Source organism: Streptomyces sp. NPDC001407 (assembly GCF_042895325.1).
GTDB lineage: Bacteria > Actinomycetota > Actinomycetes > Streptomycetales > Streptomycetaceae > Streptomyces.
Map to the genome: position 1 here is coordinate 1 of NZ_JBIAWF010000018.1, position 57,671 is coordinate 57,671.

General features: G+C 73.0%; 45 protein-coding genes (1 of these 45 running past the window's edge). 14 read left to right on the forward strand and 31 right to left on the reverse strand.

The window, feature by feature from the left end; translation table 11 throughout:
• A partial coding sequence (locus ACFY1P_RS23550; protein ID WP_390751780.1) for a type I polyketide synthase occupies positions 1-1,445 on the reverse strand: 1,445 nt, incomplete at its 3' end.
• A 291-nt stretch (positions 1,446-1,736) separates the two neighbouring features.
• On the opposite strand from ACFY1P_RS23550, the gene ACFY1P_RS23555 reads away from it, so the two are divergent.
• A complete protein-coding gene (locus ACFY1P_RS23555; protein WP_361530384.1) occupies positions 1,737-2,990 on the forward strand; it encodes a cytochrome P450 in 1,254 nt (417 codons plus the stop codon).
• A gap of 81 nt (positions 2,991-3,071) precedes the next feature.
• Here ACFY1P_RS23555 and ACFY1P_RS23560 read toward each other — a convergent pair whose 3' ends face one another.
• The 3 genes from ACFY1P_RS23560 to ACFY1P_RS23570 form a co-directional block, all read right to left on the reverse strand.
• Complete coding sequence (locus tag ACFY1P_RS23560; RefSeq protein ID WP_361530381.1) at positions 3,072-3,869, reverse strand: AfsR/SARP family transcriptional regulator; 798 nt, start codon at positions 3,867-3,869, stop codon at positions 3,072-3,074.
• Between the two features lie 1,584 nt (positions 3,870-5,453).
• Positions 5,454-6,701: a hypothetical protein gene (locus ACFY1P_RS23565; protein ID WP_361530378.1), complete on the reverse strand. Its 1,248-nt coding sequence runs from the start codon at positions 6,699-6,701 to the stop codon at positions 5,454-5,456.
• A 103-nt stretch (positions 6,702-6,804) separates the two neighbouring features.
• Complete coding sequence (locus ACFY1P_RS23570) at positions 6,805-7,470, reverse strand: DedA family protein (RefSeq protein ID WP_361530375.1); 666 nt, start codon at positions 7,468-7,470, stop codon at positions 6,805-6,807.
• 461 nt (positions 7,471-7,931) lie between these two features.
• On the opposite strand from ACFY1P_RS23570, the gene ACFY1P_RS23575 reads away from it, so the two are divergent.
• From ACFY1P_RS23575 to ACFY1P_RS23585, 3 genes are all read left to right on the forward strand, one after another.
• Complete coding sequence (locus ACFY1P_RS23575) at positions 7,932-9,257, forward strand: MFS transporter (protein WP_361530372.1); 1,326 nt, start codon at positions 7,932-7,934, stop codon at positions 9,255-9,257.
• Positions 9,258-9,382: 125 nt separating this feature from the next.
• Positions 9,383-10,789 carry an NADP-dependent succinic semialdehyde dehydrogenase gene (locus tag ACFY1P_RS23580; protein WP_390751781.1) on the forward strand — a complete coding sequence of 469 codons (1,407 nt, stop codon included), beginning with the start codon at positions 9,383-9,385 and terminating at the stop codon, positions 10,787-10,789.
• Between the two features lie 320 nt (positions 10,790-11,109).
• The gene (locus tag ACFY1P_RS23585) at positions 11,110-12,222 is read left to right on the forward strand and encodes a Vms1/Ankzf1 family peptidyl-tRNA hydrolase (RefSeq protein WP_390751782.1); all 1,113 of its coding nucleotides are present in this window, start codon (positions 11,110-11,112) and stop codon (positions 12,220-12,222) included.
• 26 nt (positions 12,223-12,248) lie between these two features.
• Here ACFY1P_RS23585 and ACFY1P_RS23590 read toward each other — a convergent pair whose 3' ends face one another.
• Positions 12,249-12,695, reverse strand: a complete 447-nt coding sequence (locus ACFY1P_RS23590; protein ID WP_361530363.1) for a DUF6224 family protein — start codon at positions 12,693-12,695, stop codon at positions 12,249-12,251.
• A gap of 230 nt (positions 12,696-12,925) precedes the next feature.
• Entirely contained in the window at positions 12,926-13,918 is a 993-nt protein-coding gene (gene dhaK / locus ACFY1P_RS23595) for a dihydroxyacetone kinase subunit DhaK (protein ID WP_390751783.1), read from the reverse strand.
• 293 nt (positions 13,919-14,211) lie between these two features.
• Between dhaK and ACFY1P_RS23600 the strand changes: the two genes are divergently transcribed.
• From ACFY1P_RS23600 to ACFY1P_RS23625, 6 genes are all read left to right on the forward strand, one after another.
• Positions 14,212-15,729 carry a peptidoglycan DD-metalloendopeptidase family protein gene (locus tag ACFY1P_RS23600; RefSeq protein WP_390751784.1) on the forward strand — a complete coding sequence of 506 codons (1,518 nt, stop codon included), beginning with the start codon at positions 14,212-14,214 and terminating at the stop codon, positions 15,727-15,729.
• A 131-nt stretch (positions 15,730-15,860) separates the two neighbouring features.
• The gene (locus ACFY1P_RS23605) at positions 15,861-17,246 is read left to right on the forward strand and encodes a transglycosylase SLT domain-containing protein (protein ID WP_361530390.1); all 1,386 of its coding nucleotides are present in this window, start codon (positions 15,861-15,863) and stop codon (positions 17,244-17,246) included.
• A 63-nt stretch (positions 17,247-17,309) separates the two neighbouring features.
• Complete coding sequence (locus tag ACFY1P_RS23610) at positions 17,310-19,310, forward strand: family 43 glycosylhydrolase (protein ID WP_390751785.1); 2,001 nt, start codon at positions 17,310-17,312, stop codon at positions 19,308-19,310.
• A 31-nt stretch (positions 19,311-19,341) separates the two neighbouring features.
• Positions 19,342-19,902: a hypothetical protein gene (locus ACFY1P_RS23615; RefSeq protein ID WP_390751786.1), complete on the forward strand. Its 561-nt coding sequence runs from the start codon at positions 19,342-19,344 to the stop codon at positions 19,900-19,902.
• A 23-nt stretch (positions 19,903-19,925) separates the two neighbouring features.
• Positions 19,926-20,300 carry a VOC family protein gene (locus tag ACFY1P_RS23620; protein WP_390751787.1) on the forward strand — a complete coding sequence of 125 codons (375 nt, stop codon included), beginning with the start codon at positions 19,926-19,928 and terminating at the stop codon, positions 20,298-20,300.
• Between the two features lie 209 nt (positions 20,301-20,509).
• Positions 20,510-21,811: a NucA/NucB deoxyribonuclease domain-containing protein gene (locus tag ACFY1P_RS23625; protein ID WP_390751788.1), complete on the forward strand. Its 1,302-nt coding sequence runs from the start codon at positions 20,510-20,512 to the stop codon at positions 21,809-21,811.
• A 44-nt stretch (positions 21,812-21,855) separates the two neighbouring features.
• Here the strand turns inward: ACFY1P_RS23625 and ACFY1P_RS23630 are convergent, their stop codons facing one another.
• From ACFY1P_RS23630 to ACFY1P_RS23655, 6 genes are all read right to left on the reverse strand, one after another.
• Positions 21,856-22,326 (reverse strand): hypothetical protein, encoded by a 471-nt coding sequence (locus tag ACFY1P_RS23630; protein ID WP_361526155.1) that lies wholly within the window; start codon positions 22,324-22,326, stop codon positions 21,856-21,858.
• A 121-nt stretch (positions 22,327-22,447) separates the two neighbouring features.
• Positions 22,448-22,993: an SRPBCC family protein gene (locus ACFY1P_RS23635; RefSeq protein WP_390751789.1), complete on the reverse strand. Its 546-nt coding sequence runs from the start codon at positions 22,991-22,993 to the stop codon at positions 22,448-22,450.
• A gap of 63 nt (positions 22,994-23,056) precedes the next feature.
• Entirely contained in the window at positions 23,057-25,087 is a 2,031-nt protein-coding gene (locus ACFY1P_RS23640) for a hypothetical protein (RefSeq protein ID WP_390751790.1), read from the reverse strand.
• Between the two features lie 10 nt (positions 25,088-25,097).
• Positions 25,098-26,048, reverse strand: a complete 951-nt coding sequence (locus ACFY1P_RS23645) for a hypothetical protein (protein WP_390751791.1) — start codon at positions 26,046-26,048, stop codon at positions 25,098-25,100.
• Complete coding sequence (locus ACFY1P_RS23650; RefSeq protein ID WP_390751792.1) at positions 26,045-26,467, reverse strand: hypothetical protein; 423 nt, start codon at positions 26,465-26,467, stop codon at positions 26,045-26,047. The genes ACFY1P_RS23645 and ACFY1P_RS23650 overlap by 4 nt, the downstream gene beginning before the upstream one ends.
• 147 nt (positions 26,468-26,614) lie before the next feature.
• The gene (locus ACFY1P_RS23655; RefSeq protein WP_361526167.1) at positions 26,615-26,947 is read right to left on the reverse strand and encodes a hypothetical protein; all 333 of its coding nucleotides are present in this window, start codon (positions 26,945-26,947) and stop codon (positions 26,615-26,617) included.
• A 161-nt stretch (positions 26,948-27,108) separates the two neighbouring features.
• Here ACFY1P_RS23655 and ACFY1P_RS23660 point away from each other — a divergent pair, with 161 nt between their 5' ends.
• Entirely contained in the window at positions 27,109-27,858 is a 750-nt protein-coding gene (locus ACFY1P_RS23660; protein WP_361526170.1) for a methyltransferase domain-containing protein, read from the forward strand.
• Positions 27,859-27,873: 15 nt separating this feature from the next.
• Here the strand turns inward: ACFY1P_RS23660 and ACFY1P_RS23665 are convergent, their stop codons facing one another.
• Positions 27,874-28,839, reverse strand: a complete 966-nt coding sequence (locus tag ACFY1P_RS23665) for a RimK family alpha-L-glutamate ligase (protein ID WP_390751793.1) — start codon at positions 28,837-28,839, stop codon at positions 27,874-27,876.
• A 232-nt stretch (positions 28,840-29,071) separates the two neighbouring features.
• Between ACFY1P_RS23665 and ACFY1P_RS23670 the strand changes: the two genes are divergently transcribed.
• Positions 29,072-29,863 carry a methyltransferase domain-containing protein gene (locus ACFY1P_RS23670; protein WP_361526175.1) on the forward strand — a complete coding sequence of 264 codons (792 nt, stop codon included), beginning with the start codon at positions 29,072-29,074 and terminating at the stop codon, positions 29,861-29,863.
• On the opposite strand, the gene ACFY1P_RS23675 is transcribed toward ACFY1P_RS23670, so the two are convergent.
• The 7 genes from ACFY1P_RS23675 to ACFY1P_RS23705 all read right to left on the reverse strand — a co-directional run bounded on the left by ACFY1P_RS23675 (position 29,820) and on the right by ACFY1P_RS23705 (position 40,210).
• A complete protein-coding gene (locus ACFY1P_RS23675; RefSeq protein WP_390751794.1) occupies positions 29,820-31,223 on the reverse strand; it encodes a M1 family metallopeptidase in 1,404 nt (467 codons plus the stop codon). The genes ACFY1P_RS23670 and ACFY1P_RS23675 overlap by 44 nt on opposite strands.
• A 53-nt stretch (positions 31,224-31,276) precedes the next feature.
• The gene (locus ACFY1P_RS23680; RefSeq protein ID WP_390751795.1) at positions 31,277-32,062 is read right to left on the reverse strand and encodes a maleylpyruvate isomerase family mycothiol-dependent enzyme; all 786 of its coding nucleotides are present in this window, start codon (positions 32,060-32,062) and stop codon (positions 31,277-31,279) included.
• A 121-nt stretch (positions 32,063-32,183) separates the two neighbouring features.
• Positions 32,184-32,924 carry a BPL-N domain-containing protein gene (locus tag ACFY1P_RS23685; RefSeq protein WP_390751796.1) on the reverse strand — a complete coding sequence of 247 codons (741 nt, stop codon included), beginning with the start codon at positions 32,922-32,924 and terminating at the stop codon, positions 32,184-32,186.
• A gap of 34 nt (positions 32,925-32,958) precedes the next feature.
• A complete protein-coding gene (locus ACFY1P_RS23690; RefSeq protein ID WP_390751797.1) occupies positions 32,959-36,942 on the reverse strand; it encodes a Pls/PosA family non-ribosomal peptide synthetase in 3,984 nt (1,327 codons plus the stop codon).
• A gap of 66 nt (positions 36,943-37,008) precedes the next feature.
• Positions 37,009-37,944 (reverse strand): alpha/beta hydrolase, encoded by a 936-nt coding sequence (locus ACFY1P_RS23695; RefSeq protein ID WP_390751798.1) that lies wholly within the window; start codon positions 37,942-37,944, stop codon positions 37,009-37,011.
• 66 nt (positions 37,945-38,010) lie between these two features.
• Positions 38,011-39,177 carry an alpha-hydroxy-acid oxidizing protein gene (locus ACFY1P_RS23700; protein ID WP_361526192.1) on the reverse strand — a complete coding sequence of 389 codons (1,167 nt, stop codon included), beginning with the start codon at positions 39,175-39,177 and terminating at the stop codon, positions 38,011-38,013.
• 97 nt (positions 39,178-39,274) lie between these two features.
• Complete coding sequence (locus ACFY1P_RS23705; RefSeq protein ID WP_361526195.1) at positions 39,275-40,210, reverse strand: helix-turn-helix domain-containing protein; 936 nt, start codon at positions 40,208-40,210, stop codon at positions 39,275-39,277.
• A 103-nt stretch (positions 40,211-40,313) separates the two neighbouring features.
• On the opposite strand from ACFY1P_RS23705, the gene ACFY1P_RS23710 reads away from it, so the two are divergent.
• Positions 40,314-41,363: a saccharopine dehydrogenase family protein gene (locus tag ACFY1P_RS23710; RefSeq protein WP_390751799.1), complete on the forward strand. Its 1,050-nt coding sequence runs from the start codon at positions 40,314-40,316 to the stop codon at positions 41,361-41,363.
• Here ACFY1P_RS23710 and ACFY1P_RS23715 read toward each other — a convergent pair.
• Entirely contained in the window at positions 41,356-42,555 is a 1,200-nt protein-coding gene (locus ACFY1P_RS23715; protein WP_390751800.1) for an amidohydrolase, read from the reverse strand. The genes ACFY1P_RS23710 and ACFY1P_RS23715 overlap by 8 nt on opposite strands.
• Before the next feature lie 154 nt (positions 42,556-42,709).
• Between ACFY1P_RS23715 and ACFY1P_RS23720 the strand changes: the two genes are divergently transcribed.
• A complete protein-coding gene (locus tag ACFY1P_RS23720; protein WP_361526204.1) occupies positions 42,710-42,886 on the forward strand; it encodes a thiazolylpeptide-type bacteriocin in 177 nt (58 codons plus the stop codon).
• A gap of 81 nt (positions 42,887-42,967) precedes the next feature.
• On the opposite strand, the gene ACFY1P_RS23725 is transcribed toward ACFY1P_RS23720, so the two are convergent.
• The 10 genes in view from ACFY1P_RS23725 to ACFY1P_RS23770 are tightly spaced (at most 43 nt apart) and all read right to left on the reverse strand, a layout consistent with a single transcriptional unit that may run on beyond the window.
• Positions 42,968-44,908, reverse strand: a complete 1,941-nt coding sequence (locus tag ACFY1P_RS23725) for a TOMM precursor leader peptide-binding protein (RefSeq protein ID WP_390751801.1) — start codon at positions 44,906-44,908, stop codon at positions 42,968-42,970.
• Entirely contained in the window at positions 44,905-45,660 is a 756-nt protein-coding gene (locus ACFY1P_RS23730) for an ABC transporter permease (protein ID WP_390751802.1), read from the reverse strand. Before ACFY1P_RS23730 ends, ACFY1P_RS23725 begins: the two co-directional genes overlap by 4 nt.
• Positions 45,657-46,589 (reverse strand): ABC transporter ATP-binding protein, encoded by a 933-nt coding sequence (locus ACFY1P_RS23735; RefSeq protein ID WP_361526213.1) that lies wholly within the window; start codon positions 46,587-46,589, stop codon positions 45,657-45,659. The genes ACFY1P_RS23730 and ACFY1P_RS23735 overlap by 4 nt, the downstream gene beginning before the upstream one ends.
• Positions 46,590-46,595: 6 nt before the next feature.
• Positions 46,596-47,840 (reverse strand): site-2 protease family protein, encoded by a 1,245-nt coding sequence (locus tag ACFY1P_RS23740; protein WP_390751803.1) that lies wholly within the window; start codon positions 47,838-47,840, stop codon positions 46,596-46,598.
• Positions 47,837-48,877, reverse strand: a complete 1,041-nt coding sequence (locus ACFY1P_RS23745) for a lantibiotic dehydratase C-terminal domain-containing protein (protein WP_390751804.1) — start codon at positions 48,875-48,877, stop codon at positions 47,837-47,839. Before ACFY1P_RS23745 ends, ACFY1P_RS23740 begins: the two co-directional genes overlap by 4 nt.
• Entirely contained in the window at positions 48,874-51,588 is a 2,715-nt protein-coding gene (locus ACFY1P_RS23750; protein WP_390751805.1) for a lantibiotic dehydratase, read from the reverse strand. The genes ACFY1P_RS23745 and ACFY1P_RS23750 overlap by 4 nt, the downstream gene beginning before the upstream one ends.
• 16 nt (positions 51,589-51,604) lie before the next feature.
• Positions 51,605-53,179 (reverse strand): nitroreductase family protein, encoded by a 1,575-nt coding sequence (locus ACFY1P_RS23755; protein ID WP_390751806.1) that lies wholly within the window; start codon positions 53,177-53,179, stop codon positions 51,605-51,607.
• A 25-nt stretch (positions 53,180-53,204) separates the two neighbouring features.
• On the reverse strand, positions 53,205-55,154 hold the full coding sequence (locus ACFY1P_RS23760) for a TOMM precursor leader peptide-binding protein (RefSeq protein WP_390751807.1): 1,950 nt from the start codon (positions 55,152-55,154) through the stop codon (positions 53,205-53,207).
• Positions 55,144-57,378, reverse strand: coding sequence for a TOMM precursor leader peptide-binding protein (locus ACFY1P_RS23765; RefSeq protein ID WP_390751808.1), 2,235 nt, complete (start codon positions 57,376-57,378; stop codon positions 55,144-55,146). The genes ACFY1P_RS23760 and ACFY1P_RS23765 overlap by 11 nt, the downstream gene beginning before the upstream one ends.
• Positions 57,379-57,421: 43 nt before the next feature.
• Positions 57,422-57,671: the end of a BTAD domain-containing putative transcriptional regulator gene (locus tag ACFY1P_RS23770; RefSeq protein ID WP_390751809.1), read on the reverse strand. It continues 1,514 nt past the right edge of the window; only the last 250 of its 1,764 coding nucleotides appear in the window; the start codon falls outside the window, past its right edge — the gene reads right to left on this strand; its stop codon occupies positions 57,422-57,424.

The window sequence follows — 57,671 nt, forward strand, 5'->3', positions numbered from 1 at the left end:
ACCCACGGGACCACCGACCCCGGCGCGGGCTCCGCCGCCTCGGGCTCGGACTCCTCCTCCGGCGCCTCCTCCAGGATCACATGCGCGTTCGTGCCGGAGAAGCCGAAGGAGGACACACCGGCACGGCGCACCCGCTCGCCACGTGACCACTTCACCGGCTCGGTGAGAAGGCGCAGGCCGCTGCCGTCCCACTCCACGTGGGGCGAGGGCGCGTCGATGTGCAGGGTGGCGGGCAGCAGTTCGTGCCGCAGCGCGAGGACCATTTTGATCACCCCGGCCACTCCCGCGGCGATCTGTGTATGGCCGATGTTGGACTTCACCGAGCCGAGCCACAGCGGCCGGTCCTCGGGCCGGCCCTGTCCATAGGCGGCGGCGAGCGCCCCGGCCTCGATGGGGTCGCCGAGCGTGGTGCCGGTGCCGTGCGCCTCCACCACGTCGACCTCGTCGGCCGACAGCCGGGCGTTGGCGAGAGCGGCGCGGATGACCCGCTCCTGCGAGGGCCCGTTGGGCGCCGTGAGGCCGTTGCTCGCGCCGTCCTGGTTGACGGCCGAACCCCGGATCACCGCGAGGACCTTATGGCCGTTGCGCCGTGCGTCGGAGAGGCGTTCCAGCAGCACCACGCCGGTGCCCTCGGCCATGCCCATGCCGTCGCTGCTCGCCGCGAACGGCTTGCACCGCCCGTCGGGCGCCAGGCCCCGCAGCTCGCTGAAGCCGATCAGCGGCGCGGGCGACGACATCACGTACGTGCCACCGGCCAGGGCCAGCGAGCACTCCCGCGTACGCAGTGCCTGGGCCGCGAGGTGCAGGGAGACCAGGGAGGAGGAACACGCGGTGTCCATCGTCACCGCCGCGCCTTCGAGACCCAGGGCATAGGCGACGCGGCCCGAGGTGACGCTGGCGGAGTTGCCGATGGTGAAGTATCCGGCGATGCCCTCCGGCACCTCGGAGGCACCCAGGGCGTAGTCGAGCCCGTCGCAGCCGATGAAGGTGCCGGTGGCGCTGCCCCGCAGGGAGAGCGGGTCGATGCCCGCGCGCTCGATCGCCTCCCACGCGGTCTCCAGGGCGAGCCGCTGCTGCGGCGCCATGGCCAGGGCCTCGCTCGGGCCGATGCCGAAGAAGGTGGAGTCGAACTCACCGGCGTCGTGGACGAAGCCGCCCTCGCGGACGTAGCTGGTGCCGGTGCTCTCCGGGTCCGGGTCGTAGAGGGCGTCGAGGTCCCAGTCACGGTTGGCGGGCAGCGGCGCGACGGCGTCGCCGCCCGCCGAGATCAGGTCCCAGAACTCTTCCGGGGACCGCACCCCGCCCGGCAGCCGGCACGCCATGCCGATGACCGCGATCGGTTCGTGGCCCGCCGACTCGGCCTCCTGCAGCCGCCGTTCGGTCTGACGCAGGTCCGCAGTGACACGCTTGAGGTATTCAAGAAGCTTCTCTTCGTTGTGCGCCATCCCGGTGACAACCGCTCCTCTCCGCGAGAACTGGCGGACCCCTGACCCGCATGACCGGACAGCCGTACGGCGCGAGCATCGGGCAGGCGGGGCCCCACCGGGTTGCAGAATTGTCGACGGCGCTAAAGCCCTCCTAATACTCCGCTGCGCGCCGCGCGGTCTTAGGAGCGCTTAAGGGGCGGCTGCCAGGGTGCGCCCAGCCATTGTCATGCGCTGATCAGCGGTGTCGTCGCGATGCTCGGTGGAGCCGGTCGACCGATCGTTGGTCCGGACAACGCGAATCGAGGCATCGTGTCCCTCACGGAAAGCACACCCGTCCCAGCCGCCCTGCCCGACCTCGTCGACCCGTCCTTCTGGGCGCGGCCGCACGAGGAACGCGTGGCCCTCTTCGAGGAGTTGCGCGGGCTGCCGCACCCGGCGTTCATCCGGCAGAGCATGCCCGGCGTGCCCTGGGTCTCCGGCTACCACGCGCTGGTGAAGTACGCCGACATCGCGGAAGTGAGCCGCCGTCCGCAGGACTTCTCCTCCAACGGCGCGACCACCATCGTCGGCCTGCCGCCCGAGCTGGACGAGTACTACGGCTCGATGATCAACATGGACAACCCGGAGCACTCCCGCCTCCGGCGCATCGTCTCGCGCTCCTTCGGCCGCAACACGGTCCCGGAGTTCGAGGCGGTGGCGACCCGTACCGCCCGGCGCATCATCCGTGAGCTCGTCGCCCGCGGGCCCGGTGACTTCATCCGGCCCGTCGCCGCGGAGATGCCGATCGCCGTGCTCAGCGACATGATGGGGATCCCCGAGGAGGACCACGAGTTCCTCTTCGAGAGGTCCAACACGATCGTGGGCCCGCTCGACCCCGACTACGTCGCCGACCCGGCGAACGCCGAGCGAGCGGTGATCGAGGCGTCACGCGAACTCGGGGACTACATCGCGCGGCTCCGCGACGACCGTCTCGCCCGCCCGGGGAACGACCTCATCACCAAGCTGGTGCAGGTGCAGTGGGACGGCGAGCAGCTCACCCGCCAGGAACTCGTCTCCTTCTTCATCCTCCTCGTCATCGCCGGCATGGAGACCACCCGCAACGCCATCTCCCACGCCCTGGTCCTGCTGACCGAGCACCCCGAGCAGAAGCAGCTGCTGCTGTCGGACTTCGACGCGCACGCGAAGAACGCGGTCGAGGAGATCCTCCGCGTCTCCACCCCCATCAACTGGATGCGCCGGGTCGCCGCCCGCGACTGCGAGCTGAACGGCCACCGGTTCCGCAGGGGCGACCGGGTCTTCCTCTTCTACTGGTCGGGGAACCGGGACGAGAGCGTCTTCCCCGACCCGTACCGCTTCGACATCACCCGCGGTTCCCACGCGCACGTCACCTTCGGCGCGGTGGGCCCGCACGTCTGCCTCGGCGCCCACCTCGCCCGGCTGGAGATCACCGTCCTCTACCGGGAGCTCCTCGCCGCGCTGCCCGGCATCCGTGCCGTGGGACGGCCCCGGCGCCTGCAGTCCAGCTTCGTCGAGGGCATCAAGCACTTGGACTGCGCGTTCTGACGCCGCTCCTGCCCAAGGGGCGCCGGAAGCGCCGGAGCTCCGTACACCGCCGGACGCGTCACGCGGTGTACGGAGCTCCGGTCAGCGGCCCGACAGGGCCAGGGGCGGCGCCATCAGGTCCCTGTCCCCGGCGAGTATCGCGCGCTGCAGATCCTGGAGCGGGCGCCCGGGCTCCAGGCCCAGTTCGTCCTTGAGGGTCCTGCGCACCGCCTGATACACCTTCAGCGCGTCCGCCTGCCGCTCCGAGCGGTAGAGCGCCAGCATGAGCTGGCGGAAGAAGACCTCGCGCATCGGGTTCTCGGCGGTGAGCGCGTAGAGCATGCCGACGGCCTCCCGGTGGCGGCCCAGCTGGAGCCGGCATTCGGCCAGCATCTCCTGGCACTCCAGGCGGGTCTCCGTCAGCCAGGTCGAGAAGCCGTCGATGATCGGGCCGCCCGCGGCCGGCCCCTTCCCGCCGTATCCGAGGGCCGGACCGCGCCACAGGGCGAGGGCCTGCTCGAAGTAGCAGGCGGCCTCGTCGTGCCGCTCCTCCCTGAGGAACACCCTTCCCTTGTCGACGAGCTGCGGGAACACCTGGGCGTCGATCTCGTCGTCGCCCTTGTGCAGCACATAGCCCGGCGCACGGGTCTCGACGGGGTTGCCGGCCGCACCCGGCCTCCTGAGGAATTTACGCAGTTGGGAGATGTACACATGGAGTCCCGCAGTGGCGCGCCGGGGCAGGTCCTCGCCCCAGATCTCCGTCATCAGCTGCTCCGGTGACACCACCTGGTCGGCCCGGATGAGCAGGACGGAGAGGACGATCTCCACCTTGTGTGCGTTGATGGTCATGCTCTTGCTGCCGTCCGTGACCCGGAGCGGCCCCAGCATTTCGTACCTCACTGAGCGTTCCCCCTAAGTGTTGCCCCTTGCCATGTGACGTCCGCGGGAGTGCGCGGACGACCGGGACGAGGTCCGCGAACAACGCGTGTGACGTATCGGAGAAGGCAGAGGCGGACAAAAGGCTTGCCCTTCGCGCTTGTTCAGCGCTCGGGTGACGGGCTCGGCCCGTCCTGTCCGTTCGGTGCGTGTCGCACTGAGGCGAACACCAACTGGATGCGACAAATATTTACGGCACTGCGGGAGTGCGGCAACAATCCCTCCTCGAGCCGTTCTCCGCTGGGCGGAAGCGCGAACCCGAAGAGGTTCTTGTCGATCATTGCCCTACGCATCGATGATGCAAGGCAGAACTTCCCAGGGCAATGAGGGAAGAGCAACACCCGGACGGAATAAGACATTCCCGTTGTTCGAATGCCGATCAGGTCGCCGACTTAATGACGCAAGAGCCGCGAAAGCGCAGAAGATCCGGTTCGGAGGCGTGTCGCCCGGACGCCGACACCGGTCCTGTGCGCCCCTGTCGAATACCGCCTGACCTGGCGCTTCCGAAGACGGGTACAGGGCTTTCGCGGGTGGCGTGGGATACCGTCGGCCCCTTGTTCCGCGGTGGGGCACACCCCGGCCGTGGGGCCGGCCGGCCGGGCACTCCGAAATCAGACCGGAGCGCCCGTTTGTGAGGGCGGTGACCTGCGTATTCACGCCATGGTGAGAGTCGCTGGCCGAGGAACGCGGTTCGTCCGCTCGGAGGTGACGGCGGGACCGAGGGTGCTGACGATGATGGCTGGAATTAGTGGGTCGGCTGGGGCGCGCGTGTGGTGGCCGCTGTGGCAGGACGCTCGCGCCGGGAGGGCCGCCGTCACGGCACGTCAGCGGGTGGCCCCGAAGTGCGTGCGGGGCTCGCCGTGGCGTCGAGGAAGGTCCGGCCGCCGGCTCCCGGGCCCCTGCCGCCGCGAAACGGAAGCCCTGGGGGCGTACGGCGCTTCACCTGCCCCGCCGGTATGTTCCGCTGCGCCGCGGGCTGCCCCGACGCCCTCGTCATGCCGCTGGGCCGCGAGGCCGGTGTCCGGTCAGACGGCGCCTTGAGGAGGCCGGTTGTCTACAGCGGGCGGCCCTTGACGGACATACGGCGGCGTGGCCCGCGCATTCGCGTCAGCGGCCGACGCGGCGGCTCCACAGACGTGCAACAGCGGTGAAACGGAAGAGAAAATAAAAGACTGTCCCGAACGCGACACCGCCGGTGCCGAACGTGTCCATGGTGGCTTTTCCCGGCGGCGGCGGGAGAGCGCCTGGCTCATCCGGCGCGGGCAGCCGTGACGGCGGCCGGTGAATTTCTCCGCGCAGCCCGGGGACACGACGTGCTCAACAGGGCACGCTCGGACGCCGCCGTGACCGAGATCGCGCCAAGCTCCCCCTGCCGGGGGAAAACATGCGAACGCACCCACCCGAGGGTGATCGCCGGGAAGGAACACCGCGCGTCGCTGTCCGGAACCGCCGTCGACGACCATGTGGACAGCCGGTTCCGAGGGAATTCACGCCCACCGGACCGGCGGCCGGCACGAATGCTGAATTCGACGTATGCGCTCGAGGGCGCTACCCCTGAGCGGTCTCCCGGGCGAGGATTTCGTCGAAGACCTCGGAAGCGGCCGACATGAACCGGCGCATCGTTTCGTCGTCGTACCAGCGACGGGAGTAAGGGAGGTCGATCGCGAGACGACCGCCGAACCGGGTGACGGTCGCCAGCGGGACCGGCGTGTCCACCAACGGGAGGATCCGCCACCCCGACACCGCCAGTCCCTCGGGCAGCGTCGGGGACGGGATCTTGTGGAGGTTGGTGACGATCAGGGTGGGCAGGCGCGGTACCGTCGCGTCGGTCAGGCGGGGGATCGTGGCGAGTTCGAGGTCGGGTACGCGCGCGTCGAGATCGGCCCGTAGCTTCTCCGCCACCGCCCGGCCCAGTGCCACCGGGTCGGGCGACTCGGCGACCGCCAGCGTGGCCGTGCTGGAGGAAGCGGAGGACTGGACGCTTTCCGGCTCGATGGGCGGGGATATGCGGGCGCGCATGTCGACCGCCGAGACACAGGCCAGCGTGACCGGCCCCGACGACGACGGCGCCAGGAAGGCCCGCGCCGCTGTCAGCAGAACCCCGCAGATCAGGCTGTGCACGCTGAGGCCGGCGGCGTGGGCGTGGTCGACGAACCGCCGTGTGCGCCGCTCGTCGAGTTCGAGGCGCACGACGCCGAACGTGCCGGGCTCGCGGCCGCGGACGGGCAGCACCGACGGGACCGCCTCGCGCTCGGCGGCCCGCGACGCCAGGAAGCCGGTCAACTCCTCCTCGGTGAAGCCCTCCTGGGTGCGGGTGTCGAGCGAGGGCGAGGCCAGGCCGCCCGCGATGAGGTGCGCCGGGACGCTCCTGCCGAGCGACAGGTCGGTGTAGATGGACCACAGCCTCTTGTACAGCGCGATGTACGCCGAGCCGTCCACCACGGCCCGCGGCATGCTCAGCGCCACCGTGGTGCGCGGGCCGCCCTCGGACACGGCCACCCGCAGCAGCGGACCGGCCAGCCAGTCCTGGACCACCTGCAGCTCGTGCTGGAGGTCCGTGAACTCCTCGATGTCCACCCGCTGCGTGCGCGGGTCGCCGTCCTGGACGACGCAGGACTCCTCGCCGTCCCCGCCGGGGACGAACCTGCCGAGGAGGACGGGGTGGAACTCCGTCAGGATCCGGAGCGCTTCGGCGAGCAGCGCGCGATCGACGTCCCCCTCGATCTCGCAGGGTACGAGCACACGTCCGCCGCTGCGGTAGAGCGCCATCTCATGCGCACCTAGACGACGCTCCATGCCATCCCCCCACTCGAAGCCCGGCAACCACCCCAACTATCCACATTGTGCGGACGACTGACAAGGACGCAGTAATGCCAAACTGTCCCAGGAGTCACATGAGTTAACTCGCGGAACCGACATCGTCCCGGCCGGTGCGGCGGCCGCGCAGCAGTTCCAGCACCAGCGGGAGCAGCGACAGCGCCACGACGAGCCCGACGAGGGGCAGGAGATAGCGGTCCACGTTCGGCACAGTGGACCCGAGCCCGTAACCGGCCAGGACCAGGCCCACCGTCCACACGAGGCCGCCGGCCGCCTGCCAGAGCGTGAAGGTCCGCGGCGCGACCCCGAGGGCCCCGGCGAGCGGATTGAGGACCGTGCGGACCACCGGCACGAAGCGGGCCAGCACGATCGCGCGGGCGTGGCCGTACCGGTCGAGCAACTCCTCCGCCCGTGCGGCCCCTTCGAGCAGCCTGCGGTTCTTCGAGCGGCCCAGGAGGGCGCGGCCGCCCCGGCGCCCGACGGCGTATCCGCACTGCGCCCCGGCCAGCGCCCCGACGGCGGCGGCGAGCAGCACCTGGGTGAGGTCCAGGCGCGGCCCGGCGTGCGCGCCGGCTCTCGCCAGCAGCCCGGCGGTGAACAACAGCGAGTCCCCGGGGAGGAAGAAGCCGATCAGCAGTCCCGTCTCCGCGAACAGCACCACGGCGATCCCGAGCGCTCCGAAGGCCGCCAGCAGTGAGGAGGCGTCCAGGGGGTTGACGGCCAGGCCGGCAGCGGTGTGGGTGAGCACGTGAGAGCCTCCGCGAGTCGAGGGCGGGGCCGGTCCGTCCGGGCCCCCGGGACTGTTTGACGATCGGGCGCGGCGAAGGATGCGGGCCGGCCCGCGGAAATCGCTCCCGCCACCGGGGCGCGGAACGGGGTGCCGAGGGGCGTACGGGGCCGTGCGCTCTCACCTCCCATGCCGCCGGGCAAAGCGGAATACCCCACCAACGAGCCCTGTCGGCATGGGACTCGCTTTGCTAAAGTGTCTGGCGAAGTGTCCGTCAGGAATACGGTCGGGGGCATCGGGGATGGGCCGCAAAAGCATATGATCGACCGCTCTCTTCGAGGTCGTCGAACGTGACCTTCCACTGACCGGAACAGCGAGCCGACGAGCCGTACACCGGGGCATCCGGGCCCGTGAGCGGGCCGAAATCATGGTTGATTCCCCGACCGCGGTCGGCTGCCGGTCGGGCCCACAGGGGCGCGCGCATGAGAGCTTTTCGGGCGGTCCGTGAATTCCCTCTGGCATTGCGTTTGCTATTCATCAACCAGTTCGGCGTCGACATCGGATACTGCGTCCTGATCCCCTTTCTCGCGAAGTATCTGGAAGAGGACCTGGGGATGTCGGCGGCACTGGTCGGACTGGTGCTCGCCGCACGGAATCTCAGCCAGCAGGGCCTCTTCGTCGTGGGCGGAACCGCGGCGGACCGGCTCGGTGCGCGCACGGTCATCGTCGCCGGGTGCGCCCTGCGGACGGCGGGTTTCGTCCTCTTCGCCTTCGGGAACTCCCTGCCGTTGCTGCTGGCCGCCTCCGTGCTCAGCAGCCTGGCGGGGGCCCTCTTCTACCCCGCCGTACGGTCCTACGTCGCCCAGGAGATGGGGGAGCGGCAGGCCGAGACGTTCGCGCTGCTCAACGTCTTCGCCACCAGCGGATGGCTGATCGGACTGCTGCTCGGCAGCCTGCTGTTCCTCGCGGACATCAGGGTCTGTGCGCTGGCCGTCTCCGCCTTCTTCACCCTGCTGACGATCGCCCAGGCGCTCACCCTCCCGGCGTGCAAGACCGTCCCGGCGTCCGAGACCGTACTCGCCGACTGGCGCGAGGTCCTCGGCAACCGCCGGTTCCTGTGCTTCTCCCTCGCCGCCACCGGCATGGTCGTCATGGAGAACCAGCTCTTCGTCCTGCTGCCCGAGGGCGCGCGCACGGTCTCCGGCTGGGACGGCGCGGCCGGGGTGCTGCTGGCCTCCGGAGCCGTCGTCCACCTGCTCTTCCAACTCCCCATCACCAGAAGCCTGGCGCGGCGCGGAGGCGGCGCGCGCTGGCTGGGGGCCGGGATCGGGCTGATAGGAGCCGGTTTCGTGCCGCCCCTGCTGATCTGCGTCACGACCCGGCCGGACGGCCCCGGACAGGGCATCGCGCGACTGGCCGTCATGCTCACCGGCGCGCTGCTGCTCTACGCCGGGGGCATGGTCGCCTATCCGTCGGCCATGGAAGTCATCCCGCGCTTCGGCCGCGAGCGGCTGACCGGGACGTACTTCGGGCTGTTCTACATGCTGTCCGGCACGGCCGCCGTCGGCGGCAACGCCGTCGTCGGGTGGGCGATGGACCTCGCCGAGTGCACCGGCCGCAGGTGGCTGCCGTGGCTGTGCTGTCTGGGCTTCGGGGTGACCTCGGCCGTGGCCGTGGGCTGGCTCTACCACGCACGGGTGCTGCCCCGCCCGCCCGCCGTGGCACCGCGGCCGGCGATCGAGGGCCCGGCGCGGCTGCCCGGCCAGGCGCGCACCCCCGACGACGCGCGGGAGCAGCCTCCCCGCTGAGCCCGCACCCGGCCCCGCCGTACGGGCCGGACCGCTGACGGCCGCCGCACCACGTCTTGCGCGCCCGCACGGGCCCCTGCAAGGTCGAGGCATCGAGCACGAGGAGCAGGAGGAGGCAGACATCCGTGCCCATTGCGACGGTGAACCCCGCGAACGGTGAGACGCTCAGGACGTTCGACGAGCTCGGAGCGGACGGGATCGAGCGGTGCCTGGCCACCGCAGCCTCGGCCTTCCGGCGCTACCGCACCACCGACCTCCCTGAGCGCGCCCGGCTGATGAGCCGCGCCGCGGACCTCCTGGAGGAGGACCAGGATGCCATCGCCCGCACCATGACCACCGAGATGGGCAAGCCCCTGGCCGCCGCCCGCGCCGAGGCGGCCAAGTGCGCCAAGGCGATGCGCTGGTACGCCGGGCACGCCGAGATCCTGCTGGCCGACGAGTTCCCCTCCGAGACCGAGGTGAAGGACTCCGGCGCCGCGCACGCCCGGGTCCGCTACCGCCCCCTGGGCGTGGTCCTCGCGGTCATGCCGTGGAACTTCCCGCTGTGGCAGGTCACGCGCTTCGCGGCGCCCGCCCTGATGGCGGGCAACGTGGGCCTCCTCAAGCACGCCTCCAACGTGCCGCAGACCGCGCTCTATCTGGAGGACCTCTTCCGTCGCGCTGGATACCCCGAGGGGTGCTTCCAGACGCTGCTCGTGGGCTCCCGGGCCGTCGAAGGCATCCTCCGCGACCCCAGGGTCGCCGCCGCCACGCTCACCGGCAGCGAACCGGCCGGTCGGTCCGTGGCCGCGATCGCCGGTGACGAGATCAAGAAGACCGTCCTCGAACTCGGCGGCAGCGACCCCTACGTCGTGCTGCCGTCGGCCGACCTCGACCGGGCCGTGAGCACCGCGGTGACCGCCCGCGTGCAGAACAACGGGCAGTCCTGCATCGCCGCCAAGCGCTTCATCATCCACACCCGCGTCTACGACGACTTCGCCGAGCGCTTCACGGCCCGCATGGCGGCGCTGACCGTCGGTGACCCCATGGCCGACACCACCGACGTCGGCCCCCTCGCCAGCGAGCAGGGCCGCGCCGACCTGGAGGAACTCGTCGATGACGCGGTGCGCCGAGGCGCCACCGTCCTGTGCGGCGGCAGCCGGCCGGAGGGCCTGGAGCGCGGCTGGTTCTACGAACCGACGGTGCTCGCCGGGATCACCCCCGGGATGCGGATCCACCGCGAGGAGGCGTTCGGGCCGGTGGCGACGCTCTACCGGGTCGGCGGGCTCGACGAGGCGGTGGAGCTCGCCAACGACACCCCCTTCGGGCTGAGCTCCAACGTCTGGACCCGCGACCGCGAGGAGCAGGAGCGCTTCGCGCGGGACATCGAGGCCGGTGGTGTCTTCTTCAACGGCATGACCGCCTCGCACCCGGCGCTCCCCTTCGGCGGCGTGAAGCGCTCCGGCTACGGCCGCGAGCTGGCGGGGCACGGCATCCGGGAGTTCTGCAACGTCACGACGGTGTGGCACGGGGCGGACCCCGACGCCTCGTAGGCGCTGCCCAACGGCTCGTCGCCAGGCGGGCCCGGCTGCCGCCTGAGGCGGGAAATGCTCCGCGGGCACGTCCTCGAGCGCCGGACAGGCTTGGTGCGCCGCACCTGATCGCCGACCTGTGGCACAACCAGCCCGTCCGGCGCTCGAGGACACCGCCGCGCAGCGGCGGTGCGGACGGGGCAGCCCCGCAGCACGGGCCGGCCGCCACGGATGGCACGATGCCGCCGCATCTGGTCACCTGGAAGGGGGAGCCGGATCCACGGGCCCTGGGGGGTTCCGGCCCCCGGGTGGACGGCGCTGTTCCGTCGAAGGAGAACCCCATGACCACTGCCACAGCCACCGACACCGGCACCCTGCGCGAGCTGCTCCAGGCGCCGGGCCCCTTCCTGTCGGTGTACTTCGACCGTGAGCCGCGGCCCCAGCTGGCGCAGGCGGCCCAGTCCCGGTGGCGCGGCCTGACCGCGCGGCTGGCCGACGAGGGAACCGCCCCGGCCACCCTGGACGCCCTCACCGCCGAGGTCATGGACCGGCTGCCGGGCACCGGGGCACTGGCCGCGTTCGCGGCGGAGGGCAAGGTCAGACACGTCGTCGAACTGCCCGGCGACGGACACGGCGACCTCGCGGTGTCCGGCACCCTGCCGCACCTGCTGCCCTTGATGGAATGGCGCCAGGACCACCCGGCCCACGTGGTCGTCGTCGTGGACCGCGCCGGAGCCGACCTGCTGCTCTACGCCGAGGGCTCCACCGAGCCCGTACGGCGCACGGTCACCGGCCCCGACGACGAGATCGGGCGGAGCTCCGGCCTGCCGCAGATGCGCTTCCAGCACCGCGCCGAGGACTCCTGGGAGCACAACGCCGCCGCGGTCGCCGACGCCGTGACCGAGGCGCTCGACGAGGTCTCCGCCCGCCTCCTCCTGCTCGCCGGTGACGTACGGGCCCGGCAGTATCTGACCAAGCACCTCCCGGCCCGGGTCCGGAGCAGTGTGTCCGTGGGCCAGGTCAGCGGCAGCCGCAGCGAGGACGGCTCCGGCAGCGGGCGCGCCGCCCAGGTCGCGGCGGAGGCGGCGGCGGCCGCCCGCGAGGAGACCGCCGGGCTCCTGCGCCGCCTCGACGAGGAACGCGCACCGGGCGGCCACGCCGTGGAAGGCGTGCACGCCACCCTCCAGGCACTGGCCGCCGGCAGGGTGGGCACCCTGGCCGTCACCGACGACCCGCAGGACTCTCGCACTGCCTGGTTCGGGCCCGGGCCCACCGACGTCTACGAACACCGTGAGGACTTCGTGCCCAACGGCAGCGGCCCGCTCGCGAGCGGCCGGCTGGCCGACGTCGTCGTCCGCTCCGCGCTGCTCACCGGCGCCGACGTACGCATCCTGGAGCCGGACACCCCCGGCGCGCCCGCACAGGGCACCGGCGGCATCTGCCGGTTCGGCTGACGCCCGCGGCGCCCGTCACGCCCCCGTCACGCCATGGAACGCAGGGTCTGCTCCCGCACCGCGTCGAGGAATGTCGGGACGTCCTCCATCTTCGTCCCCAGGCACTCCACGATCAGTCCCATGACGTCGCCCGCCGACAACGCTCCCACCACCGGGTGCACATGGGCGAGTTCCACCCGCTGCTCGATCCGCTCGACGAAGAGCAGCGCCAGGGAGAGCTCCGGCACATTGCCGGTGTTGCCATAACTGAAGTCCTTCTTGACGACCCACATCTGCGGGATGACGGCGCCGTAGACAATGATGTGGGCCAGCGCGAACATGGCCCGTGCCGTCTCCCGCGCCGACCGCTCGTCCTCCTCCAGGCCCTGGAGTGCGGCGATGGCGTCCATGTCCTCCGCGAGATGCGCCTGGATCAGTGCCACTCCGTGGAGCACTTCGTCCTTCGTGTAGGGGCGCTTCGGCCTTTCGCTCACTGACCACCAACTCCTGCTCACCGTGGCTCCGTCGCAGTGTGTCCAGTCTGTCAGGGCCGCGGCCGCTCCCGCAGGGCGTTGGAAAGCGGAGTGGTGAACGCGACGCGAATCCGGGGGCCTACCCGTTCGGCCCAATGGACCGGGGGCCGCCCGGGACGGGGAAAGCGGTCACTCCACGCTGACCAGGCCGCCCCCGGGGAACAGGAGCGGGGCCCGGTCGTGGCCTCGGCTCAGCGCCCCCAGCGCAGGCCCGCGGTCTGCACGGGCGCGTCCCACAGCCGGAGCAGCTCCCCGTCCGCCTGACACAGCGTCACCGAGGCGCCCGCCATGTCGAGGGACGTGACGTAGTCACCCACGAGCGTCCGGGCGACGGTCACGCCCCGCGCGGCGAGCACCCGGTGGACCTCTGCCGTGAAGCCGTACAGCTCCAGCAGCGGCGTCGCCCCCGCGCCGTTGACCAGCAGCAGCACCGGCTCGGTGGGCCGCAGGTCCGTCAGCACCGCGTCCACCGCGAAGTCCGCGATCTCGCCGGACGTCATCATCGCCCGCCGCTCCCGGCCGGGCTCACCGTGGATGCCCACACCCAGCTCCAGCTCCCCGGCCGGCAGGTCGAAGGTGGGGCTGCCCTTGGCGGGGGTCGTACACGCTCCGAGGGCCACGCCGAAGCTGCGCGAGGACTCGTTCACCCGCCGGGCCAGGGCCTCCACCCGCTCCAGCGGCGCCCCCTCCTCGGCCGCCGCGCCCGCGATCTTCTCCACGAACAGGGTGGCCCCGGTCCCCCGGCGGCCGGCGGTGAAGAGGCTGTCGGTCACCGCCACGTCGTCGTTGACGAGCACGCTGGCGACCTGGATGCCCTCGTCCTCCGCCAGCTCGGCGGCCATGTTGAAGTTGAGGACGTCGCCTGTGTAGTTCTTCACGATGAACAGCACGCCCCGCCCACCGTCCACGGCGGCAGCGGCGCGCACCATCTGGTCGGGCACGGGGGAGGTGAAGACCTCACCGGGACAGGCGGCGTCCAGCATTCCGTACCCCACGAAGCCGCCGTGCAACGGCTCATGCCCGGACCCGCCCCCCGACACGAGCCCCACCTTCCCCGCGACGGGCGCGTCCCCCCGAACGACGACGCGCCCCTCGACGTCGACCCTCAACTCGGGATGCGCGAGGGCCATCCCGCGCAGGGCGTCGGCGACGACGGTCTCGGGGGTGTTGATGAGCATCTTCATGCGGAGCTCCTCGGGTGATCGGTGAAATGCGGGGCGTTCGCGTGCTGTCCCGGGCCGGTGAGGGGTGAGCGGGAGGCCGACCCGGGCGGCACCGACGCCGGCCTCGTGCCGACTCTACTGATGGCTCACGCGATTACCCGACCCCGGCCGGAGTTGTCATTCCGTAGCGTTCCGGATGCCCTCGCCCGGTGGCCGTGGCTAGCCTCTCCCCGCCGGTTCGCGTGGGCTCCTCGCCCGGCGGACCGTACGCGCAGCCCACCCGTACACCACCCCCAGGGGGGAGGAACGCCAACGTGTTTCACGATCTCTCCAGACGCGCGCTGCACTTCGTTCTCGCGGCGACGGCAGCCGTCCTGCCGTCGCTGGTGAGCACATCCCCGGCCGCCGCCCAGGTCGCCGGGTTCGCCGCCTCGTGCCCGACGGCCGGTTTCATCTCCGATCCCTACGGCGGATCCCGTGATCACGACGGCATCGACATCGCCAACGCCCGCGGCACGCCGATCTACGCCGTGGGTGACGGCGAGGTCATCAACTCGGGGCCCGCGAGCGGCTACGGCCAGTGGATCCGCATCCTGCACCCCGACGGAACGGTGACCGAGTACGGGCACATGTACGAGAGGGACGTGGCCGTGGGCGACCGGGTGACGGCCGGTCAGCGCATCGCGCTCATGGGCGCCGAGGGCGAGGCCACCGGTCCCCACCTCCACCTGCGGGTGCGCCGCGACACCAGCATGAATCACGGCATCGACCCCATTCCCTACCTCGGGGAACGCGGCGTGACCGTACCGTGCACGCCGGGACAGCGCCCTGGACCCCCGCCGTTGGTGTATCCGGCGAAGTCGGGCCGGGTGGTGTCGGCGCGGTCGGCCGACGGTCGTCTCGAGGTGTACGCGGCCGGGGCGGACGGAGTGCAGCACGCCTGGCAGACCCAGGTGAATGGTGCCTGGTCGGAGTGGGAGAAGGTGGGCGGTCCCGGCAACGCGCAGCTCGCGATCGCGCCGAACGCGGACGGGCGCCTGGAGGCGTTCGCGATCAATGACCAAGTCGCCCAGCACCGTTATCAGATGTCGCCGTCCGGTGCCTGGTCCAACTGGGAGGACTTCGGCAAGGGCGGGAACAGCGTAGCCGCGGGAGTCAATGCCGACGGCCGCATCGAGGTGTTCGCTTCGGGGCCGAAGGAGGTCTTCCACCGCTATCAGACCGCTCCCAACAGTGGGTGGTCGGGCTGGGAGCCTTCGGGCGGGGGCCCTGCGGGCAGCCGCGTGAAGATGGAGAAGGCTCCTGACGGGCGACTGGAGGTGTTCGCGCTCAACGGGAGCACGTTCCAGCATCTGTATCAGACGGCCGTCAGCGGTGGCTGGTCGCAGTGGGAGGACTTCGGCGGTGGCGGTCACGACATGACCGTCGACCACAACGCGGACGGGCGCCTGGAGGTCTTCGCCTCCGGCCCTGTGGGGGTGTTCCACAGATACCAGACCGATCCCACCAGTTGGTCGGGCTGGGAGCCTTCGGGCGGTCCGGCGAACGCGCAGCTCACCAGCAACCGCACCGCCGATGGGCGGGTGGAGGTCTTCGCCATCAACAGTGATGTCGCCATGCACACCTGGCAGAAGGACCTGAACGCCCCTTACAGCGACTGGGACAAATTCGGCACCGGCGGCACCGAGATCAATGCCGCGACGAATGCCGACGGGCGCATCGAGGTCTTCGGGACCAGCAAGGCCGGGGTCTATCACCGGTGGCAGACCGGCTTCAGCACCTGGTCCGAATGGATCTGGGTCAACAGCACCTCCGGTCCCCCCATCACCTGACGCACTCCCCGAAGGGCCAGCAGTTGACAAGAATCCAGCGCCTCCGGTGGGCGAGAACGACGCCGCCGGCACGACGCGCTCCCCACCGTATTCTCCTGTCGGTACTCGCCTCGCTGCTCGTCGCGGCGGGCATGGTCGTCGGCGCCTCACCGGCGCAGGCCGACCCGAGCGACCTGTGTGCCCAGGTCGGCTACAACGCGGGATTCCGCGGCGAGGCCCTGGAACTCGCCGTAGCCGTCGCACTGGCCGAGTCCAGCTGCAATCCGTCGGCGCACAACACGTCGGGCAACTCACCCGCGTCGACCGACCGCGGACTGTGGCAGATCAACGACTACTGGCACAAGGAGGTCGACGACGCCTGCGCCTACGCTCCCCAGTGCAACGCGGACGCGGCGTTCCGTATCTCCAACGGCGGGCGCAGCTGGGACCAGTGGTCCACGTACAACGAGGGCGCGCACCTGCGGCACATGGGCGAGGCACGTGCCGCGGTGGCGCGGCTCGGGAATCCCGGCACCGGACCCGCGCCGTTGGTGTATCCGGCGAAGTCGGGCCGGGTGGTGTCGGCGCGGTCGGCCGACGGTCGTCTCGAGGTGTACGCGGCCGGGGCGGACGGAGTGCAGCACGCCTGGCAGACCCAGGTGAATGGTGCCTGGTCGGAGTGGGAGAAGGTGGGTGGCCCCGGCAACGCGCAGCTCGCGATCGCGCCGAACGCGGACGGACGGCTGGAGGCGTTCGCGATCAATGGCCAAGTCGCCCAGCACCGTTATCAGATGTCGCCGTCCGGTGCCTGGTCCAACTGGGAGGACTTCGGCAAGGGCGGAAGCAGCGTAGCCGCGGGAGTCAATGCCGACGGCCGCATCGAGGTGTTCGCTTCGGGGCCGAAGGAGGTCTTCCACCGCTATCAGACCGCTCCCAACAGTGGGTGGTCGGGCTGGGAGTCTGTCGGTGGTGGTCCTGCCGACAGCCGCGTGAAGATGGAGAAGTCCGTCGACGGGCGACTGGAGGTGTTCGCTCTCAACGGGAGCACGTTCCAGCATCTGTATCAGACGGCTGTCAACGGTGGCTGGTCGCAGTGGGAGGACTTCGGCGGCGGTGGCCATGACGTGACCGTCGATCACAACGCGGACGGGCGTCTAGAGGTGTTCGCCTCGGGGCCCGTGGGGGTGTTCCACAGGTACCAGACGAATCCGACGACCTGGTCGGGCTGGGAGCCGACGGGCGGTCCCGCGAACGCGCAGCTCACCAGCAACCGCAGCCCCGACGGGCGGGTGGAGGTCTTCGCCATCAACGGCGATGTCGCCATGCACACCTGGCAGAAGGGGCTGAACGCCCCCTACGCCGACTGGGACAAATTCGGCACCGGCGGCACCGAGATCGCTGCCGCGACGAATGCCGACGGCCGCATCGAGGTCTTCGGTACCAGTCAGGCCGGGGTCCATCACCGGTGGCAGACCGGCTTCAGCACTTGGTCCGAATGGGACTGGGTCAACAGCACCTCCGGTCCTCCCGTCACCTGACCCGACCCCCGCGGCCGGCCAGGGCCGAGGCCCGGCCGGCCGCGACATCCCTCCGGAGGTCCCGTGCATCCGATCAGCAGACGCCGCCTGCTCCAGGGCTCCGCCGCGGCGGGCGCACTCGCACTGCTGGGTGCCGGCGGCGCCACCGCCGCGCCGCCTCCGCCCCACCGGTGGATCGGTGCGGGGCCCTTCACACACGTCTACGACCCGTCCACCCCGGGCGGGCCGCGCTACCTCAACGACCACACGCTGATCAAGGCAGCCGACCGGTGGCACCTGTTCGGCATCACCGGCCCCGCCGCGCCTCCCGGCCAGGCCCCCGACAGCGCGGCCGAGATCTCCTTCGCCCACGCGTCCGCCCCGGACCCGTACGGGCCATGGACCACGCACGCCGACGCGCTGACCCGCGACCCGGCCTACTTCGGGGAGGAACACCTCTGGGCGCCGCACGTCGTCGAGGCGGGCGGCACGTACTGGATGTTCTACGCCGCCGGTGGCCGTGACGGCGCGGCGATCAACCTCGCCACCTCGACCGACCTGTTCACCTGGACGCGCCTCCCGACCGGCCCGCTCTTCCGGGGGCGCGCGGCGCGCGACCCGATGGTGGTGCGGATCGACGGGCAGTGGGTGATGTACTACACCGAACTGTCCGGCCAGGACGGCCGGCACGTGGTGGCCTTCCGGCGCTCCGACGACCTGGTGCACTGGAGCGAGCCGGGAACCGTGTTCACCGACGCGACCACCACCACGACGGTATCGGTCACCGAGTCACCCTTCGTCGTCGAACGGGACGGCTGGTACCACCTCTTCATCGGCCCTCGCGAGGGATACGACGGCACGGACGTGTTCGCGTCCAGGAATCCGTTCTCCTTCGGCCTCGACGGCTACGCGGGCCATGTGCCCGGACACGCTGTCGAGGTGGTCACCGACGGAGAGCAGTGGCACGTGAGTGCCGCGGGCTGGTTCCAGCAGGGGCTGTACATGGCCCCCTTGCGGTGGCTGGACGCACCACCGCCCTGGCAGAGCGCCGAGAACCCGGTCGCCGGGCTGGGCGCCGACGGCCGGCTGAACGTGTTCGCCCTGGACGCGAGCGACCATGCGTTGCTGCGATGCGTCCAGCTCGATCCGCAGTCCGGCACCTGGTCGTCGTGGCAGCCGTTCGGCGGGCCGGCCGGGGCGGTGCCCACACTCGGCCGAGACACCGACGGCCGGCTGGAGGTGTTCTCCCTCGCCCCGGGCGGTGCCGGTCTGGATCACCGGGCGCAGCGTCCGGACGGCAGTTGGTACGACTGGGAGGAGTTCGGTGGCGCGGCGGGCGCGGCCCCGGCCGTCGCCCGCGGCGCCGACGGCGCACTGGAGGTCTTCGCGCTCGGCCCGGCCGGGAGCGCCGTCGCCCGGCGACGGCAGGCCTCGCCCGGGTCGCTGACATGGCAAGCGTGGGACGGCGGCTTCGGCGGACCCGCGGGCGCGCCGCCCGTCGTCGCCGCCAACGCCGACGGACGGCTGGAGGTCTTCGCCCTCTCGCCCGGTGGCTCGGGCATCTACCACCGGTGGCAGGAGACACCCGACGGCCCCTGGGCGCAGTGGAGCCGCTTCGGCACCGCGGCCGGTGGTGCGCCGCGCGTGGCACGTGACGGCAGCGGCAGGCTCATTGTCGTGGCGACGGCCCCGTCCGGCCAGGCGACGTTCTGCCGGCGCCAGAGCGTGCCGAGCGGCGGCTGGGACGACTGGCGACCGCTGTTCGGCTGGACGGCCGCGGCCCCGGCACTGGCCCCCGACGCGGACGGCAGGCTCGAAGCGTTCGCCCTGTCGCCCGGCGGGGCCCTCCTCGGCCACCGCCGGCAACTCGCCACCGGCGGTGGCTGGGATCCCGGTGACGACTTCGGCGAGCCCGGCGTCCGGCTCGCCGCCACGCCCACGGCAGCGGTCGACGCCACCGGAAGGACCCACGTCTTCGCCGTCACCGCCGACGGCCGCGTACGTACCCGCGTGCGGGACCGGCCCGGTGGCGGCTGGCGCCCGTGGGCCGCGTTCGGCGACCGCGTGGTCGAGACGCAGACCTGACTCCGGCCGTGATCCGGGGCAGGATCAGCGGATGACAACGATCGGAATGACGTGGCCCCGGCGCGGGGTGCTGCCGATAGCGGTGCTGGCCCTGCTGGTGGCCGGATGCGGGACGCAGCGGGCCGGGGGAGACACCGGTGCGCACCGGGCCGCGCCGAGCGCGCCGGCGGACGTCCCGTGCCCTGGCGACACTGCCACACCGGCGCCGTCGGCGACCGCCGGTACGCCGGACCCGGCCACGCCGCCCACCGACCACTACGCCGAGAACCACGGTTTCATGGTCCCCCTGCCGCTGTACGGCCATCGCCGCTGCGAGGGGCTCGCCGCCGTCGGGCGCGTCAAGAGCGCACTCGAACCGCTGCGCAAGCGCGGTGACTTCACGCCCGGGAGCACCCGGGACGCGATCACCGGCCTCGGCTACCCCGCCGACAAGGTGCGGGCCTACGAGACCGGCTCCACCGGAGTCGGCTTCCTCATCGACACCTCTCCGCTCTGCGTGGAGGGCACGATGAGCCGCGACGCGACCCGGGCGGACGCCTTCGGCGGCTACCCCGATCACTCCGGCTGCGATCAACCCAGGGGCGGTCACTGACGCGCGTGGATAGGGTGCGCCCCATGGCATCCCTCATAGGTCACGTCACCGTCGACTGCGCCGATCCCTACCGCCTGGCGTCCTTCTGGGCCGAGGTCCTCGGCGGTTCGCTCGCGGACGAGGACCTGCCGGGCGACCCGGAGGCGTGGGCCATCACCGGCAGCGCGAAACTCCTCTTCGTGAGCGTCCCGGAGCCCAAGAGCCGGAAGAACCGGCTGCATCTGGACCTCCAGCCGCAGGACCGGACCCGGGACGCCGAGGTGGAGCGCCTGCTGTCCCTCGGCGCCACGGTGGCCGGCGACCACCGCCGCCCGGACGGCACCGGGTGGGTGACCCTCTCCGATATCGAGGGCAACGAGTTCTGCGTGGAACGCAGCGCGGCCGAACGAGCGGCCTGAGACACTGTCAGGGTCCCAACAGGGCGCGATTTCACCGCCGTTGGAGTGCTGTCGTCGATCAAGGGCGACAGCGGAACTCGGCGCGCATGGCCGAAAACAGCCCCATGCCCGGCGGATTGTTCGGCGGAACCCTTGGCTCATTTGTTCGGCGTACTTAGCGTCGGTTCCTCGTGGCCGCCCGGTCACGAGGAGCGATTCGAGGAGCGCCCATGCACTGGCCGATACGTCGCGCGCTGACCGCAGCTCTGGTCGGCGCCGCCTGTACCGCACTCCCCGCCACCTATGCGGCTGCCCAGCCCGCCGTGTCCACGGCGGGCGGCATCGCCACGACGCCCGTACAGGTCGTCGACGCAGCGCACCCCCTGCCCGCCCTGGGCAGCAGATGGGACGGGGACAGAGCGCCGGAGGGCTCCGCCCAGTGGCGCGAACCGGCCGTACGGCCGCCCGCGGCACTGCACGAGCACGGTGACGTGACCGCGCAACGGCTGGGAACCACCTACACGTCCACGGCCGAGGAACGGTCCGTGACGGCCGCCGGCGTGGATCTGGCCACCTGCCGGCGCCTGCTGCCGCGGTCCGGGGAACGGATCCTCAACCACTACGCGTACTGCCACGTCACCCCGGTGGGATATTCCGTCGTGAGCGGCGGCAAGGTCATCGGCACCGTCTCCTGGCGCAACACCACTGCGGGAGACGGCACCAGGGGTTCCCGGGTGATCCGGCTGGTGACCGGCATGGACGAGTTCGTGCGCACCGGCGTGACCACGGACGGCAAGCTCTCCATCGGCTGGGCCACCAGCGGTTATCACGGGCCGGACGGCAGCAACAAGGCATGTGACGCCAGGGGTTCCGGGCCGGAGCTGCTGAGCGGGTGGCAGGCGGGCGGTACGGCCATCTACACCATCTCCTCGGCGGCGTCGGACGGTTACGGCCGTGACAAGGTGGCGCGCTGTGCCATCCGCTCGTCCGTCACCAACAGCGGCGGGACCGGGACGGTCCTCGACAACGGCGTCCGGTTCGACTCCGCGAACTACCTGGGATCCAACGGCGCGGGGATCTTCGACCGGGTCATGCCGGTGATGGGGCAGTACGGCGTGAGCTCGACGCGCAACGGCGCGGTCGCCCGCCACATCCAGCTCGCCCAGACCAACCCCGGGGCCACCTACCCGCCGCCGCCCGCGGGTCACACCAAGTCCATCCCCGGAGGCATCGCCTCCGGCAAGCCGCTGCACCGGCTGGTGTCCAACTGGGACGCCGCGGCCGCCAAGGCGTACGCCAAGAACCGCAGCGTGGTCCGCAGCACCTGCGCCCCGCTGCGGCACCAGGCCGGCGAGGAGTGCGACGAATACCCCTTCGCGTCGTCCTGGGAGGGCGCGGGCAAGGGTGACGGCAACTTCTCGGTGAAGTACGTCGACGGGACACAGAACGGCAACGCCGGAACCGACTTGAACAACTGGTACGTCGCCGACCGCATCCTGCACAACGACGCTTTCTACGTCGTCATCCACTGACCGTCAGCGCGGCAGCCCTCACCGCCGTCCCGCGCGGCCACGGCCTACGGCGCGGGACGGCGCCACATCTGAACGACGTACCGTTCGAGCCCGGTGAACAGCGGCGGATCCGCGGCGTCCTGCCGGGCCCGCGCCGCCGGGCCGCCTCCCCGCCGGTACAGACGCACGGCATACGGCCCGGGACCGCCCAGCTCCATCGGCTCGCCCGCCGGACCGTGCGGCACCGCCCAGGCCGTCACCGCACCCGACGGCACGTCCAGCACGCACTCGCCCAGGGGGGCCTCGGCGATCTCGGGCGGGGGCGGTCCGTCCCACAACTCCAGCCGCACATCGGCGTCGTGCATCGCGACGGTGCTGGCTATCATCAGCCCGCTGCCGTTGACCGCGACCTGCCGCCCTTCGAGCGCCGGGAGCTCCCACGGACGGCCGTCGAACGGCGCGCCCTCGTCGCAGAGGGCGAACTGCCCACGCTCGACCGTCACCACCACATCGGACACGCGCACCACAGCCGTCACGGCGACCTCCCGGTGACAGACACACCACTTGTGTCTTCCTCCGCGCTCTGCCGCCTCCACGGTAGCGCCGGTCAGTGGTGGGCGACGGCCTTCTTGAGGGCCTTCTCCGCATGGGCGTGGGTCAGTGACCGTCCGTCAGGCCCGGCACCGGAGCGCCGGAGGGGACGCCTGCCGCGAGGTAGGCGCGGTAGAGCTCCTGCCAGGCCGGCGTGGCACCCGCGTGCGGGCCCGCGTGGCTCGTGCCACGGGCGCGGGCGTCGAGGGCGGTGAGGCACACGTCCCATCCGGCGCCGTCGCGGGCCGCGGTGTCCGGGGTCTCCAGCACGTCGGTGAGGGTGAAGCGGGTGTGCGTGCTGTCGAGCGGTTCGAGGTCGAAGTGCAGCTCGTCGCCGCCCCAGCCGAAGGACAGGTGCAAGGGGGCTTCGACGGCCAGGACCCGGCCCGTGGAGTCCTCCGTGCCCGGGTCGCCGCTGAAGCGGACCGCCCCGCCGGGGCGCAGCTCGATCCCGGCCCGGGACGGGAACCAGTGGGCCAGCTCGTCCGCGTCGGTCACGAGGCGCCAGACGCGCTCGACGGGATGGGGGTACGTACGGGTGAAGCGGAGAGCGGGACGGCCGTCGGCCAGCGTGAGGTAGGTGCCGGTCGGAGTGGGTGGTTCCATGGGCATGGCGGCTGAGTCTAGGACAGCTTCCGTCCGTGGGATCCGAAGACATTCCCGCGAAACGGCGGTCTACCGTCGATCGGCGTCCTGATTCCGGCCGTGGAGAAGGCCCCGGCCGGCGAGCTTGGAGGCGAGCGGGGTCAGGAGCAGGTCCCACTGGTCCGGCGGGACGGCGTGCGCCACGAGGTGGCGCAGCCTCTGCTCCTGGCCGGCCCGTTCCGGCCAGTCCTCGGGGATCAGCGCGACCAGGTCGCACTGGAGCTCGATCGCCCTCAGCAAGGCGCCGACGTCGCCCAGCTTCTCGTACCCTGCGTGGAAGTGTCCGGCAGCGGTCTCCAGGAACCAGATCCGCCAGCCGAACGAGATGGAGGGCAGCGCCGGGCAGGCGAGCGCCGCCTCGACGGCTCGTGCCAGCGCGGCGAACGTCGTCGCGGTGGGCGCTGCCTCGAATGCCTCGGCTGCCGCGCACACCCGCTCGGCCGGTGGGTCCATGGCCGCTTCGGCCTCGGCCCGGGAAGGGCGGCGAGGGGGCGGCGGGGCAGGTGGCTTCAGGATCTCCGGCCACGGCTTCGCCTCGAAGTTGTGCAGCACCCGCAGGACGTCCCGGGCCATCTCGCCGGAGGTGAGGAAGGTCTGGAGGTCGACGAGTTCGAAGCGGACCTTCCCGCGCTCGTCGAGCAGGGCCTGGGCGGCGCGCTCCGCGGTGGTCCGGGCGGTCGGGACGATGACGACCGGGGACGAGCACTCCGGGCGCAGCATCAGATAGGCCACTCCGTCGAGTTCGGAGTGCGCGACGGTCATCGTCACCGGCCCGAGCTCTTCGTCGAGTCCCATGACCGGCAGTTCGACCAGCAGGGCCCGGTGGGGCGTCCGGTGCTGGAGGAGGACGACGCGGCGCCGCTTCGCCAGCCGCGGATCGCCGAGCCGGATCCCGGCGATGTCGGCGCCGTCGCGTACGCACAGGGTGGTGTCGTCGTCGAGCTCGTCGAGCCACTCGCGGAACCACGGAGGTGCGAGATGGCAGGCGCGGTTGTCCTTCCAGGGCGAGATGAACCACAGGGCCGTGTGACCCTCGTGCAGCCACATCGGGTCGGTGCCGAGCGGTTCCACGCCCGGCACCGGGAGCGGCAGCGCGTTGTGCTCCACCTCGACGAGGGGGTAGCCGTGCAGCGCGTCCGTCGGCGGGTTGACCTCGATCATGCCGTGCGAGGACGTCGTCGTGGTGAGGAGCACCGACATCATGGTCGGCTGCAGGCCCGGCATGTTGGCCGCCGGGTGCTGCCACACCGTTTCGAGCAGGTCGCGCTCCTCCCGGGGCAGTGCGGTATCGGCGGTGAGCGGACCGATCACATCGTGGACGAGCCCTGCCAGCCAGTCGGGGGAAGGGGCGCCCGCGGGCAGCCAGCCGTACCGGAGCGGTTGCTCGCCGGCGCGGACGTGGCCGCAGAGCCGGGCGGCATCGGCCAAGGGGCCGTGGGCCATGCTCAGCAGGGCCTCGTCGGGCTGGTCTCTCAGGGCGCGGCACAGGGCGGGGAAGCGGCGGTCCGGCCGGTTGCGCGGGGTGTGGAACCAGCGCTCCGCCTGTTCCGGCAGGTGCAGGCGGAGCGGTCGCCACGCGTCGAGGACGGGAACGGCCAGCGCGAGCTTGCCGAGGACGAAGACGAGCTTCTGTTTCGCCTCCAGGGGCAGATCCCGGGCGCGCAGCCACTCCAGTGAGTCCGCGGCGGCGAGGTATTCCCGTGGGTGCCGGGCCCGGTACGCCTCCCGTCGCGTGTCCTCGACGGTCAGGCTGGGCAGGAACGTCGCGACCGCCTCCTGTGTGTAGCGCGAGGCCAGGATCCCGGCGCCGAGCAGCCGTTCGCACCTGTCGCGGAGCGGGCCGGGTGGGTACGGGTCCAGGGCGGAGACGCTCAGGGCGAGCAGGACCCAGCCCAGCTGCGTGGACTTCAACAGCACGTCGTGCGCGGTCTCGTGCGAGAGGATCTCGTCGAGCGAGTCGCCGTGGACGAGCCGGTCGACGCTGACGAGGATGCGGCCGTTCTGGCACAGCCCGGCCCAGTCCCTGCTGAACGTGAGCGCGCGTGCGGCGGATTCGGGCACGGTGGTCCTCTCAGGCGGCGTCGTCGCCCGGCGCGGCCGGATCGTGGACGTAGTGGACGCCGGTGAGCGGCACGCCCTGGGACCAGAGCCGTGACAGCCGGCGGTTGAGCCGCTGCTCGGCGGACGGGTCGGTGGGCAGGGGCAGGCGCAGGGCGGCGAGGACGTCGAATCGGTGCAGGTCGAACGCGGCCGTCATCGCCTCCGCGTAGCCGACGGCGGCCGACACGGCGCCCCTGTAGGCGACCCAGGCCAGCAGGAGGAGGGCGGCCACGCTCGACAGCCACCAGCCGCCGCCGATGAGCAAGGGGATGCCGACGAGCCCGGTCACACCTGCCGTGACGCTCAGGCGGCAGGCCAGATCGAGCTGGTCGCGCCGGTCGTCGACGATCGACCGCACCTGTTCGCCGAGCAGCGGGTAGAGCCGCGGCCACCAGGGCACCGCGTCCGCTCCGTACGCCGCTCCCGCGTTCGCCTCACCGGCGCGCAGCGCGTTGCCGAGCGCGGTCGGCAGCAGCGCCACCGGCTCCGGCGGATAGCGGCGGCCGAGCTGCCAGGCGGCGGCCAGGGCCCGCTGCCGCTCCGCTTCCGTGGGGTCCGGGGGCACGTCGGCGTGCCGCGCGAGACGACGCCGGGCCCGGCTCTGGCACTTCACGGCGAGCCGTGTCAGCGCGCCCGCGCGCCGTGGCCAGTAGCCCTCCAGCAGCCGGACGAGCGGCAGTTGCGACAGGTGCAGGACGACCGAGACGAGCAGGGCGCCGACGCCGAGAACGGCGAGTTCGGCGGCGGACAGGCCGTGGAGACGGTGGAGCGCGCGGGCCGCGTCGATCCGGCCCGCTCCTGTCCGTGCCGCGAGCAGGGCCGTCAGATACAGCACGGCGACGTACGTGGGCAGATAGCTGACGACCGCGAACCGTGAGGCGGTGAACTGACCGACCGCCGGGAGACGGGAGTCATCGCTCACGCGTCGGCCTCACGCAGCTCCAGCCGCACATGGTGCTCGGGGCACGACAACGGCACGGCCGGGTAGCGGGCGACGAGCACCGTCATGTCTCCTCGCGGGCAGCGGAACTCCAGGAGCGCCCAGGACACCGGGACGCCGGGAAGCGTCGCGCCGTCACCGGTGCCGAGTGCGAAACCACCCGCTGTTTCCGTCGGGCGCGCGGCGACCTCCGCGACGAGCAGCACGGGCTCGTCCCCGGCGGCGTCCACCCACCGGAACGTCTCGGCCCCGAGGGCGACGATCACGGCCCGGACCCCGGGCGAGCCGGTGAGCAGCCGCCGCGCCTCGACGACGTCGCGGTCCTCGAGCTCGCCGGGGAACCCGCCGTCGCGCACCCGCACCAGTACGTCGTCGATCTCTTCCAGGCGGACTTTCCTCATGCGCGCTCCCTGGCCCCCGTGCGCCTGCGGCGCGGTACGGAATCCATATGATGCCCATGGGGGGCGGCCGTGTCCGGCGGACGAGGACTCACGCGGCTCGAAATTGTGTGCAGCGCGTCGGACGGGAATCTTCCGGCGGCCCGCCCGTCACCCGTGCGGCACGGGATCGCCGATCCTGAACCTGCTTCCGTTGCGTACGCCGAGCCTTGCTGTGATCTCCACGCGCCGTGCGGCCGGTTCCGCCGAGAATTCCCGGCCTGCCTCGGCGAGACGGGCGCTCTTCTGTCCCCGGTAGCGGAAGTAGACGTTGATGCGGTGGACTCCGGCAGGGACGGTGATCTCCTCCGTGCCGAAGCCCCACTTCGCGGTGTATGCGCGGTTGTCGACCTCGATGACGGGGTGCGTCAACAGGCGGTGGAACCACGCCGTGACGGGCGAAGGCCTGACCTCGACTGTGACAACTACCCCTTGGTCAACCATGCGTTGATGCTACTGAGCCGCGCGTATGGGGGCCGCGCGGGGGCCCGCGAGGTGTTTCAACAGGTGTTGAAATAACGGGCGTCGGCGGCGTACAGTCCGAAAGGTCACCGCCAGGTGAAGGGCGCACTGGTGCCCGGAAACCATCGACCGTGGAGGCACACATGACGAACGGAACCGGCAGCGGAACGGCCGCCACCCCCGGCAACATGGACTTCGAAGCGCTTTATCAAGGGAAACCCTCGTTGCCGTGGACGGAGCTCGTGCTCGACGTGGCGCCGTGGGACATCGGCGAGCCGCAGCCCGCGCTGGTCGCGCTGGAGGAGAGCGGGCGGCTGTCCGGCGACATCCTCGACGCGGGCTGCGGACTGGGCGAGAACGCGTTGTATCTCGCCGGACGCGGACACCGGGTGACCGGCTTCGACGCCGCCCCCACCGCGCTGGAGCAGGCGAGGGCGCGTGCCGCCGGCCGCGATCTCGACGTCACCTTCGTGCAGGCCGACGCCACCACGCTCGAGGGCCTCGGCCAGGAATTCGACACCGTTGTCGACAGCGCGCTCTACCACTGCCTCGACGACACCCAGCGCGGCTTGTACGCGGCGGCGCTCCACCGGGTGTCCCGCGCGGACGCCCGACTCCACCTCTTCTGCTTCGCCGACACGAAGTGGCCCGGATTCAGCCTGCCCCTGATGGCCGTCAGCCAGGACGATCTGCGCGCACACCTGGGCGAGCACTGGCGGATCGAGGACATCGCGCCCATGGACTACGCCACGGCTTTCACTCCTCAGTTCCTCCAGCAGCACGCGAGCGACCTGGGCCGGGCGGGCCTCAGCGTCGAGCTCGACGCTCTGCGTACGGACGACAAGGGCAGGGTGCTGGTGCCCATGTGGCAACTGCACGCGGTGCGGCGGTAGTCGCCCGGCTCCCCCTCACCTCGCTTCGACCACGGGCCGGGCCTCCGCCTGGCCCGCGGTTCGTGGGGCAGCGGCTCGCGCCTCCAGGTGCCGGGCGACGCACGCCGTGATCGCCGGGACCACTCCCGTCATCGCCGGGCGCCAGGCCGGGACCGCGTTGACCTCGCAGACGGTGTAGGAGCCGGGGCCGGTGAAGAGGAGATCCACCCCCGCGACGACGAGGCCGACGGCCTTGGCGGCCTGGACCGCCAGGGCCTCGGCCTCGGGGTGACGGCCGTGGCAGAGCACGGCCGAACCGCCCCGTGCCAGGTTGGAGGCGAGCCCGCGTTCGTGGGACGTGCGGATCTCCGCGGCGACGGCCTCGCCGTCCACGACGACCACCCGCAGGTCACGGCCGTGGGAGGAGGCCACGTACTCCTGGAGGAGGAAGGGAGTCTCCTGCGTGAGGTTCCCGGCCACGTCGCGCAGCAGCTGGGCGTCCGGCGCGAGGAACACCCCGTTCCCGCCCATTCCGCTGACGGGTTTGACCACGCACGGCATGCCGAGACCGGTGTCGCCCACGACCTCGGTCAGCGGCGCGGTGGCGTAGGAGAGGGAGTCGGGCACGGGCAGGCCGGCCAGGGCCAGCTCCTGGAGCTGCCAGAGCTTGTTGTGGCAGATGAGCTGGGACTCCAGCGGGTTGATGAGCGTCGCCCCCATGCGCTCCAGATGCCGCATCAGGGTGCTCTCGCGGTCGAGGCGCTGGGAACCGGGCACCTGACGCACGCACACCACGCTCGGCGGAGGCACCTCCAGGCCGCCCAGGGTGCGCAGGAAGAGCCGCCCTTCGCGGATGCCGAAGAGCAGTTCGTCGGTGTGCCAGACGGCGAACCGCGGACCGTGGATCCGTTCGAGAGCCGTGGCCAGTTCCCGAGTCGAGCGTCTCAGGGGCGCCGGGTGCTCCCGCACCAGCATCCAGACATCCGCAGGTGCCCCGATCACCGACCGCGCCATCTGCTCGCCACCGTTCCGTCGTCGCTGGAGAATTGTCAGAAACCTGCAAGAACCTGTCCCGGGAGCCCTTTCCCGAAACACGGGGTCCGCGCCGGACGAGCGGCCGAAAGCGGGCCGTCGGGCGGCGGTGGGGGTTCTCGGCCGCCTCGCCTCCGGATACGGTTCCCCGCGCCCGGCCGCCGAAGGACGGCGGCCCCGGACCCGAGGGATGGAGGCGCGCATGACCGACGGCACGCTCTACGAGAGCATCGGCCCGGGATACGCCCGCGCACGCCGCCCCGACCCGCGCATCGCCGCCCGTCTCCGCGGCGCCCTGCGCGGCGCCCGGACGCTGCTCAACGTGGGTGCGGGGACCGGCAATTACGAGCCCGGCGACCGCGCCGTCGTCGCGGTCGAGCCCGCCGCGGCGATGCTGGCCCAGCGGCCGCCCACCGCCGCCCCGGCCGTACGGGCCGTGGTGGAGGCCCTGCCCTTCGGCGACACCGCCTTCGACGCGGCGCTCGCCACCTTCACCGTGCACCTGTGGCACGACCTGGCCGCGGGCCTCGCCGAACTGCGCAGAGTGGCCCGGCGCCAGGTCATCCTGATGACCGAACCGGAGATCGGCCGCCGGTTCTGGCTGACCCGCTACTTCCCCGAGTCGCTCACGCTGCCCAGCGAGGCCCACGCGCCCTCGGTCGCGGACATCGGCGAGCACCTGGACGTGCGGGCGGTCGAGGCCGTACCGGTGCCCGCCGACTGCACCGACGGCTTCGTCGGCTCCTTCTGGAACCGGCCGGAGGCGTTTCTCGACCCCGCCGTCCGCGCCGGGATGTCCATCCTCGCCCAGCTTCCGCCCGAGGCCGCCGCGCGCGGGGTGCGGCGGCTGCGGAGCGACCTGGCGAGCGGCGAGTGGGACGCCCGGTACGGACACCTGCGCACGCTGGAGACGTACGACTACGGATACCGCCTCGTCGTGGCCGGTGAGGTCAGGGCCGTGCGGGCTTCCCCGGCCCGTACAGCCAGCTGGTGAGGGCGGGCCCCGGGTCCCTGGGGGAGACCGAGCGGGCGAGGGCGGTGAACTCCTCGGTCGTGCCGTGCCCGTCGCGGTGCCGCGCCGCCCAGGCGCGCAGCAGGCGGAAGAACGCGCGGTCGCCGATGACGGTCCGCACCGCGTGCAGGGCCATCGCGCCGCGGTCGTAGACCGGTGCGTCGAAGAGGTGCGTGAAGTCGCCCGGGGCAGCGGGCGGGAAGGCCCATATGGGATCGCTCACGGGCTTGGCGTAGTCGGTGTCGAACGCCTGCTGGGCGCTGGGGCCGCCGTGCTGCTCCGCCCACAGCCACTCCGCGTACGTGGCGAAGCCCTCGTTGAGCCAGATGTCCTGCCACCGGGCCAGGCTGACGGAGTCGCCGAACCACTGGTGCGCCGTCTCGTGCACCAGCGTGACGACCTCGGGCGCGTGGGCGTACAGCGGTCTGGTCTGCGTCTCCAGGGCGGTGTACGGGATCTGCGGCGCGTGGTCGACGATCGCGCCGGCGGCACCGAAGGGATAGGGGCCGAAGAGCCGGCTCTCCCACTCGACGATCTCCGGCAGCCGCTTCAGCGCGGGGGCGGAGGCGGCGTCCTCGCGGGGGTCCACCGCGGTGAAGACGGGCAGCCCGGAGGGGGTGCGGTAGCTCTCGGTGCGGAACTTCCCGATGGTGGCTGTGGCGAGGTAGCCCGCCATCGGCTCGGGGCTGTGCCAGCGGAAGGTGGTGCGGCCCCGGTGGGTGCGGCGGCCGGTGAGGGTGCCGTTGGCGACCGCGGTGTAGCCCTCGGGCACGGTGATGGTGAAGTCGAACGCGGCCTTGTCCAAGGGGTGGTTGTTCAGCGGGAACCACGTGCGGCTGCCCTGCGGCTCGCCGGCCACGAACGCGCCGTCGTCCGTGACGTTCCACCCGTCGTACGGATCCCCGGCGACGTTGATGGCTTCCGGCTTGCCGTCGTACGCCACCGTGACCTGGAAGACCTCGCCGCGGTGCAGCGGGGTGCGCGGCGTGACGACGAGCTCCTGGCCGTCGCGACGGAACGCGGCGGGCGCCGGGCCGACCCGCACGGACCGGACGGTGAGCCCGGACAGGTCGAGGTCGAAGCGCGCGAGGTCCTGGGTGGCGCGTGCGGTGATGACCGCCCGGCCGTCGAGGTGGGTGTCGGCCGGTGTGTAGGCGAGGGTGAGGCCGTAGTGCAGGGCGTGGTAGCCGCCGTTGCCGTCCAGGGGGAAGAACGGGTCGCCCAGGCCGGGGGCCCCGGCCGTGGGCGGATCGGGCGGTGGTTCCGCGGGGGCGGCCGCGGTCGTGCCGGTCAGGGCGACCACGGTGAAGAGGGAGACGAGAGTGCCACGGAAAGCGTTCACGGACCTTCCTTCCGGTCGTCGGCGCCGACGTGACACTTCCCGTACTCGGGCCTTTAGAACGCGGAGTTGGCGGCCCAGCGTACCAGGAGCGCCTCGTCGCCGAGCACTTCGAAGGCGTTCGAGGCGCGGTCCCGGCGGCCGTACATCAAGAGCAGCAGGTCCGCCGCGGTGCCGCTCACGGTGGTGTCGGCGCCGGCTGTGGCGTCCGGTTCGAGCCCGAAGCCGTCGGGGCGCAGGCGGACCAGCCAGTCGCCGTCGGTGTCGGTGCACCGAAAGCGCAGGGTCTCGCCGTCGCCCCGCAGCTCGGCCACCTTGGGGGCGAAGAAGACCGCGTAGGGGAGGTTGACGAGGAACTCGTCGATGCCGTCGGTCGCGAGGCCGGGGTCGATCGTGGACGGGAGTCCGGCGGCGGCTTCCGCGTCCGTGCGGTGCACCAGGGTCTCGAAGAGCATCCGCCGGATCCAGAACCGGGCGTGGGGATCGGCTCCCCACACCCACATGGGCGCGTCCGGGTCGACGGTGGTGAACGCGCTCGCGGCCTCGGCGGCGCTCGCGGTCAGCCAGTCGGGGTAGGCGCTGTCCTCGGCCGGGAAGTCGAACGGGGCGTCCCGGCTCTGCGGGCGCTCCTGGACGCACTGGCGCAGGAGGGCGGAGAACCAGCGCTGCACGCTGCCGGTGTGCTTGACGAGGTCGACGAGCGTCCAGCCGGGGCAGCCGGGCACGGGTGCGGTCAGGTCCGTGCCCTTGGCCACGGCCACCATCCGGGCGGTTTCCGCCGCGATGGCCTCGCGGTGCACGGCGGGGGCGGATGCCCGGCCTGACTGATTCGACTTGTCCATATTCGCCGCGCTTTCGTGAGCCTTCCGGCCCGGCGGTCCGACGGGCCGGGCTCTGCGCGCAGACTGCCACACGGTCCCGGAGCCCGCGCGCCCGGGACCTCTGTGGGTCACTCCGGCACGCTCACTCCAGCACCGCGCCCGCGAGGTCGAGGCCCAGGTCGTGGCCGTGGTGGACGGGGAGGCCGACGTCGGTGAACCAGTCGTCGGTGGCCTCCGGGTGCGGCCCCACGACCCCGACGCGGCCCGCGCCGAAGGGGGCGACGAGCGCGGCGACCGTGCCGTTCGTATAGGTGGCCAGGACCGTCGCGTGCGCGCCCGGGTCGAGGAGGAACTGCGGGCCGTCCTGGAAGAACAGGGTGCGGCGCAGGCCGCGCCAGTCCACGTCGACCAGTGTGTTGCTCTCGTCCTGGACGGTGGCGCCCGGTGAGCCGATGTACTGGTCGGTGTCGCCGGGCAGCAGGCCGAACCCCGGGGTGGCCCCGGCCAGATAGCCGCCGAGGCAGAAGCCCAGATAGCGGCCGCCGCCGTGGACGTAGCCGCGGATGGCCTCGCGCTGCCGTCTCAGGTGCCGGTAGGCGTGGGACAGCGTGCCGCCGCCCGGCTGGGCGTACACCCACGCCTGGGCCAGCGATTCGGCCGACAGAGGTACGGCCTCGTGCGGGCCGGCGTAGCGGATGTCCAGGTCCCACGGCCCGGTGGCCAGCAGCCGGGCCACCGCTTCCGGGCAGCCGGGCAGGGTGGCCGGTCCGCGGTAGACGAGCGCCAGCGGGCGCTCGCCGGCGGCCCGGACGGGGACGTCGACGGGGGCGCTCCTGCTGCCGAACGCCCGGCGGAGGGAATCGAGGATGCCGTTGGGTGCCATGAGCGCCGCCTCACCGCCCGTGCCCGGTCGGCGTTCACCGGTGGCGGGGCCCGGGCGCGTGCTCGCGGCCGGCGTCCCGGTGGGCCACGCCCTGGGCCGGGATGCCGCGCCAGCTCGTGCCCGGCGTGAGGTGCTCGCCCTTCATGAGCAGCGACAGCGCGTCGAGCCAGACGCCCTCGCCGACCACGCCGTCGTAGAGCACGATCGCCCGGGTGCCGATGCTGGTGCCCGCCTGGAGGGTGACCGTCGACATCTTCATGACACGGTCTTCGAACAGGTGTGTCTGCAACGATACGCCCGTGCCCACCGCGGCGTCGTCGCCGATGTCCACCAGGTCGAACTCGGTGAGGTAGGTGGTGCTGATCCAGGTGCGTCTGCCGATGCGGGCGCCGAACCAGCGCAGCACCGGCGGCAGGAACGGGGTCCCGGTCAGGGCGGCCACCCCGGCCGGTACGGCGGCCGCCTCGAAGAGGCCGGTGACGAACTCCGTACGCCGAACGAAGAGGCTCCACAGCGGTTCGACCCGCGGCCGGTAGACCCCGGCGACCAGGCGCTTGACCAGAGCGCAGTACGCGATCACACCGACCCCCGCGCTCATCAGCAGGACCGGCGCCACGAGCGCGGGGAGCAGGAGGCCCGGCAGGCGGACCACGCCGGCGAGCGCCAGCACGTACAGGAACAGGCTCGTGCCCAGCACCGAGGCGGGCATGGTGGCGCGGAAGAACTCGATGCCCAGCCGCTGGAGGACCGCCTTGCGGGTCGGTGTGAACGTCAGCTCCTCGGGGAAGGAGCCGCTGCTCTGGCGCACCGGGAGGTGGATCGCGGGCGACCCCAGCCACGAGGTGCCCGCGGGCACCTCCTCCCGCGGTGGCACCGTGCCCACGCCGACGAGGGAGCCCGGGCCCGTCCGGGTGCCGGCCGGTACGCACGCGGCGTTGCCGACGAACGCCCGCCGGCCCACCTCGGTGGGCCCGAACGAGACGCGTCCGGCCGCGAAGGAGGCGGCACCGATGCTGGCCATGTCCGCGACGAAGCTGCCGTCGCCGAGGGTGAGCAGGCCGGGGTCGAGGTGCGCGGCGGTGGACACCTCCGCTCCCCGGCCGATCCGCGCGCCGAGGACCCGCAGCCACGGCACGGTGTAGAGCGTGGCGTAGAGGGAGTTGGTGAACGTCAGGCTGAACTCCAGGAGCTTGTCCGCCAGCCACTTGCGCACGCCCAGCGAGGACCGCAGCGGCCGGACGCCGGCCGGCGGGGCGGGCAGGACCAGGCGTTTGCCGACGGCGACCGCGCAGCACACGGTCAGCACGTACACCGGGCCGGACAGCAGCGAGGCGAGGAGGGCCGCCCAGGTGTCCCAGACGAGCAGGGACCACCACACCAGCACCAGGCTCGGCGCGATCATGGCGAGCATGCCGGCCTCCAGGGCCGCGAGTCCGAGCAGCGCGGCGGCGAGGTGCCGCGGCCGCCACCGGCCGGCGTCGCCGTCGGCGCGCAGCATGGCCTCCACCTCGGGGGAGAGCGCGTCCGTCGGGCCCGGCGGAGACCCGGCCCAGCGGGCACCCGGGGGAATCGCCTCCCCCTGGCCGATCACCGACTGCTCGCCGAGCCCCGACCCGGCCCCCATGCGGGCGCCGGGTTCGAGGACCGCGTTCGCGCCCACATAGCACCGCGGGCCGATCTCGATCGGGGCGACCGTCACCCAGCCGTCCGCCACGCGCCACGGGCGCAGGGTGGCGCCGTAGCCGATCGCTGTATCACCGCCGACCCGCAACAGCGTGGGCAGCGACAGGGCGTTCGTCGCGATCGTGGTGCGGGGGCCGACGCGCGCGCCGAGCAGGCGAAGATACGCGGCCATCATGGGCGAACCGCTCAGCACCGGCAGCGGGCTGAGGCTCAGCAGCAGGCCCAGCGTCCACAGCCGGAGGTAGGTCCTGCCCCACAGCCGGTAGCGGCCCGGCCGGATGCCCGCCGCCAGCGGGCGCGCGAGTGCGGCCGGGACGACCCAGCGCAGGAAGAGGTAGCTGATCAGCACGGCGGCCGCGGCGCGCAGCGAGTTCCGCAGGGAGAGCTGACCGTCACCGTGGTCGAGCACCCAGACCAGCGGCAGCGTGAAGGAGAGCAGCACCAGATAGAGCGCCCCCGCCTGGACGGCCCCCGCGGCCGCGATCCGGCCGCCGCTGTGGCGGATCGGCGCCGGGCGGGGCGGACCGGCCGGCGGGGCGGTGCCGCCCGGTGCGCCCAGTACGGCGGCGAGGCCGCGCACGGTGGGGTGGGCGTAGAGGTCGCGCAGAGCGGGGGTGCCGATGCCCCGGTCACGCAGCAGTGACACGACGCGGGCCGCGAGGAGGGAGTGGCCGCCGAGGTCGGTGAAGAAGTCCGCCTCCGCCGACAGCGACGCGGGACCGACGCCGAACGCCTCCGCCCAGGCGTCCCGCACCTTCTCCTCCAACTCGCCCCGGGGCGGCACCACTTCACCACCGCCCAGCAGGCGGCGGCCGGTCGGCGGGGGCAGCTTGCGCCGGTCCACCTTGCCGCTCGGCATGGCGGGCAGCTCGGTGAGGACGTCCAGGAAGGACGGGACCATATAGGCGGGCAGCCTGCGTCGCGCGCGCTCGTGCAGCCGGGCGAGGAGGGTCTCGTCCGCCTCGGTGCCGCCCGCCGACCGCACCACGTAGGCGGACAGTTCGGCCGCGCCGCCCTCCACGTCGGGCGCGGGCATCAAGGCGGTGGCAGCCTCGGCCACACCGGGCTCCTCCAGCAGCACGTTGTCGATCTCACCGAGATCGACCCGGTGGCCGCGGACCTTCACCTCGGCGTCGGCCCGGCCCAGATACTCGAACTGCCCGTCCGGGGTCCTGCGTCCGAGGTCGCCCGTGCGGTAGAGCCTGCCGCCCGCCGGGGCCAGCGGATGCTCGATGAACCGGTCGGCGGTCAGCTCCGGCCGCCCGATGTAGCCACGGGCGACGCCGGGGCCGCCGACGCAGATCTCCCCGACCTCGCCGTCGGGCACGGGCTGGCGCTCCTCGTCGAGCAGCACCACCGAACAGGTCGGCAGCGGCCTGCCGATGGTCACGGGCCGGCCCGGCAGCAGTTCCCCCACGGTGGCGGTGACCGTGGCCTCGGTCGGGCCGTAGGTGTTGAGGATGCGGCGCCCCGGCCTGCTCCACCGCTCGACGAGCCGGGCCGGGCACGCCTCACCGCCGACCATGACGGCGCGCAGGAGCGGGAGGTCCCGGGGGATCGTCGCCAGCAGCGTCGGCACGCAGTACAGCACCGTGATCCCGCGCTCCTCCAGCCAGTCGGCCAGCTCGGCGCCGAACTGCGCCGAGCCGACCGGGCCGGCGACGAGCGTGGCGCCGACCGCCCACGTCGGCCAGATCTCCTCGATGGAGAAGTCGAAGGAGATCGTCATGCCCTGGTGGACCCGGTCCTCGGGCCGCACGTCGTACAGCTCGGGCACGTGGCGGAGGAAGTTGCAGATGCTCGACTGGGCGATCCGCACGCCCTTGGGCCTGCCGCTCGAACCCGAGGTGTACATGATGTACGCCAGCGGATCGTCCTCCTCCCGGCCGGGCGGCAAGCGGGTGCGGGGCGCCGCCGCGAGCTCCGGCCCGCACGAGCCGAGGTCGAGGACGCGGCGGGCGATCCCTTCGGCCGCCGGCGCGGCGCCGGCGGCGGTCAGCACCAGGTCGACGTCGGCGTCCTCGGTGATGAAGCCGGCCCGGGCCGGTGGCGCCGCCGGGTCGATGGGCAGGAACGTCGCACCGGCCTTGCCCACCCCCAGCAAGGACACGTACGTCTCCACCGACCGCGGCACCAGGATCGCGACCCGTGCCCCCGGGCCGATGCCCAGGCCGCGGAGATGACGGGCGAGCTGATTGGCGCGGGCGTCGAGTTCGCCGTAGGTCAGCCTGTGCTGCTCGCACTCCAGCGCCGTGGCCGACGGCGAGCGGTCACAGGCGGCCTCGAACACGCGGTGCAGCCGTGCGGCGCCCGTGGCCGGCCTGTACGTGGCCATGTCTCCATGGCATCGCCGATCACAAGTGATCGCATCCCTGGGGCGGGTACGGCGGCCCCGGGCCGCTCACTTGAGCAGGTGGGCGAGGCGGGCGAACAGCTCGCCCGCCGCGGTGTCGGCGCCGGGGGAGAGGGGGCAGAGGTTCAAGAAGCCGTGGATCAGCCCCTCGTAGTTCCGCGCGAACACCTCCACCCCGGCGTCGCGCAGCGCTTCCGCGTAGGCCAGACCCTCGTCGCGCAGCGGGTCGTACTGCGCGGTGGCGACGACCGCGGGCGCGAGCCCCGCGAGGCTCTCGGCGCGCAGCGGGGAGACCTGGGGGCAGCTCCGTACGGCCGGGTCGTCGCCGGCGTAGAGATACTGGGTGTCGGCGATGTTCTCGGTGGTGAGCATGTATCCGGCCCCGTTCTCGGAGCGGGAGGCGTACTCACCGTCGAAGTCGGTCGCGGGGTAGGCGAGCAACTGCGCCGCGAGCGGGCGGCCTTCGTCGCGGAACGTCTGCGCGGTCACGGCGCAGAGATTGGCGCCCGCGCTGTCCCCGGCCAGGGCGAGGCGGTCGCGGCGGGCGCCGTACTCCTCGATGTGGCCGGCGACGTGGCGCGCCACGGCCAGGCAGTCCTCGTAAGGGGCGGGGAAGGGGTGCTCGGGGGCCCGGCGGTAGTGGACGGCGACCACCACGGCGCCGACGTCGCGGCACAGGCGGCGGGTGACCAGGTCGTGGCTGTCGAGGTCGCCGGCGATCCAGCCGCCGCCGTGGAAGTAGACCACGGTGGGGGCGGGCCCCTCGGCCATGGGCCGGTAGATCCGCACGGGCACGTCCCAGGCGGGGCCGGGCACCGTGGCATCCCGCACGGAACCGACGGCGATCGGGCGTACGGCCCCGGCCGCGGCCGACAGTTGCCGCTCCGCCTCGCGGAGCACTCGGGGATCGGTGGTGCGGATGGGCATCGAGAGGACGGAGTCGACTCCGTCGAGGAGGGCGGCGATGGCCGGGTCGAGGGGCATGGGGGATGTCTTTCCGGACGAGCGGGCGCGGATGCGGCGGGTCGGGGCGTGCCGGGAGCGAGTGCGTCAGCCGACGCGCCGGAGCGCCTCGGGGGTGAGGTCCGCGAGGGTGGGATAGCCGTCGACGGCCATCAGCAGGTCGGCCTCGGCCAGCACCGAGCGCAGGACGTGGACGATGCCGTCGGTGCCGCCGACGGCGAGGCCGTAGGCGTACGGGCGGCCGATGCCGACGGCGGTGGCCCCCAGGGCGAGCGCCTTGACGACGTCCGCTCCGGTGCGGACGCCGGAGTCGAAGAGGACGGGCAGTCCGTCGGCCGCCTCGACGACGCCGGGCAGGGCGTCGAGGGCGGGCAGGCCCCCGTCGGCCTGGCGGCCACCGTGGTTGGAGCAGTAGACGCCGTCCACGCCGCCGTCCCGGGCACGGCGTACGTCCTCGGGGTGGCACAGGCCCTTCACGATCAGCGGCAGTGTGGTGATCGAGCGCAGCCAGGACAGGTCGTCCCAGGTGAGGGGGTTGCCGAAGAGCTCGCTCCAGCGCAGGGCCGCGGCCTGCGGGTCCTCCTCCGGCGTGCGCTCCAGGCCCGCGCGGAAGACGGGGTCGGAGGTGTAGTTGGCCAGGCAGTGGCCGCGCAGCTGCGGTAAGTTGCCGGTGCGCAGGTCGCGCGGGCGCCAGCCGGTCAGCCAGGCGTCCAGGGTGACCACGATCGCCTTGAACCCCGCCTTCTCGGCCCGCTCGACCAGACTTCCGGCGAGATCCCGGTCGGTGGGCGTGTAGAGCTGGAAGAGGGCCGGTGCCGGCCCCGTCTCGGCCGCGACCGCTTCCATCGGGTCGACGGAGAACGTCGAGGCGACCATCGGCACTCCGGTACGGGCGGCCGCCCGGGCCGTCGCCAGATCGCCGTGCCCGTCCTGGGCGCACAGCCCGATGACGCCGATGGGTGCCATGAACAGCGGTGCGGGCAGTGCCATTCCGAACACGTCGACCGAGAGGTCGCGTCGCGCGGCCCCCACGAACATCCTGGGATACAGCCCCCACCGCTCGAAGGCGGCCACGTTGGCCCGCTGGGTGCGCTCGTCGCCCGCGCCCCCGGCGACGTAGTCGCGCACGGACTCCGGCAGCACGGCCAGGGCCCTGGCCTCCAGCTCGCCGTGGGACATCGGGAACCGCGGCCGGACGCCGCGCAGCCCGTCGAAGTAGATCTCGTTCTGGTAGGAACCGAACGGCTGGCCCATCAGTGTGTCCTTCCTCTGGCAGTCCCGGTCGGGTGACCTGGTGCCCACCCTGCAAGGAGGTGCGGCTGTCCGGCAACGGCGCCTGTCCGCCGCGCGGCTACCGGGCCCGCGAGCGGAAGGTGCGGCGGTAGGTGTCCGGGGGCACACCGACCGTGCGGTTGAAGTGCCGGCGCAGCGTCGTGGCGGTGCCCATGCCGGTGGCCGCCGCGATGGCCCGGACGCTGTCGTCGGTGGTCTCCAGCAACTCCTGGGCGCGGCGGATCCGCTGGGTCAGCAGCCAGCGCAGCGGCGTGGTGCCGGTCGCCGCCCTGAAGTGGCGGCCCAGGTGGCGCGAGCTCATCCGTGCCCGGCGGGCCAGATCCTCCACGGTCAGCGGGCGGTCCAGCCGTTCGAGCACCCAGGGGAACAGCTCGGCGAGCGGGTGTCCGGCCGGGGCGGGCACCGGTGTGGTGACGAACTGGGCCTGGCCGCCGTCCCGATGGGGCGGCACGACCAGGCGGCGGGCCACCGCGTTGGCGACCGCCGCGCCGTGGTCGAGGCGGACGAGGTGCAGGCACAGGTCCATGGCGGCGGCCTTGCCCGCGGAGGTGAGCACGCTGCCGTTGTCCACGTAGAGCACGTCCGGGTCCACCTCCACCTGGGGATGGCGGGCGGCGAGGTCCTCGGTGTGCGCCCAGTGCGTGGTCGCGCGCCGTCCGTCGAGCAGGCCGGCGGCGGCCAGCACGAACGCGCCCGTGCAGAGGGAGGCCACGCGCGCGCCCGCCTCGTGGGCCGCGCGCACCGCGTCGACCAGCTCGGCGGGCGGGTCCACCTCGACGTCGGCCCAGCCCGGGACGATCACGGTGTCCGCGTGCGGGAGCCGGTCGAGGCCGTGGTCGGGCTCCAGCCGGAACCGCCCGGCCCGCACCGAGCCCGGCCCGCACACGACGAGGTCGTACCAGGGGTCGGCCGGGCCGGACCCGAAGACCTCGCAGGCCAAGGACAGTTCGAAGGGCAGCATTCCGTCGGTGACGGCCAGCGCGACAGTGTCCATGTCCGGAAGTGTACGCAGCACGTCGTTCCGGACACTCACATCGGCCGGCCCGCGCCCGGCAGGCTGTCCGCACCGGATCATTCGAGCACAAGCGGGAGAACTCATGGGATCGGCGCACACGGTGGTGGTGTTCGGCGCGTACGGGCACACCGGGCGCTTCGTGGTGGCAGAGCTGCGGGACCGGGGGTTCGTGCCCGTCCTCTCCGGCCGCGACGCCGGCAAGCTGAAGGAACTGGCGGCATCCGCACCCGGATCGGACGTCCGCCCGGCGTCGGCCGGCGACCCCGCCGCCCTCGACCGCGCGCTGACCGGCGCGACCGCAGTGATCAACTGCGCCGGGCCCTTCGCCACGACGGCCGCCCCCGTGATCGAGGCGGCCCTGCGCGCCGGGATCCCGTACGTGGACGTGACGGGCGAGATCGAGGCAGGCATCGACACGTTCACGCACTTCGCGGACCGCGCCCGCGCGGCGAGGGCCGTGATCGTGCCCGCGATGGCCTTCTACGGAGGCCTCGGCGACCTCATGACCACCGCCGCGATGGGCGACTGGACCGCGGCCGACGAGGCGCACATCGCGTACGCGCTGAGCAGTTGGCACCCCACCGCCGGGACGCGCGCCACGAGCGCGGTCTCCCGGCAGCGGCGGGGCGGCCGGCGTCTGCGGTACACGCGGGGACGGCTGGAGTCGCACCACGACGCGCTGCCGACCCTGCGGTGGCCCTTCCCCGAACCGGTGGGACCCCGGGACGTCATCGGGGAGTTCACGACCGTCGACGTCGTCACCGTGCCCCGCCACCTGGGCGTTCCCGAGGTGTGCACCTATATGACGGTCGAGGCGACCGGGGAGGTGCTGGCGCCGGACACCCCGGAGCCGGTCGCGGCCGACGAGTCCGGGCGGTCCGCGCAGACCTTCCTCGTCGACGTCGTCGTGCGTTCCGGCGGCAGCGAGCGGCGTGCTGTGGCGAGGGGCCGGGACATCTACGCCGTCACCGCGCCGCTCGCGGTGGAGGCGGTCGACCGCATCCTGGCGGGACGGACGAAGACCGTCGGTGTCGCCTCCGCCGGTGAGATCTTCGACGCGCCCGACTTCCTCCGCGCGCTGTCCCCGCACCTTTCCGTGGAACTGCTGCCCCAGCGGGCCTCGTTCACGTGACGGACAGGGCGCACAGGGCCGCTGTCACCATCGCCTCGACACCGGCTGGGACGGCGAGGCGGGCGTGCGGGGCGAAGAAGGGGGAGTGGTTCGGCGGGAGCGGGGTGTGCCGCGCTGCCGCCCACTCCCGTGGCCCGGCCGTCCCGAGCATCCAATAGGCGGTCGCCACCCCGCCCTCGGCGAAGAGCGGGAAGTCCTCCGCGGCCAGGGACGGCGACCACCCCGTGACCCGCTCCGTGCCGAAGGCCTCCTCGTGCGCCTCCCGTACGGCCGAAGTCAGCCGGGGATCGGGGAGGTTGACGGGGGAACGGGACGAGACGGTGACGTCCGGCGGCTCGGGGCAGTCCGAGGCGGCGCACTCGGCCCGTATGACCCGGTGCACGGCCGCCGACAGCCGGTCGAGCGCGGACTCGGAGAAGGCGCGGACGGTGACGCCGAGTTCGGCCCGGTCGGGGACGACATTGCTCTGTCGGCCCGCGTGCAGCCGGCCCACCGTGAGGACCGCCTGTTCCGCCGGTGCCGTCTCGGCGGCGACCACGGACTGGAGACGGAGCACCGTCGCGGCCGCCGTCACGACCGGGTCCACGGCCAGATGGGGCGTCGCCGCGTGCCCGCCGCGGCCGTGCACCACCACGTCGAGGGACACACTGCCGGCCGTCACCGGGCCCGAGCCGTGCGCGACCATGCCCGCCGGGAACGGCGCCGCGTGCTGGGCCAGCACCGCGTCGGGGCGGCCGAACCGCTCGTAGAGCCCGTCGCCGAGCATGGCCCGCGCGCCGGTCAGCGTCTCCTCCGCGGGCTGCCCGACGACCAGCAGCGTGCCCCGCCACCGCCGCCTGTCCCCGGCCAGCACGCTCACCGCGCCCGCCACAGCCGCGAGGTGCAGATCGTGGCCGCAGGCGTGCATGACAGGCGAGGGACCTGTGACCTGGCTCGCGTACGGCAGGCCGGTCCGCTCCCGTACGGGCAGGGCGTCGAGCTCGGCGCGGAGCATCACCCGTGGCCCGTCGCCGTTCTCCAGCACGCCGACGACACCGTGGCCGCCGACGCCCGTGGTCACCCGGCAGCCCGCCGCCGTGAGCCAGTCGGCGAACCTGTCCGCTGTCCGTGCCTCCGACCCGGAGAGCTCCGGATGGGCGTGGAGGTCGAGGTAGAGCGTGGTGACCGCCCGCAGCAGCTCCTCGGTGAGCATGGATCCGCCTTTCCCGTGGATGTCGTGGAGGCGCCGCTGACACCCGGTGTCAGCGGTCGCGCAGTGATCTGTCAGCGGCCCCTGGTGGACTGACCGGGCAAGGAACGAAGGGCGGGGCCCCCGTCCCCGCCCGACCGCACGAAGGAGATGAACCATGGCTCAGAAGGCCGAACTCGCTTCCCTCGCCCAGGAGATCCTGGAGCTGGAGTCGGAGACCTTCGAGATCTCGGACTACTCGGACGCCAGCGAGGTCGTCCTCGCCGGCTCCACCAGCTCCAGCTCCACCAGCACCTGCTCCAGCACGACCAGCACCACCAGCTGCTCCGCCTGACGAGCCGCGCACCGGCAGCCCTCTCCGGAACGGGATCCTCCGTCCTGGAGAGGGCTGTTCCGCGTCGCGGCCCGGGGTGGGTCAGGGGAACGGGTGCGGCACCCGGCGGATCTCCTCGTCCCGCAGATCCGTCGTCCGCAGGCCCGCCCGCCGGAACGCCGTGCGCAGCCGGTCCATCCCCAGCACCCGCTGCCGGTCCCAGCCGAAGTCGATCGGGACGAGCCCCGGCACGACGGTCGACACCGTGCGCAGCCCCATGCGCTCCTGCTCGGGCGAGGTCTGGTCGACCACGATCACATCGAAGCCCGCGCGCACCAGCACGTCGCGGCACAGCAGCACGTCGTCGAGCAGATCGCCCGTGGCGGGCCGTCGCCAGCCGGCGTAGAGCTCGTCCACCGGGCGGACCTCGGCGGGCTCCAGATATTCGCGCGCGTGCCGTGCCATCCGCGGCAGACCGTAGAGCCGGGCGTGGTGGCTGAGCTGGCGCACGAGGGAGAAGTCGTCGGCCATCGCCTCCAGTTCCTCCCGGTGCTCGGCCACCTGGCGGTCCAGGTGCGGGAGATAGGTGAGGACCTCCGACAGCGCCGCCTCCACCGCCTCCTCCGGGTCGAGGCGGGCGCCCGCCGCGAAGGAGAGCGTGCCGGGGCCGCAGTCGCGGCGCACCGCCACGGCGGTCACGACGGGCACGGGCAGATCGACGCGGTTGTCGAAGGCCCGCACGTCGTAGCCCTGGAGGGCCGCGCGGTCGGCCATGGCGCGCACCGCGCCGCCGCGGCACGAGGCCAGGTCGATGCCCGTGAGGCGGGCCCGGCCGTACCACCCGAGCAGGAACGCGTCCCGCTCGATGAGCTCCAGCATCCCGAAGAGCACGGCTTCCTCGAGACAGCTGCCGGTGGCGCAGCCGTTGGAGCTCTCGAAGACGAAGTTGTCGCTGTCCACGCCCGCGCCGTAGTGGACCGCCCGCCGGGGCACCAGCACCGTGCGGCCGTCGCGCAGCGAATGGCCCCGCACCCAGGGGATCTTCCGCGCGGGGTCGAACGGTTCGAGCATCGGGTCGTCGCGGTACGTCCGGGGCGCGTAGGTGCCGCAGGTGCGCGGATCGACGGCCTCGTCACGGACGTCGTCGTACGACTCCACGACCGGCTCGCCGTGGCGCCGGGGGTGGATGCCCGCGTACCGTTCCAGCCCTTCGAGGAAGGCCAGCGTCCGGCTGGCGGCGAAGGAGTTGGCCTGGCCGCTCCAGGTGACGTCGGACAGGCCCGCGTAGGTGCGGACGAAGACGCTGCCCGCCACGGGCGAGGTCGTGGGCGAGGCGACGTCGAGCCAGGTGCCCTCGCCGAGCGCGCCGCACACGGGGTTGGCGAGCGCGCCCCTCGGCAGCGGGTAGGCGTCCGCCGGGCGCAGACGTGCGGCGTCCGGCGCGGGCTTGCGCCGGGACACCAGCTCCGGCCGGGCCCCGGTGTCGGGGGCCGGGCCGCAGTGCGGGCACAGCGGCTCGGTGAGCAGCGGCAGCGTGGTGACCTTCAAGGTGGCGAGGTCGACGCGGGAGACCTGGGGCAGCGGGCGGTCCGCGGCGGTGTGCCACTCGCCGTCCGGCCGCCCCGCCGCCACCGGGCGGCCCGAGAGCAGCACCGCCTCGTACACCGCCCAGACGGTGTCCACGGCGTAGCCGGGCAGTACGGGCCAGGTGCCCGCCGCGGTCATGCGGGTGCCCACCTCCAGCGCGTCGCGTTCGGAGCGGGAGCGCAGCCGCTGCCAGCGCCGCGCGAGGCAGTGGCCGCAGGCCGCGGTCGCCTCCTCGGTGGCGCCCCAGGGGCCGATCAGCACCGCCTGCGCGGTCAGGTGCACGGTGGCGCGGGCGCGCGGATCGCCGTGCGGGTCCTCGCCGGGCCGGAAGGCGTCGGCGGCACCCACGGGCACGACGACGGGGGCCGGCCCGCCCGAAGCCTGGGCGGAGGCGTGGAAGCGCTCGGTGAGCGCCTGGCGGAGGTGCTCGCTCGCGGTTGCCAGGGGTGTGCTCATGAGTCGTTGCTCCAGCGGAAGACCTTGACCGCGATCAGGCCGAAGACCACGGCGAACAGGGCGAGTCCGGCGCAGGCCACGGCCGTCGAGGCGAGATCCGCGCGCCCGGAGACGGCCCGGGAGATGCCGTCGTTGAGATAGTGCAGGGGCAGCACCTTGGAGACGGACTGGAGCCAGGAGGGCATCGCGTCGAGGGGGTAGAACGAACCGGACAGGAACGCCATCGGCACCATCACGCAGTTGGCGACGGCCGCCACCGCCTCCGGGGTGTCCGCCCGCGCCCCGATCACCAGCCCGATCGCGAGGAACGCGGTGATGCCGCACACCAGCACCGGCACGGCCCACGGCCAGGTGGCGTCCACCCGCAGGCCGAACACCGGCAGCAGCGCGACCCCGATGAACAGCACCGCCTGCACCGCCCCGATGACCAGGGCGATGACGTACCGCGACGCGAGCACCGACGACAGCGGGGTGGGCGTCAGCCGGATGAGGCGCAGCAGGTCGTCACGGCGCCACTGCATGAGGGTGAACGCCACGCCGAACACGGCCGCGTTGCCCACGCCCCACGACAGGACGCCGGGGGCGATGTAGTCGATGTAGCCGCGGCCGCTCTCCTCCACGTTCTTGCCGCGGAAGATCAGGCCGAAGACGACCAGGAAGATCAGGGGGAAGGCGAAGGTGAAGAAGACCGTGGTGCGGTCCCGGACGGACGCCCGGTAACTCGCGCCGGTCAGTGCGGTGTACGCGCTCATGCGCCCTGCTCCGTTCCGATGAGCTCGCCGGTGAGCTCCAGATAGACGTCTTCCAAGGTCGCGGTGCGCGTCCGGATGCCGTCGAGGCCGACGGCCGCCCCCAGCGCGGCCAGCAGCGGCCCGGCCGCCCTGGTCTCGATGACGACCGAGCCGCCCTCGACGACGACCCGGTCGGCGCCGTCGAACTCCCTTGCCCGCTCCGGGGACAGCCGGTCGGCGGGCACCAGCAGCCGGGTCGGCGCCTTGGCCGCGCCCACCAGCCGGTCCGGGCTGTCCAGCGCGACCACCGAGCCCGCGACGACGATCGCGACCCGGTCGCAGAGCGCCTCGGCCTCGTCCAGGTGGTGCGTGGTGTAGACGATGGTGCGCCCCTCGCTCTTCAGCGCGCGCAGCACCTTCCACAGCGCGCGGCGCGCCTGCGGGTCGAGGGCCGCCGTGGGCTCGTCCAGGAAGATCAGCTCCGGGTCGTGCACCAAGGCGGAGGCGATGGCGAGCCGCTGCCGCCGGCCGCCGGAGAGCACCTCGATGCGTACGTCCTGCTGCTCGGTCAGCCCCACGAGCGCGAGCGTGCGGTCCACCCCGGCCGGGTCGGCGCCGTAGAGGGCGGTGACCGTGGCCAGGTGTTCCCGCGCGGTCAGCCGGGTGAAGAAGGCGGAGCTCTGGGTCTGCACGCCGATGCGCGGCAGCAGGTCCAGGTTGCGCGGCCAGGGGGCGGAGCCGAGTACGGACAGGGTGCCCCCGTCGGCCTGGCGCAGCCCTTCCATGATCTCCACGAGGGTGGTCTTGCCCGCGCCGTTCGGCCCGAGCACGCCGAAGAACTCGCCGCGCTCGACCGTCAGGGAGATCCCGTCCACCGCCCGGACGTCGCCGTAGCGCTTGCGTACGCCCTCCAGCACCAGCGCGGGGCTCGTCGGCCTGTTGTTTCCCATGGTTCCTCAGCTCTTCTTGCGCGTTGCGGACGAGGTCGTTGCGGACGAGGACGGTGCGGGCCGGCGGCCGGCCCAGGGGCCCGTGACCGCCACCAGGGCGACGATCAGCAGGCCCGGGACGACGGCGGCCCACACGCCGTAGCGGCCGGCGAGGAGGTGGTGGCACAGCAGCACGCCGCCCACCCCGCTGCCGCCGACGAGGAGGGCCGCCCCCAGCCCGTAGGAGGCGTAGGCGATCCGGGCCGCGCGCGGGTATCCGGCGACTCCGGGGCCGCGCCGCACGGCACGCGCGGCCAGCAACCGCAGGAAGCGGCGGCTCTCGGTGGCGTAGTCGGCCATGCCCAGGCAGTGGCCGAGGATCTTGTAGCCGTCCAGCGGCGGCAGGGGCACCAGATTGGTGAGCGCCAGCACGGAGCCGACGAGCAGCAGCCCGGCGAGGGGCTCGCGGGCCGGGTCGCCGTCGGGCAGCACCGACCGCAGCAGGAGGAACGGCAGCAGGAACGCCAGGTTCATGACCGTGCCCGCGGCCGCGGTGGCGGCCTGGGCCCAACGGGTCGGCAGGTAGAGGTAGTTCTCCACCTTGCAGTACATGAACACCATCGGCAGGTGCCAGCGCAGCCCGATCTCGCCGACCTTCCCGCCGAAGTGCCGGGCGACCACCCCGTGGGCGAGCTCGTGCAGGGCCGTGCTCACCCACAGCAGCGTGCCCACCGCCAGCAGCGTCGCCGGCTGCCGGAACAGCTCCAGCGCCCCGTCGGTGAACACGCCCAGGTGCAGGGCGACGTACACCTCCATGCCGAGCGCCAGCAGCACGAGCGGCACCACGAACCAGGGCGACAGGGCGAAGCCGACGGCCCGGTACAGCCGGTCGGTGGTGGCGGCCGCGTCGGCCGTCAGCCGCAGGGTGCCCTTGAGGAGCGTGCTGCGCTCCGGCTCCGGCGCGGCAGCGGGCTCCGGCGGCTCGGCGCCCGTCAGCAGGCGTCTCTCCCACAACAGCCCGAGCAGCTGCCGCCAGTTGGCCTCGCCCAGCCGTCTGCCGAAGTGGCGCGCGTACTCCTCGCCGATCTCCCCGAGGGTGCGGGTGCCGTCCAGGCGCGCCATCAGGAAGTGCTCCTTGACGCCGACCTCGAAGGACTGCCCGCCGCACGGGTCCTTCACCAGGTGCACCACGGACGTGCCGCGCCGCAGTGCCGCGCTGCGCAGGACGTCCGGGCGCAGGGCGGGCCGCCGCTCCAGCAGCCCGGAGGTCATCGGCCGCCTTCCTCGCGCAGGGCGCGCCCCAGGACGTACGACAGATACGCCTCGTCGCGGATCGTCACATGGAGCCGGTTGTTGGTCATGTGCATATAGGGGGACAGCAGGAGGGGCAGCGCGGCGGCCGGGTCGTCCACCCGCTCGTCGGTGGTGCCGTCCCAGGAGCGGAAGACGAGGTCTCCGCGGACGGCCAGGGCGGTGGCGCGGTCGCGCAGCTCGGCGCAGTGCCCGGCCCAGCCGCGCAGGAAGCCGGGCAGCCGGCCGGTCCCGCCGTCGGCGAGGGCGCCGAGGACGGTGCCGAAGCGCCGGCCGAGGGCGGGGCCCATGTCCGTGTAGGCGCGGTCGTACTCCTCGGAGCCGATGAAGTCCGTGCCGGAGAACGCCTTCTGCCAGAAGGCGTGATAGCGGTCGAGGTACTCCGCGAGCTCCGTGCGGCCGGGCAGGAAGGAGCCCGCCATCACCATCATCAGCTGGGCCGCGGTGCCCAGGCGGACGGTCCGCAGGTGGAGGTTCATGGAGCGGACGGCCTCGATGACCAGCTCGCTGGAGTGCCGGAAGTGCCACTCGGCGAGCTCCACCCCGGCCGGGCCGCCGTACTTGCCGTACTCGGGTTCGTAACGTTCCCGGGTGAAGGTGTTGTTGGGGCGCAGCCTCATCCGCCCGTCGGGGGCCAGGAAGCCGTCCCGCTCGTCCTTGGGGAACTCCAGCTCGAAGAGGGTGTTGTAGAACTCGTTGAGGAAGCCCGAGGAGTCCACCTCGTAGAGCGCGGGCCGCTCCCGCAGGAAGGCCGCGACGGCCCGCTCGGCGCGCGCCGTGACCTCGGCCGCGGCGGCCTCGGTCGCGGGTCGCAGCCGCAGCCGCACGTGCGGGCCCTCCAGCCAGTAGTTGATGAAGAAGTGGCCCGCCAGCAGCCCGTCGGCGGTGAGCTCCTCGACGAGCGGGCCGACGCACTGGGTCAGCAGGGGCTGGGGGTTGGCGGCGTACTGGATGTGCAGGGCCTGCCAGGCGCCGGGCGTGGTGGTGGGTACGGTCATGTCAGCGCACCGGTTCCTTCACGGTCGTCACGGAGTGTCTCGACGGCCAGTTCCGCCACGTGCCGGCCCCGGCCGGAGACGGCGTGCAGGTCGTCCTCGTCGGGCAGGGCCTCACGCAGGACGACCCGGTCGGCGGGGTTCCCCAGCAGCCCTTCGAGCGCGGTGAGGGAGAGCCAGCTGTCGAAGTCGACGTACTGCGGCTTGGCCCGGCCCGCCGCCGGCGCGGCGGCGGCAGGGGTGACGGTGGCGAAGACCCGGCGCGGGAGCCGGTGCTTCGCGCGCCACCGCTGCCACTCCAGGAACCGCCGGGCGTCGTCGCCCGCCACCCCGGCCGGCAGCGCCGAGGCCGGGGACGTCCAGCTGCGCCTGCTCAGGACGAGACGGCCGTGGCGCACCCGCGGCCGCGAGGTCACCCCGTCCTCGGCCGGCCCCTCCGGCACCCCGCCCCACACGTCGAGCGGAGCCATGGAGGTGGGGGAGAGCAGCAGGAGCGTGCGGGGGATCTCGGGCAGTGCCAGGGGGACGAGGTAGCCGAGATAGACGGGGACGACCTCGAGTCCGAGCCGCTTCGAGCGCAGCACCAGGCGGTCGGCGCCGGTGTCGTGCTCGACGAAGAGGTCGGCGAGGGGGATCTGCTGCTCCGGCGGCACCGTGCCGGTATCGCCGGGGCACACGATCCGGTGGTCCGTCAGGCGCCCGTGGAGGTTGAGGTTGCTGGTGACAGAGCCGCCGGTGATCTCGGCGAACACCGCGCCCTCCGGCTGCGTGGCCGCCGCCGCGCGCCGGATCCGGCCGGAGAGCCCCTCCCCGTCACCGTCGTAGCAGTGGGTGAACCGGCTGAAGGGGAAGGCGAGTCCGCCGTAGGACTGGTTGAGCACGGCCAGCGGTTCGCCGTCGCGCGGCACCAGCTGGAGGAAGTGGCTCTGCGGCGCGAAACCGGCCGCGACCCCTTCGAGGTGACCTGCGACCGCGTCGATGGTCCCGGCGTGGACACAGATCTCCTCGGCACCCCGGGCGGTGTCCCACAGCCGCCGCATCCGGGCCGACCACTCCTCGCGCGCCGCGTCCACGGCCGCGATGCCCGGCAGGCCGAGCCAGTTGGGTTCGGGGACGTACGCGCCCTGTTCGTCGAAGGGCTTGCGGCGCGCGGTGAAGGTCGCGTACTGGTCGTAGAAGTCCTCGTGGAAGTCGTGCACCAGCTTCAGCAGGTCCTCGCACCGGCCGCCGCGGCCGTACCGTGCCACGAAGAAGCCCTTGAGCGTGATGCGCTGAGGCAGCGTCAGGTCGAAGGCGGGCAGGACGCGCTCGATCGAACGCAGCGCGGCCAGCGGCCCCCCGGCCTCCGTCCAGGGGCGGAGCCCGCAGGTGACGGCGGTGTCCGCGGATCCGGCGCGGACGTCCTCGTAGAGGAGCGTCCGCGGCAGGGCGGCCTCCGGTGCCCCCAGGTCCCGCTGGATCTCCGTCAGGGCGCGGCGCAGTTCGGCCAGCAGCTCCCGGCGCAGGCCCGCGCCGGCCGTGGCGTAGCGGTCGACGCAGGCGACGGGCCACTCCAGGGTCTCCGCGAGCCGGGTCGCCCACGGGCGGTCCAGGTCGCGCAGCGCGTCGCGGAACGCGCGCAGCGGATCGGCGGTGTGCACGTCCGTGCGCAGCGCCGGGATCTGCACCATGCCCAGCTCCAGCAGGGCCGACAGATAGCGCTCGCACTCCCGCGGTTCCGCGCCCCGCTCGGCGGCCAGCCAGCGCACGAGTTCGCGGTGGCGCAGCAGCGGCCGCTCCGCGAAGAGGGCCAGCAGCCGCTCCAGGGTGCCGCTGCGGCGGAGGAAGAACAGCCGGTCCCGCGCCGCGTCGAAGGTGACCGCCGCGCCGTCGTCGCCCGCGGTCACCGACCGGCGCACATAGCGGATCCGGTCGTCGTCGCGCCCCCAGCCGGGGGCGAGGGTGACGGGCAGGTCGCCGCGCCGGCCGGGGTCGGCGGCGATCAGCTCGGCGAGCCGGGCCAGCACGACGACGTTGAGCCGGGGATGGCCACTCCACACCTCGGGAACGTGGATCGTCTGCTCGGCGTCGTCGGTGAAGCGCCCCAGCGCCACCCCGGTGAAGGTGCTGAACGGGCTGGTCTTGCACGCCGTCCGGTAGAGGTAGGCCAGAGCGGAGCGCTCGATCTTCCGCTGCCGCTTGTCCGGCCGCCGGGCCGGATCCGTGCCGATGCAGGCGTCCAGCCGCGCCTCCAGCTCCGGCGACGCGAGCAGCAGCCCCAGCCGCAGCCGCTCCTCGCCCAGCAGGCCGCGCAGTTCGGCGCGGGCGCGGGTGGTCTCGGCGGCGAGGAGGGGCGCGCCCTCGGCGAGCAGCGCGGCCAGGGCCCGGCGGTCGCGCAGCCAGTCGCCGGCCTCCGCCGCGGCGGCCGGGTCGGCGGCGGCGAGCAGCGCGAGCGCCTCCTCGGCCCCGGCGGGCAGCCTGCCGTTGAAGGCGTCCCGCCGCAGCCGCAGCAGCAGTCGCCGCTCGCGGTCGCCCGCGGCGCCCTTGACGAGCGGGTGCAGCCGGTCGCTGAGCTCTGCCCCGCGCGCCCGCAGCCGCGCCTCCTCGCGGAGCACGCGCTCCGCCCAGCGGCCGGTGTCCGGGCAGCGCAGGGCCCGTACGGCTTCGACGGGCAGGCCCGCCACGCGCAGCATGAAGCGCGGGCTGATCGTCCAGTGGGATCTCTCGGTGGTCATGTCTTCCCCGTGCCGCTCAGGCGAGTTCGTAGCGGAAGTCGGCGGAGCCGGGCCGCTCATGGCCGATGAGCATGATCAGCAGTGGTGACTCGCCGCTTGCGGTGAGGTCCAGCTCCTCGACGAACGACACGGCGTCGAAACCGAGCGCGACACCGCTGCCCACGCCCAGCGCGGCCGCCGCGGTGTAGAAGGTCTGCGCCACGGCTCCGACCGTCGCGTTCACCAGCCGGTAGCCGCGGTCGCCGACCGCGTCGAGCACCGCGGCCATCCGCACCGCGGGCACCACGACGGCCGCGGCCTGCTCCAGGTTGTAGTTGGACAGGAAGTAGTTCCGCTGGAGGAAGCCGCCCGGCGGCCCCGGCCGGACCAGGCGCAGCTCGTGGGTGTCCGGCAGATAGGAGTACGTGCCGGGGGCGACGCCCTCGACGTGGTTGACGAAGACGTACAGCTTCGCCAGCGGCGGCCCGTCCGCACCCGTGGCGTCACTGTCCAGGGACGCCGAGGCGGAGGCCGCCAGGGCCGCGGCCAACTGCGCGGCCGCCAGCGGGCGCCGGGCGTCGAACCGTCCGAAGCTGCTGCGCCGTCGCCGCAGTGCCTCGCGCACGCCCATGTCCAGCGGTTCCGGCTCCGGCAGCGCGACGCGCTCGCCGTGCGCGGGCTCCGGCAAGGCGGCCGCCGGGGCGATCGCGCCGGGTGCGGGGCGTTCGGTGGCGCGTTCGGCCGTCGCCGCCTGGATCCGCCGTACGGCCTCGAAGGCGATCACCTCGCGGGAGCGTTCGCTCTCGGTGCGCCGGACCCGGGGCGCCGCTCCGGTGGGGCGGGCCAGGGGCGCGTCCTTCTCCCAGGAGAGCGGCACCACCGCGAAGATGCCCTCCTCCAGGAGGTCGACGCCGAGCAGCCGGGCCAGCCGCTGCTCGTCGAACCACAGGAGGGGCTCCACGCGCAGTCCCCGGGCGCGTGCCCAGATCCGCCACGTCTGCAGGGCGGCGCCCACGTCCATGCTGACCGCGTGCATGCAGAAGCTGTTGTATTTGAAGGCGTTCTGCCAGAACTTCACGCCCACGACGAGGAATTGGCCGGCTGTCACGTCGGGGCCGACGGCCTCGCGCACCTCCGCCGAGACGTCGCCCGTCAGCAGCCGCCGCATCGCGTGGTGCGTGGTCGAGTAGTGGTGGACGCCCGGCGCGAGCGGCCCGCCGGGGCCGTTCACCCAGTAGACCGTCACGGGATAGAGACCGCCGCCCGAGGCGGTGCCCCGGGACCAGTTGGCGTCGGTGTAGCAGGGCAGGGACGGCAGGTCGGTGTTTGCCTGGACGCCGAGGCGGCGCCCGGTCCGGCCGTAGGAGTCGAGGAGCATCCCGCCGAGCAGCGGCAGGGTGAAGCGCTCCGTGCCGGGCCCGGCGAAGACCCCTTCCCGCACGGTGCCGGAGGGATCCGTGCCGTTCCCGTCCGGCAGCGGGAAGGTCTCGGCGCCGGGGTAGAACTTCCCCTTGCGCGGGCGGTCCGACCAGTCGGGCACGAAGCCGACGGGCTCCATCGGGATCCTGCCGCGGTGCATGATCGCTTCCGCGTAGTCATGGGCGTGACCCACAAGTTCTCCTTGGGTGTTCGGCGGCTCAGGGGAAGGGGTGCGGGGCCGGGTTGAGGTCACCGGGCTCCAGGTCGCGGTCGCGCAGACCGGCCGCGCGCAGCGCCGTCCGCATGCGCGGCATCCACGGCGCCCGCTGCCGCTGGTGGCCGAAGTCGATCGGCAGCAGGCCGGGCACGAGGACGCTCACGGTGTGCAGGCCCAGGTCACGCTGCTCGGGCAGGGTCTGGTCGACGACGACCACGTCGAAGCCCTCGCCGGTCACCGCGGCCACGCACCGCTCGACGTCGTCCCGCAGATCGGCCGACACCGCGGTGCCGGGTCCGGCGAGCTCCGCCAACGCGCGCTTCGGGCCGCCGTTGTCCAGGAGGAACGCGGCGTGACGGGCCATCTCCGGCAGGCCGTAGACCAGCGGATGGTCGTGCAGGGCCAGCACCTTGCCGAAGTCGGCGGCCATGGCCCGCAGCCGGGCGCCGTCCCGCTCGGCCCGGCCCCGGATGTGCACCGCGTCCGTGGCGATCTCGCACAGCCCGCCCGCGAGTGCCGCCTCCGGGTCGAGACCCGCGCCCGCGCCGAAGCACAGCGTGCCCGTCCCGCCGTCCTTCCGGACCGCGACGGCCGTCACCACCGGCACCGGGAACGTGATCCGCGTGTCGAAGAACCGCGCCTCGTAGCCGTACATCGCGAGCCGGTCCACCATCTGCCGCGTCCGCGCATTGGTGCTGCTCCGCGGGTCGATCTCGGGCAGTGCCACCCGGCCGTACCACGCGAGCAGGAAGGCGTCGCGCTCGATCACCTCCATCAGCCCGTGGTAGACCGCCTCCTCCAGCGAGCCGCCGGAGGCGCAGCCGTTGGAGCTCTCCTGGACGAAGCGGTTCTCCAGGCCGGGCGTGCTGTAGTAGGTGAGGATCTCGGGTACGAGCAGCGGCCGCCGGTCCCGCAGCGAGTACCCCCACACCCACGGGATCTCCCGGTCGGGGGTGAAGGGCACCGCGCGCGGGTTCGCCCGGTGGAACTCCTCGGTGTACAGCCCGCATTCACGGGGGTCCAGGGCATCGCCGCCCAGCGCCTCCAGTGACGCGCGCACCTGCGTGCGGCGGCCGCGGGCCCGCATGCCCGCCGCGCGTTCGAGGCCCTCCAGCACGCCGACGCGCTCACTGTCGGCGTAGGCGTCGGCATGGCCGCCCCAGAACGTCTCGCGCAGATACTCGCCCGAGCGCAGCTCGAAGCAGCCGACCGTGGCGGACGTGGACGTCGACGCGACGTCGTGCACCACCCCGGGGCCCAGCGCCCCGCACACCGGATTGGCGAAGGCCGCCACCGGCAGGTCGTACTCCTCGGCCGCCCGCACCCGGAACGAGCCGGGCCGGTGCTTGGGCGCGGGCCGCAGGGTGAGCGTCGCGGCCCGCGCGCTGTCGGGCACGCACCGCCCGCAGTCCGGGCACTCGGCGTCCGGCACGAGCAGATGCCGCCGGACGCGCAGGGTCTCCAGATCGACGAGGTGGACGGCGCCGAACGGGCCCTCCTCGGCCGGCTCTTCGCCCTGCCGGGCCGCCACCAGCGCGGCGACCGCGTCGGTGAGGAACGGGACGGCGTACGGCGGCCGGCCCGCGGCCCGGGTGCCGGAACCCAGCTCCAGGGCGTCACGCAGCGCGCGGCCGCGCACCGACTGCCAGCGCCGGGCCAGGCACCGCGGACAGGGGCCGCCCGGCAGCCCGGCGGCCCGGGGGAGGGGGCCCACGAGCGCGTGGTGGCCGTAGAGCTGCACGCGCGGCCCGAACTCCCGCTCGGCGGAGGGACCTTGGGCCAGCTCGTCGCGGGTGCCGAGCGCGGTGACCTCGACGGTCCCGGCGCGCGCGGGGGAGCCGTGTCGTGGCGCAGCCACGCCATGGCGGGGAGGTGTGGTCGCCGTGCGCGCGGGGGAGCCCTCCAGCAGTGCGGCGAACTCCCGGCAGGCGCGCTCCCACTCAGCAGGCATGGGCGTCCTCACGCGTGAGCAGCACCCGGACCGTGCTGATGCCGCCCGCCAGCAGGTCCGCCGAACCGGTGGGCACCACGAGCGCGTCGCGGCCCGCCGCACGCAGCCGGGCGAGCACCGCCGCGTACGACGTCGCCTCCGGCCGGGCGGCGCTGTCCCCCTCGACGGCCAGCGCCTCCGGGGCGAGGTCGCCCAGCAGCGGATCGCCCAGGTCCAGGGGGAAGTCACCGTGTTCCGCGAGCTCGCGCCCGAGCTGCTCCTGACCCAGCAGGTCGCGCAGCGCCGCCACCGCGGCCCGCCGCGGGTCCGTCCCGCCCGCCACGGCCCAGGCCCAGGCGCCGGTCCGGGGGAGGACCGCGCGGGCGAGGAGCACATGCGCCGAGGAGCGCTCCGTCTCGCCGAGGTCGAGGAGTTCGTACCCGACACCGAGGTTGCGGGCCGAGCTCACCAGGAACGTGAGCTCCGGATCGCCGTCCGCCACGTCGCCCGCGATCCGCGTCACCCCGCCCGCCCCGCGCACGGCCCGCTCCAGGGCGTCGTGGCACAGGGCGGAGAGCAGGCCGCGCGCCGTGGCGTCGGAGACCGTCCGGCCCGCTCCGGTGCCCGCCGACGTCGGGGTGTGGAGCCGGTCGCTGTTGTACGGGCCGAAGGTGCGCACCGCGCCCGCCGGGACGAGCGCCGGCCCGCCGCCGGTCAGCGAACCGGCCCGGACCCAGGCCGGCACGTCACCGGCGCCGGCCGGCAGACCGCTGGCCACGGTCAGCGCGGCGGGGGCGAACACCCGGGCGCCCGCGGCGCGGGCCGCGTCCACGGCGCCACCGGTGAGGACTCCGCTCAGCGGGACGACATGCTCGGCGTAGACGCCCGCGGCGGTGTCGAGCGCCGTCAGACGGGCGCCCGCGACGGTGTGCAGGTCGAACGCCGCGATCTGCCGGTCCGTGCCGTGCCCCAGGGGCAGGGTCACCGTCCCCACCTTCAACGGCGTCTGCGTCCACGGCTCGTCCGTGAACCGGTGGAAGACGCCCGCGTGCCGCCCGACCAGCACCTGGCGGCTGTTGAGCTCGGCGAGCAGCGCGTCGGTGTCGATGTCCGCGGAGGTGGTGCCGCCCGCCGGGGCGGGCTCGTCCACCGGCAGCTCGGCCGGCTCCGGAGCGGCGGCCTCCGCGGTCCGGCAGAACGGGCAGCGGGGGTGCGCCAGCAGCGGCTCGGCGACCACGTCGAAGGACTCGACGTCCTGGACGATGATCTGGCCGCGCGTCTCGGCGGGCAGCGCGCCCGTGGTGAGCCGGAAGATCTCGTACCCCAGGAGGTTCCCGATCATCGCCGAGAGGCTGCGGCCGGGCCGCGCCGCGTCGGGCTCCCCGCCCGGGGGCAGACAGATGCCGCTCCACAGGTCGGCCGCCGCCGCGGCGTCGCCGTGGGCACCGAGCCGCAGCACCGCGCAGGCCCAGCAGCCCGTGGTGTCCCGCGTCATCAGCGGGCCGATCACCGCGCGAGCGCCGAACATGGCCGCGGGCACCAGCGTCCTGCCCTCCGGCACACCGGCCTCCAGCAGCCGGAAGAGCTGCCGCGATCCCGCCGTGCCGCCGGTGACCACGACGATGTCGTACGCCGTCAGGTCGTCCCAGCCCATGGGGTGGTCCGTCGTCAGCGGCTCCAGCGCCACCGGGCACCCCGCGGCGGTGAGCCCCGCGGCCTCGTCCGCCGCCGCGGCGAAGGCGTCGGCGCCCGCCGGGTGGCCGACGGCGGCGATGCCGTTGCGGACCAGGCTCAGGGCGCACCAGCCGGCGACCGCGTCGTCACCGAGGACGGCCACCCGCGCCGAGCGGAAGGCGGCGAAGCGACGGGCCGCGTCGTCGGCGTAGTGGTCGACGTAGTCGATCTGCGGGGCGAAGCGCTCGCTTATCCCGGCCGGCAGGGCGGCCGGGGCCGACTCGTCCGGTACGGGCGTGTCGCGGGCGAACTCCCGCTCGTACAGCGTCCGCACCAACTGCCCGACCATGGCCCGCTGCTTCTCGCCGAGCCCCTCGCACAGGTCGGCCACCTGGTGCCGGCCGTTCAGATGGGGGACGAGCAGGGTGGCGAAGCGGTAGGCGGACGCGGCGTTGAGGTGGAATCCCCCGTGCGCGTTGTGGAACAGCACACCGTCCGGGGTCTCGGTGAAGAGCACGTCACGGCGGATCCGGGGCCGTGTCCCGGCTATCTCTTCGTAGGCTTCCAGCATGTCTTTCACCTCGTGAAGGAGCTTGTGAAGGAGACGGATGAATTCAATGGCGCGCGGTCAGCGCGGGTGGGTCGTCCTGGTGCCCGAGGACGCGCCGGGCGAAATGCCGGAGCAGCTCGTGCATGCGGTAGTGACCGGCCGGTTCCTCCTCCAGCAGGCTCACGTCCACGAGCCGTTCCAGGATTTCCCCGGCCGGTACGGGCGGAATGCCGAGGAGGCCCGCCGCACCCGCCGCCGAAATCCGCGGCAGCGCCGACGCCCCGACGCGGAGAAAGGCGTCGGCCAGGCGGGGG

What these genes read in the sequence shown, in the direction of transcription:
- ACFY1P_RS23565 (WP_361530378.1), bottom strand. Translation starts at nt 6,701, where the DNA reads ATGGAGCGTCGTCTAGGTGCGCATGAGATGGCGCTCTACCGCAGCGGC.
- ACFY1P_RS23575 (WP_361530372.1), top strand. Translation starts at nt 7,932, where the DNA reads ATGAGAGCTTTTCGGGCGGTCCGTGAATTCCCTCTGGCATTGCGTTTG.
- ACFY1P_RS23585 (WP_390751782.1), top strand. Translation starts at nt 11,110, where the DNA reads ATGACCACTGCCACAGCCACCGACACCGGCACCCTGCGCGAGCTGCTC.
- dhaK (WP_390751783.1), bottom strand. Translation starts at nt 13,918, where the DNA reads ATGAAGATGCTCATCAACACCCCCGAGACCGTCGTCGCCGACGCCCTG.
- ACFY1P_RS23605 (WP_361530390.1), top strand. Translation starts at nt 15,861, where the DNA reads ATGGTCGTCGGCGCCTCACCGGCGCAGGCCGACCCGAGCGACCTGTGT.
- ACFY1P_RS23615 (WP_390751786.1), top strand. Translation starts at nt 19,342, where the DNA reads ATGACAACGATCGGAATGACGTGGCCCCGGCGCGGGGTGCTGCCGATA.
- ACFY1P_RS23620 (WP_390751787.1), top strand. Translation starts at nt 19,926, where the DNA reads ATGGCATCCCTCATAGGTCACGTCACCGTCGACTGCGCCGATCCCTAC.
- ACFY1P_RS23625 (WP_390751788.1), top strand. Translation starts at nt 20,510, where the DNA reads ATGCACTGGCCGATACGTCGCGCGCTGACCGCAGCTCTGGTCGGCGCC.
- ACFY1P_RS23635 (WP_390751789.1), bottom strand. Translation starts at nt 22,993, where the DNA reads ATGCCCATGGAACCACCCACTCCGACCGGCACCTACCTCACGCTGGCC.
- ACFY1P_RS23650 (WP_390751792.1), bottom strand. Translation starts at nt 26,467, where the DNA reads ATGAGGAAAGTCCGCCTGGAAGAGATCGACGACGTACTGGTGCGGGTG.
- ACFY1P_RS23655 (WP_361526167.1), bottom strand. Translation starts at nt 26,947, where the DNA reads ATGGTTGACCAAGGGGTAGTTGTCACAGTCGAGGTCAGGCCTTCGCCC.
- ACFY1P_RS23660 (WP_361526170.1), top strand. Translation starts at nt 27,109, where the DNA reads ATGACGAACGGAACCGGCAGCGGAACGGCCGCCACCCCCGGCAACATG.
- ACFY1P_RS23670 (WP_361526175.1), top strand. Translation starts at nt 29,072, where the DNA reads ATGACCGACGGCACGCTCTACGAGAGCATCGGCCCGGGATACGCCCGC.
- ACFY1P_RS23680 (WP_390751795.1), bottom strand. Translation starts at nt 32,062, where the DNA reads ATGGACAAGTCGAATCAGTCAGGCCGGGCATCCGCCCCCGCCGTGCAC.
- ACFY1P_RS23685 (WP_390751796.1), bottom strand. Translation starts at nt 32,924, where the DNA reads ATGGCACCCAACGGCATCCTCGATTCCCTCCGCCGGGCGTTCGGCAGC.
- ACFY1P_RS23690 (WP_390751797.1), bottom strand. Translation starts at nt 36,942, where the DNA reads ATGGCCACGTACAGGCCGGCCACGGGCGCCGCACGGCTGCACCGCGTG.
- ACFY1P_RS23695 (WP_390751798.1), bottom strand. Translation starts at nt 37,944, where the DNA reads ATGCCCCTCGACCCGGCCATCGCCGCCCTCCTCGACGGAGTCGACTCC.
- ACFY1P_RS23700 (WP_361526192.1), bottom strand. Translation starts at nt 39,177, where the DNA reads ATGGGCCAGCCGTTCGGTTCCTACCAGAACGAGATCTACTTCGACGGG.
- ACFY1P_RS23705 (WP_361526195.1), bottom strand. Translation starts at nt 40,210, where the DNA reads ATGGACACTGTCGCGCTGGCCGTCACCGACGGAATGCTGCCCTTCGAA.
- ACFY1P_RS23710 (WP_390751799.1), top strand. Translation starts at nt 40,314, where the DNA reads ATGGGATCGGCGCACACGGTGGTGGTGTTCGGCGCGTACGGGCACACC.
- ACFY1P_RS23715 (WP_390751800.1), bottom strand. Translation starts at nt 42,555, where the DNA reads ATGCTCACCGAGGAGCTGCTGCGGGCGGTCACCACGCTCTACCTCGAC.
- ACFY1P_RS23720 (WP_361526204.1), top strand. Translation starts at nt 42,710, where the DNA reads ATGGCTCAGAAGGCCGAACTCGCTTCCCTCGCCCAGGAGATCCTGGAG.
- ACFY1P_RS23725 (WP_390751801.1), bottom strand. Translation starts at nt 44,908, where the DNA reads ATGAGCACACCCCTGGCAACCGCGAGCGAGCACCTCCGCCAGGCGCTC.
- ACFY1P_RS23730 (WP_390751802.1), bottom strand. Translation starts at nt 45,660, where the DNA reads ATGAGCGCGTACACCGCACTGACCGGCGCGAGTTACCGGGCGTCCGTC.
- ACFY1P_RS23735 (WP_361526213.1), bottom strand. Translation starts at nt 46,589, where the DNA reads ATGGGAAACAACAGGCCGACGAGCCCCGCGCTGGTGCTGGAGGGCGTA.
- ACFY1P_RS23740 (WP_390751803.1), bottom strand. Translation starts at nt 47,840, where the DNA reads ATGACCTCCGGGCTGCTGGAGCGGCGGCCCGCCCTGCGCCCGGACGTC.
- ACFY1P_RS23745 (WP_390751804.1), bottom strand. Translation starts at nt 48,877, where the DNA reads ATGACCGTACCCACCACCACGCCCGGCGCCTGGCAGGCCCTGCACATC.
- ACFY1P_RS23750 (WP_390751805.1), bottom strand. Translation starts at nt 51,588, where the DNA reads ATGACCACCGAGAGATCCCACTGGACGATCAGCCCGCGCTTCATGCTG.
- ACFY1P_RS23760 (WP_390751807.1), bottom strand. Translation starts at nt 55,154, where the DNA reads ATGCCTGCTGAGTGGGAGCGCGCCTGCCGGGAGTTCGCCGCACTGCTG.
- ACFY1P_RS23765 (WP_390751808.1), bottom strand. Translation starts at nt 57,378, where the DNA reads ATGCTGGAAGCCTACGAAGAGATAGCCGGGACACGGCCCCGGATCCGC.